This window comes from Alkaliphilus peptidifermentans DSM 18978 (assembly GCF_900101495.1).
In the GTDB taxonomy this organism is placed as follows: domain Bacteria; phylum Bacillota; class Clostridia; order Peptostreptococcales; family Natronincolaceae; genus Alkaliphilus_C; species Alkaliphilus_C peptidifermentans.
Genome location: NZ_FMUS01000002.1, coordinates 199,553 through 251,488, shown reverse-complemented (window position 1 = coordinate 251,488; position 51,936 = coordinate 199,553). Strand labels below are relative to the sequence as shown.

Sequence of the window (51,936 nt, the reverse complement as noted above, 5' to 3'; positions counted from 1 at the left end):
TGGCGTAGCGAACTATTTACATTGAGTGTGGGTATGGTAGGCTTGATAAGAGGCCAATCTTTATTAATTTATAAGATGCCTCAAAAGATTGGAACCATAGCCACAGAGGCTCAATGTCACTAGCAAACGGTTAGTTGGAAATATATGTTTAAGTTGACCCTATAACTAATTACTAGTTAATTGACGGTACCAAATGGTAAAAAATAACTTTAAAAGAATTATATGGACTTTATTAAAAATGATAAATTAGAAAAATTTCAATTAAGTTTGTAATTTTAAGTAAACAGGAGCAATGTACATTTATATGTGTCCAGTTAGGCTATACCACTCCAGAGGTACTAAACTAAATGACTGAAAAATTATCAAACCCAATGATTAGTTTAAAACAATATATATCAGAAAAGGATTTTAAAGAAATAAATCAACTAAGGGAGCTTTGCTTCTTGCATGATAAAACCAACCTAAAGCTAGAATTAGACTATAAGTTAAACATTAGTAGAAACACAGAAGTAGGTTTAAATACCATCGATGAGTTTTTATATTATAATGATGAAGCTTTGGTGGCCTACCTTGGCATTTCAAGCTTTGGAGGTAGTAATGTTGGTGAAATCAATGGCATGGTTCACCCCGACTTTCGAAGAAAGGGATTATTTAAAAAGCTCTTTGAGCTTGCAATAGATGAGTGTAGGAAGAGAAGATTTAATAAGCTGCTACTATTAACAGATGGCAATTCTAATTCAGGCATAGAATTCATTAAGGCTGTAAAAGGTGAATACGATTTTTCTGAGTACAGAATGCGATTGATTAATAAAAATAATGAAATAATTAAGAGTTCTATTAGCTTAAGAGAAGCTGGAAAACATGATAGGAAAGAAATCGCTAGACAAAATTCGATATACTTTAATCATTCGGGAGAATTTGTATGCTTTCCAGAGGAAGAAGAACAAATAAATGAAACTACATACATGGTTGAACTAGAGGAAGCGGTTATTGGGAAAATTAAGGTGGAATACAGTGATAATTCAGCTTTCATAAGTGGGTTTGGAATACTACCTGATTATAGAGGAAAAGGATACGGAAAAGAAGCATTAAAAGTAGCGTTGTGGTTAATAAATGGAAGAAAAATTTATGAAACAGAATTGGATGTAGAATGTAAAAATAAGAATGCACTTGATTTATATAAAGATTGTGGTTTTAAAGAACAGTCTGTAATGAATTATTACAATTACCAGATTTAAATGTTGAAGAACCTTACTGTTTTTTGTTTCAACATATTATATGTCAGTAGTTTTTACTATTTCTTTTCTCTTAATGATGGTGATATATTATGCTGGTGATAGAATGAGGTAGAGATCTATGTAAGGCTATAAGTAGTTGTAGCTGACAGCTATAGATAATAAATATAATAGTTGGAGGCAAAAGTAGAGGAGGATTATATGGCGCTTTTATTAATTTTTTTTGGTAGTATTGGTTTAATTTTTTTTATTCTGTGGTTAGTAGAATTAATAAGAGAAACACATAAAACATCAGTAAAAATAGAAGAGAGAGTAGCAAATATTGAATTATTGCTAGAAAAGCTTAATAACAATAAATAGCGACTCTGTCTTTATTGTCTTGGAATTTGTTTGTAAATTAGAGTTAAGTTATATAGAATCTACAGCTTTTAGGGTATTTGCTGAGGATAAGGATAGATTTAATGATCATCATTACTGTGAATAATTTCTTGTAGCTTCTTTAAGTGATCATGATCTGTAGATAGAATTTTTTGAACCATCTGCATACTAGAGTTATCTAAATCTCCTTGAATAATTTTTTCCACCATAGCAATACCCTGATCTTCTCCATCATAGAGTTTTTTTATAATACTTCTATCATTTCTAAAAATACCTTCAGCCTTTAGTTTAGTCTGGGACATTATACCCACCATGCCTGTAGCTTCCTTTGGTAAACCTCCTAAGCCTATAATACGATTTGAGATCTCCATTGCATGCTGCTTATGATCATTTAAAATGGTATTAATGTCTTCTCTGAGTTGCTGGTCTTTTAAGGACGGTAAAACACTTTCATAGCTTTCTATAGCCATATGTTCACCCTTTAATAATTCATTCAATGTTTTTATATTTGGTTCATCCATTTAAATGCCCTCCTTAAATATTTCTTCATTCACAGTATAGTATTCCCTAGAAGCTGACAGGCATTCTAATAATTGGACATAGTAATTTTCTATTTGTGAGAAATATGCTATAATATGCCAGTACACTAATGAAGTTAGCCAAAATAAGACAATTAATATGTAAGAGAATAAATATATAAAACAATAAGGATAGCTAAATTTTCCAGCTATCCTTATTGTTTTATGAATCAGTGTACATTACTCAATTGATATTAAAGCCAAAGAATGATATGCTTTTTATAGAAAACATTTAGTTTTCAAATAATTTAAGATATATAAACAGGGAGGTATTATCAGATGAATCTATTAATTGCAATCATAAATGATCCAGATAGAGTGATTGACATCCTTGATGAATTCTATGAGGTTGACATTAAGGGAGCAACAGTAATGGAAAGTAAGGGAATGGCACATATTATGGCTGATCATGTTCCCTTCTTTTCTCGCTTTGCTGAGTTCGGGAAGGATCCTGCACAAAACAAGACAATTTTTGTGGTAATTGATTCGGATGAAAGCCGGAAAAAAGCAATTGATGCAATAGAAAGAATTGTTGGAGACTTGAATAAACCTGACACTGGAATTGTGATGACTCTGCCCATCGATTTTTGTAAAGGTCTGGTTAAAACAGAAGGGGATGAGTCATTACGATGAATATTTCTTTAGCTGTTGGTATAATTTTTTTGGCTGGTGCTGCTGGTGGAAAACTGGCTCGTTACGTGAAGCTCCCTTCGGTAACGGGCAATTTATTGGCGGGAATTCTTGTTGGACCATCTGTTTTAGGTCTGGTTAGCTTGGGAGTAATGAAAGAACTTACCCCAATTAATGAACTAGCTTTAGGAGTTATTGCCCTTTCTATTGGAGCTGAACTCCATTGGGGAACAATGAGGAAGTTAGCCAAGGATGCAGCTAAGGTTTTTTTGGTTGAGGCTCTTCTTACCTTAATTGTTGTATTTGGTTCATTATATTTATTTGGTTTACCCTTTCGATATGCCCTCATTTTTGGAGTGATTAGTATTGCCACAGCTCCGGGGGCTATAATTGCATGTATAAGGGAAACCCCCACAAAAGGAGACTTCGCCAAGGTGCTCTTATCAGTAGTAGCTTTAGATAATTTATTTGCTATTACTCTCTTTGGTATTATCATCAGTTTTATGGAGGTCGGTTTGGCTGCAGCTGAAGCCGCCAACACACCAGCAATAGTAATGGCATCAAGAGATATAGGAATTTCCCTACTGTTGGGAATATCCACCGGTGTATTTTTGGTAATTACATCCCATAAGGCTAAAAGTGATACACGAATATTGGTCTCTGCCCTCGGAGCGGTGCTAATAACAGTGGGATTGTCAAATCAATGGGGAACACCTGCCTTACTGGCAGCAATTACAGCGGGGGCTGTCTATATTAATTTTTCTAGAAGTCCGCAGCGGATTAGCCGCTCCCTTATGAATGTTGAGGACCCAATTTTACTTGTTTTTCTCACCTTGGCAGGGGCAAAACTTGACTTGTCAGTTCTTCCGTCTGTAGGGCTAATCGGTTTGGTATATATCGGTGCGCGTTTTTTTGCTAAACTGGTGGGAAGCCGTGTAGGAACAACATTAACACATTTTCCAATAAGCTGGAAACGTAACTTGGGTAGAGCTTTAACTCCCCAGGCTGGCGTAGCCATAGGTTTAGCAATTATCGCTGAACAGAAAACCATCTTTGCACCAGATACAATTATGCCGGTTGTTTTAACGGCAGTAGTTGTTTTTGAATTGATTGGACCAATACTCGTACGTAAAGCATTGTGCGATGTAGACAGTGTCTAATGAAAAGCATAGGGTTATGAATTAGGTCAAGCACAATCTATAACAAATAATAATAAGAAAAAACTACTATTATTTAACGATGGTATCTACTGGTAAATGTTTTCATGAATTATGAAAAGAACAAGATTAGAGTATAGCCATATTCATATGGAAGGTAGTAAATGGAGGAAGACACGATGTCTACAAACAGAAAGAAATATATTGCTGTACTTTCCATAACCATAATATTATCCCTGCTCATTTGGTTCTCATATAGCTTTAATCAGAAACACACATTTTCATCTGAAAAATGGTTGTCAGAGCATGGTAAGCGAGTTAATATCGTAGATGATCTATTAGAAAACAGTAATCTTATTGGGATGAGTAAAACTGAAATTATTGAATTATTAGGAGAAGAAAACGGACCATTCTACAGAGACGATGACAATATATTCGCCTACTACTTAGGTTATGAACGGGTTTATAAATTCATGAGCAACTTCTCCAAATGGCTTATAATTACCTTCAGTAACGATAAGGTAATAAGCTATGAGATAATTAAATATTAACGTTGATTAAATTTGGTAACGGAACGAAGCTCATGGTTGATGCGTCTGATTAAGAAAAGGGGAATTTAAAGTGAGTAAAATAATAGGTATAATTTTATTAATGTGTGTTGTTATTTCCTTTGGTGGATGCCAATCACAAACGGAAAACAACTTCTAAAATTAGGAAATGGGTATAGAGACTTATTAGTGGCTATAGGAGCATTACTCTTTGCAAAATTGAGTATATAAATTATTACTGGTACAGATTAAGTTACGGGAAGTCTGGGTTTAATATTAAAATATTGTTAGATACAGGGCTACAGAAATCAAGTATCAATAAACTAATAAATAAGTAAAGCTAATACGTATGTATTAGACGACGTATGTGAGAATAGGAGGGATTAGTTTGAATTGGTTAGGGGTATCCTTAATTGTTATCGGTATATCTTACTTTATTTATTCTATTATGTTTAGAAATAAAAAAACTTACTATTTTAAGAAAATAGAAATAGTAGAAGGGAAAGAAGAAAAATATTTTATGATGCAATTATATTCTTCAGTGTTAAATTCATTAATACTACTACTGACGGGAATTTACTCAGTTATATACAACCCTCAACCTCCTATTGCTTTATTGGTGCCTGCGATTTTTCATTTAGTAAACCATCTAGCCAAGGAAAGAGGTAAAATAAATGGGTACATACAATAGAGTTTCAGATCTAATAATCTTTTATTGGCGTATTAGATGGAAAATGCGAAATCATTTACTTACTCATTATTTATCTAGTTTTTTAATCTTGAAAATTTTTGCAAATAAGGAGGATGCTATGAAAAAATTATTATTAGGGCTTGCTTTATTAACAATGTTAACAGGCTGTCAGCAAAGCAACAATACCAATATCGAAAGTCCGTCAATCAATGAGATAACAACATATAAAGAAATTATAAAAGATGGTAAGGTAGAAATTGATGGAATTTCTTATGATATCCAATCCGTCCAAAAGATTTCAAATACGTACGATAATAATGGAAATGTTGTTGAGATAGTCTCTAAGATTGATGAGTCTGAAATGCGTGTTGAGTTTCTATATAAAAACAATCAGATAATTGAAGAAAAAAGATACTCAAATGACAAATTAACATTTACTACTTACTACCATTATGAAGATGATTTGTTACTAAGACATAACATTGTCTCTAAAAGTGGTTTAGAAAACCGTACAGAGTATTCCTATGGAGATAAGACTAGGACGCAAACACATTACAATTCAGATGGAAGCATAGCTTATATCGGAACGGAATATCTAGATGAGGATGGTAAAATGTTAAAAGGCGTTATTACTATAGCAGACGGAGAGGTTACAGATACGACTACAATGTATTATGAAAATGATTTATTAGTCAAGAGTATTCGTAAGAGAGATGACGGTGCCATTATTACTTTTAATAAAGAGTATAATAATCTTGGTGACAAAATTATGGATTACAATATCTTTTCTATTGGAAAGGAAAATCGTTTAATAGCTAATTTCTATGACATTGAGTATAATGAGCAATTATTACCCGAAACCGTCACTATTTATCATGTGCAGTCTCAAATAAAGTCTGAAGATATAAGGGAATATGAATAAACTGTTGCATTTTATCTTTTAATCACGACATAAGATAAGCTACATTATATCTTGCTTTTGGATAGTAATATAACCATTACTATCCTTATTTGTATATTGATTTGAAGTAAAGCCAAAATAATAACAGCTTGTCCCCAAGATAAGTAGTAGAGATAATAAAGCTAAAATGGTAACTTTTACAACGTATAATAAATGGGGATTTGAGTATGCCGAGAGGATTAGTGTAGAGGTGTATGCTGGGTGGTAACAAATGAATATGTAATTCAATTAAAGTACCAGGGGTTAGGGGTGCTTTTTAATTTTGTCTACATCATTTTCTACTTAGCAATTTCTGATTATTGAGGCGCATTAAGATTTATATGGATTAGGGAATTATGTATTTACTATATAAAATATAAAACAAAACCTTTACATACCCTAGGGGGGTATGGTATGCTTGTGTTACTAGGGAGGGATATTTATGAGTAAAAAGCATATAGTACAATCATTAGAAGAGCAAGCAACTATTATTAATCAATTAAATCAAGCTAAAGAACAAATTGAAGGTATTAAAGGTATGATTAAAAATGAGGAAAACTATTATAAAATTATTAAGCAAATTGAAGCAGCACGGATAGTTTTAAACAATACTGAGAGATTGTTTTTAGAAAGTCGTATGATATCATTTTGCTAAATGTTCATATAATTATTATGTTAGTTGGATATTATTATAATACTGACTTAATGAAACGTACTTTTATAGTCACAGGTACCATTAAATAATTTTGATAATCTGAAATTCTCTATAGACTAGTAATAATAAAAAGGTAGGTGAAAAGACTGGAACAGATAGCCACTATATTTTATATTGGATAACTGATCAGGTATTATATATGAAAAAAAAGATTTTAATCGAAGGTATGACATGCGAATATTGTGCATCACAAGTTATTAAATCTTTACTAGAAGTGCTTGGGGTGAATTCAGTAGATGTAAACATGGCAGAAAAAAGCGCTTTAGTTGAACTAAACCATGAGGTAAGTGATCAAAAATTAATTATTGCTGTTGCTGAAGCAAAATGTAAGGTTGTAGAAATTAAAAACATAATTTAACTAGTTATGGATAGAATATAAATTCCTAGAAAGGTGTTACAGCCACCTCTGATAAACAAATGTTATTGAGTACCTTTAACCAACCTCCTGCATAAAATGATATGTATAGTTTAAATGTAGGAGGTTTTTATATGAGCAAAAAAGGACATATCTATAGGCTATTTCCTGGAGGTAACACATCCATTGGATTTTATTCCTACTACAATTATGTAATAGACTTAAAAAAGGCTAAAAGAGTCTACTTAATAAAAGGTGGACCTGGGGTAGGGAAATCTCAACTAATGAAAAATGTTGGTAAGGTGCTGGTTGATAAGGGCTATGATGCAGAGTTCCACCACTGCTCAGCTGACCCAGACAGTATTGATGCCGTAGTTTTTCCGCAGCTTCAAATTGCATTAATTGACGGTACAGCACCCCATGTAATTGATCCTAAATACCCTGGAGCAGTGGATGAGATAATAAACCTAGGTGAATTTTGGGACGAAAATGCTTTAAAACAAAACAGAGAAGAAATAATTAAATCAATAGATGAAAATGGTAAGATATATAAAAGAGTTTACAGCTATTTAGGAGCTGCGAAATTAGTAAAGGACGATGTTGAGAGAATCTATAAAGAAGTACTTTTGTCCTCAAGGCTGAATAATGAGTTTAAAAGATTTAAAGAAGAGTATTTCACTGATATAAAGGGTACTAAGAAGGATTCTATACAAAGGCATTTATTCGGAAGTGCTTATACCCATAAGGGGCATATTAATTATGGAAATACCTACTTAAGCTATGGAAATAAAACCTTTTTTATTAAGGGAAGCAGCTTGCTAATAAAATCGGATTTATTGAATGAATTAAGTTATCATTATATTGAGAAGGGCTATGATATAACCTTTTATCATCACCCATTGATTCCTGACAAAATCGAATCTATAGTTATACCTGAATTAGATACAGCAATAACAACATTAATTGATGTCTCAGACAATAAAATTATTAATACAGATGATTATTTTAATAGAGAGCTTCTGTTAAGCTATAAAGACCAAACAGATGAAAGTAATAGCATATTTAATATGTTAATGGAAATTGTATATGAGAATCTCAAAAGAACAAAAATCAACCATGATTTTATTGAGTCCTTTTATGTACCTAATATTTATTTTGATAAAGTTGACATGTTAAGAGAAAAATTGTTGGAAAAAATACTAGGAAGTTAACAACAATAAAATGCTAAAGTTAATTATTAGATAACAACATAATAATTGATAGAGAGCAAAGTAAAAACAGCTATAACATAAATAGCTGTTTTTTTATATTATCTACTACCTAATTAATGGAAATTAGCAACAAATTTTTTTCCGCAATAAAAAGGAATTCAAAGAAAAATATGGAATAATAAACTAGGACTATGAAACTATTTTATGTTAAAAAAGTTAATTCAGGGGGGAAGAGAATGAAAGATGTTGGGATAATCTTGGGAAATGATGAGTTAAAGCATCTGATTGGCAATTTGCTTGATGGATTTTTATTTTGCAAAATTGTGTTAGATGACAAGGAGAACCCAATAGATTTTATTTTTCTCCACGTGAATGCAGCCTTTGTAGAAAGACTTGGGTTAACAAATGAAGAAATTATTGGTAAACCAGTTTCTTTAATAATACCTGATTTTTTATCTAAAGAAAAGGAATTATTTAACTTATTTGTTGATGTAGCATTATTTGAAAATAAAAAAAGAATACAGAGATATTCACATGTTTTTAAAAGTTGGTTTACAATCTCAGCCTATAGCTCTAGAAAAGGTTATTTTACAGCTCTATATCATAGTATAACGGAAGAAGATATGGTAGGTATTAATAAAGATATATATTACAATCAATTTGTGCAATTAGCAGAGAACATACCAGATGGTATATTGCGGTTAGATCGGGATTTAAACTGTACCTATATGAATGCTGCTATTGTTAGAGAAGTGGGTATGACAGTAGAAAACTTTAAGGAAGTGAAAAATCCATCTATACATATAAGTGAAACACTTGAACAGTGGGAAGAATCATTGTCCCAAGCTTTTTCATCAAAGAAGGAAGTTTCTTTTGAGACCTTTAATAAATTAAATAATACTTCAAACTATTATCATAATGTCGTTGTGCCAGAATTAAATGATTATGACGAGGTTTCATCTTTATTATGTATTAGCCGTAATATAACAGACCTTAAGGATATTGCAGAGGAAAGATTTAAATTTTTTCAACTATCTATAGACTTGCTTTGTATTTGGAAAATAAAAGGATGTTTTTTAGAGGTGAATCCAGCCTGGAAGGAAACCTTAGGCTATACGAAACAGGAGCTTCTATTAAAAAAATGGATAGACCTTGTTCACCCAGAGGACCGTAAAGAATCTCTTGAACATCTTACAAGACTATATAGAGGAAAAACAATCAAAAAATTTACTAATCGTTATCTATGTAAAGACGGCTCATATAAATATATTTCGTGGGATTCACTTCCCATGAAAAATGGTTTAGTGTATTCTGTTGCTAGAGATGTGACGGAAGAAAAGGAAATAGGAAAAGAATTAATAAGAAGTAAAGAATGTTATAAAAGGTTAGTTGAGTCAATACCACAAGGAATAATTGTCCATCAATATGATACAATCAAATATGCTAACTCGTCTGTGGGAAGAATGTTAGGGTTATCAGATGCAAATGACCTTAAGGGCAAATCCATAATGGATTTTACGTACCCAGATGATCAAAATTGGGTTATGGAAAAAATAATAAGTATTCATGAAGGGATAGATTCAATTAATAAAATTATGTTTAGAGTTATGGATGTAAAGGATAAAACCATAGAGGTTGAGCTTACTGCCATTTCCTTACCTAATGAAGATGAATTGTCGGTGGTTTCCATGATTCGCGATTTAAGAGAAGAACAGCAGGCTAAGGATTTAATTGATAGGTTAGAGGAAAAGAGAGTATCATTACAGAAGGCCCTTGAATATGACAAGTTGAAAACTGATTTCTTCTCCAATATATCTCACGAGTTCAAAACACCTTTAAACGTTATATTGGGTACATTACAGCTACTGAACCTCTATTTTAAAGATAGAAGCAATAGTACCTTTGACATGAAGGTTAAACAAAAAATCAGTGTAATGCAGCAAAACTGTTATCGTTTATTAAGGCTAGTCAATAATTTAGTAGATATAACCAAAATTGATGGTGGTTATTATGAGATTAATTTGGAGAACCATAACATAGTAGAAATAATTGAAGTTATTGCACTATCTGTTAAAGACTACATAGAGGAAAAGGGAATTAGCTTCTATTTTAATTCAGAGATATCCGGAAAAGTTACAGCATGTGATCCAGATCAAATAGAGAGAATAATGTTAAATCTTCTATCAAATGCTATAAAATTTACTAAACCAGGAGGAAGCATTACAGTCACTATTAAGGAGAAGGAAGAAAATATAATAATATCTGTAAAGGATACAGGCATTGGGATACCAGAGGACAAACTAGAGCTTGTGTTTGAACGCTTTATGCAGGCGGACAAAATATTGTCAAAAAATAGTGGGAGTGGGATAGGGCTAGCCCTTGTTAAACTGCTGGTGGAATTACATAAAGGAAAAATATTTGTAGAAAGCAAATTAAAAGAAGGTAGTGAATTTACAATTGAATTACCTATTTATACCCTTGAATATGAAATAAATGATAAGGATAGTGTAATTGATACACAAAAAGAGCCTGTAGAAAAGATTAATATTGAGTTTTCTGACATTTATTTTCACAAGAATTTATAAATTTTACACTTATTCCAGAAATGTCCATTGAAAAGTGGACTTTTTGATTTAAATCACATATTTAATACAATATATCATTTAAGATAATAATATAATATAAATAAATAAGGAGGTTTATTGCATGGAAGGGATTCAATTAATAAAAAACATGCCCTTTTCAGAGGCCGTACAGATGGCAGGGTTAGTAGAGTATCAAGATGGACAGGTTATTAGTAGAACCATAACACAACGAGATGACTTAAGCATTACGCTATTTGCTTTTGATAAGGGTGAAGCCATCAGCTCCCACTCATCTCCAGGAGATGCATTAGCATATGTGATGGATGGAACAGCAGAAATAACAATTGGAGAAAAGAAGATTAGCGCTAAAAAGGGAGAAACAGTAGTAATGCCTGCAAATATTCCCCATGGTCTTGAAGCTACTGAAGCCTTTAAAATGTTATTAATAGTTGTTAAGCCACAATTCTAGAAATTATAAAAAGCAGGCAATCCTTCGCCTGCTTTTTATAATTTTAATGGGATACACCAACACTCCTTATACTAACTGTTGGGTGTGCTGTAATAATTGCTTCAGCAAAATCCTCATTCCAAGTCTCTGCATTAAAAATATCTGGGTGATTAGCCTTAACATATCTACCGTATCCAATGTTATCGCATTCTAGCTCCTGTAGAATACTTAAGGTTTCCTGCATAACATCTTTATAATACTCAGTTACTATTGATTCTAGTTTTTTTATTATAGCTTCATCGAAAACAGTCTCCTTGCCAGTGTATTCAGCCAGAGAACTGTTAATTTTAATTTCTTGATCAATATAAAGCCTAGAACCTTCAACTCTTGTTTTAATTTTTGAGGTTCCACCCTTTAATACTATCGATATATGTTCTTCCTTATCTTCATTTTCATATGAGGCATGAATGAATCCTTCATTGATCTCTCCCTTTAAAAGCATAAAGGCTGTGCTATTTTCGCCTTTCAATAGGTGCACCATACGATCCCCTTTAAATAGAGCTATACATTCTACCTTTAGCTCAAAATCTTTTTCACCTAGGCATACATAGGGTATAGAAGGCTCAATACCATCGTTGAATAACTCATTATTAAAATTCCTTAATGTAGTAAAGGGAACAGTAGTAGTACGATGTCCCTGCTCAATAGAATCATAAATAAATGTGCTTACAAGTAATGCAACCGGGGGCTTTAGCTTAAGCAGTTCTTCTGCTCGGGTGTTAACCACTGCAAATCTCGTTGTACCATTGAAAATTGGTTCCCTCAGCATTGCATCAACGTGGGGGTAAATTCCAAGGCGTGCAACATCCTCACTGAAAACAATTATTCTAACATTACCATAGGAAATTTCACGGTATACAACATTTTGTAATTGAGTTTTCCCACTACCGAAGGAGGGAGCAATTACTGAAAACTCATGCTTGCTTTCTGGAGCATCCTCTATTATAGTTGGAAAACCAATGGTTATCACGTATTCTTCCGGATTATTTTCATTGATATCAAAGCCTATACCATAAACTAGTAATAATTCCTCCAAATCTCTAGAATCCCAGCAGGAGGTAAAAAGTATAAGCATTAAAAAAATAATAGTAAGCTTTAGTATTTTTTTCATAGCTTCCCCACCTTTTTTCTAATTAAAAAGCTTATAAATAATATTATTGGTAAGCCAAATCCTACAAAGATAACAGCTTTACCAACCATGTCGCCAATACTTACAACCTCAACAGTATTTTTAGGGTACATAGATAAAAAAAGTACTATTGGTGCCAATAAAAAAGTAAAAAAGCGAGTGTTTTTAGTAGTAAAAACATTTTGAAGCAAAATACATCCCGCTAAATACATTAAAGAAACAGTGGAAAAAACAGTAAATATCCAGAATATAGTAAAGAAAATTTCCATACGTTCAATTAATATAAAATCAACAGCACTTAAATAATTAATTGATGGGTATAATACTCTCTCTAACCCCTGTACTCCAAATAAAGCAATTTGAGATATTACAGTAATAGTATATATAAAAGTAACAAGTAAAATGGAAAGAACAGAATACTTTATAATGGGCTTTTGTTTATTGGATATATATGGATAATAAACAAGTATTGATTCAAAACCACCAAAGGCGTAAAAGGAAGGAATAGCACCAAGCATTATGGATTTTATTCCACTACCGCCAATTGGTCGTAAATTAATAAATTCCATTTCAGGAAGCCCCACAAAAACCAACATAGTAAAGGGAATTAGCATAAATACAATTACTTCATTAAATCGTGCCAGAGTTGTCAAACCATGCATAGTCATATAGACAGTAGTAATAACTATAATGAGGCTTACTACAAATATAGGTGTTTTTGGAAGAAACCATGTAGATATCATTTCTGTTAAAAAACGTGTGGCAGTTGCGCTGAAAATAACGAGATATATAATATGTATTGAAGTAATAATATAGGCTATGGGCTTACTTAGCAAAATTGATGTGTACTGAAGAAAATTTTGTCCGGGAAAATTTCTTATGGTAAAGACTATAATAGCCATAATTATACTTACAAATATACCGTTTATTAATACAGATATCCATGCATCCTGCTGAGATATCTCGGCAACTGCTCTTGAAAGACCAAGAATTCCAGTACCAATCATAATACTAACTATCATAATATAGGCTTGTGTAGAAGTTATTTCTCCATTATAGTTTCTTTGATACAAATATAGCACCTACCTCTATATATTTTTCCGATATTTATAGGTGTCTTCATATAAACCAACGTGCAGCATTTCTATAGCTTACCCACCTTTTTTCTAATTAAAAAGCTTATAAATAATAAAATCGGTAAGGCAAATCCTAAAAAAATAACGATTTTACCATCTATATCACCAATATCCACAACTTGAGCAGTATTTTTAGGATACAAAGATGAAAAAAATACTATTGGTGCCAACAAAAAAGAAAAAAAACGAGTGTTCTTTGTGGTAAAAACATTTTGAAGTAGAATACATCCAGAAAAATACATTAACCCAATAGTAGAAAAAACAGTAAATATCCAGAATATAGTAAAGAAAATTTCCATACGTTCAATTAATGGAAAATCTACAGCACCTAAATAATTAATTGATGGGTATAAAACTCTCTCTAACCCCTGTACTCCAAATAAAGCAATTTGAGATAACACAGTAATAGTATATATAAAAGTAACAAGAAAAATGGAAAGAACAGAATATTTCAAAAAGGGCTTTTGTTTGTTGGATATATATGGATAATAAATTTGTATGGATTCAAAACCACTAAAGGCATAAAAAGTAGGAGGCACACCCAGCATTATGGATTTTATTCCACTGCCGCCAATAGGTCGTAAATTAATAAATTCCATTTCAGGAAGCCCCACTAAAACCAACAGAGTAAAGGGAATTAGCATTATTATAATTACTTCATTAAATCGTGCCAGAGTTGTCAAACCATGCATAGTCATATAGACAGTAGTAATAACTATAATAAGGCTTACTACAAATATAGGTGTTTTTGGAAGAAACCATGTAGATATCATTTCTACTAAAAAGCGTATGCTAATTCCGCTGAATATAGCAATATATATAATATATATTACTGTAATAATATAGGCTATTGGCTTACTTAACAAAATTGATGTGTACTGAAAAAAATTATGCCCGGGAAAATTTCTTATGGTAAAGACTATAATACTCATAATGATACTTACAAATATACCGTTTACTAATACCGATATCCATGCATCCTGTTGAGATATCTCGGCAACTTCTCTGGCAAGACCAAGAATGCCACTACCAATCATAATACTAATTATCATAATATAGGCTTGTATAGAAGTAATTTCCCCATTATAGTTTTTTTGATACAAATATAGCACCTACCATCTATAGGAATTTTTGTTAGATGTTTTTGGACGTCGTCTTATTTTCCATAGGGGTCTTCTTATAAGCACATCATTAAGTAAATCATCGTTTAATGGTGCCAGTGGAGACAAATATGGATAACCTAAGGAATCTAAAGAGCATAAATGAATAATAATCCATATCCAGGTAACGATAATTCCAAAGGCTCCAAAGGTAGCAGCCATAAAAATCATTGGAAAGCGTATTGACCTTAGTGGATAGGTGGTGCTATAGTGGGGCATTACATAGCTGCCTATTGCAGTTATGGCTACGACAATAACCATCGCTGGGCTGGCAAGATTAGCCCTAACAGCTGCATCTCCAATAACTATTGCTCCAACAATACCTATGGTCTGGCCGATTGTTCTGGGAAGTCTGGCACTAGCCTCCCTAAGGAATTCTATTGTTAGTTCCATCAAAATTGCTTCAACAACAGGTGGAAAGGGGACCTGTGTCCTTGTTTTAGCCAAATCCAGCATTAAGTCTGCTGGTATCATTTCCTGATGGAAGGAGATTAATGCCACATATATTGATGGAAAAGAGGTGGCAATAAAAAAACCAATATACCGTAACCATCTAGTCAAATTACCAAACATATATCTTTCATTATAGTCCTCTGGTGACTGAAATAGCTGAAAAAAGCTTATTGGTAAAATTAATGCCTGCGGGGCTCCATCTGTCAAGATAGCAATCCTTCCCTCCAACAGATTACCACAGACCTTGTCGGGGCGCTCTGTAACCTGTAATTGAGGGAAGGGTGAGTAAGTGTTATTCTCAAGGAACTGCTCTAGATACCCACTTTCAAAAATACCGTCAATTTTTATTTCTTGAAGCTTTTGAATAACTTCATCTAAAGCATCTTTATTAACAATATCCTCCATATAAAGAACTCCAACTGAAGTATTAGTCCTGCTTCCAATAGTCAGCTCTTTAATTTTTAGCTTAGGGTCCTTCAATTTTCTTCGGATTAAGCCAGTGTTGGTACGAAAACTTTCCGTAAATCCCTCCCGTGGGCCTCTAATTAGACTTTCAGCAGCTGGTTCTTCAAGACTTCGGGCCTCCCAGCCTTTTGTATTCAACATTAACGCCTCATTAAAACCCTGAAGCATTAAAACAGTATCACCAGAAAAGATTCCATCTATAATTTCTTTATAGTTTTTAATTTTTTCAAATTCATTAATATTAATATAATCAGTTATACTCTCTAATGTAATTTTTTCATCACAAAAAGGAGCAACGTTGAATTTATAAATACTATTCAAGGGTTTAATTATATTTTCATTAATATTTAAAGAATCAACTAATCCATCGGTAAAGAGCAGAAGGCATTTCAGTTGTGTATCAGCTCTAGACAAAGTTATTTCCCTATAAACAACATCAGTACAGCCTTCTAGAATAATTTTCAGATGATCGATGTTATATTGAAGGCTTGCATCTATGTATAAGTTTTCTAAATTTAGTTTACTTAGTATTTCTTTGCTGTCTGTAGAAGGTTCCTTTTGCTTCATAACAACCACCTCTTTTAAATAGACCTACTAATAGTATTGATAATAGTTAAGGTTTTATGTAAAAAAATAAAGCCCTAGATAGGACTTTACCTTTATTTAAAAACTTTATTCAATTAATTCAATAGAAAATTCTACTCTTGATGTGGATCTTCTGAATGGGCCATCCTTGAACAGGCTGCGGCAACAATTCCAGCAATTAAGTCATCTAGAAAGGTATTTACCTGACCCTCCTGTTTTTTATCTATAGAGCCTATGATACCAGGCTTTACTTTATCCAAATAGCCAAAGTTTGTGAATCCTATAGAGCCATAAATATTTGTAATACTCAAGGCTAAAATTTCATCGATACCATAGAGTGAATCATCATTTTTTAGCATATTTAATAATGGCTCTTCTATAAGCTCTGCTTCTGCCAGCTTATCCAATTGAATACCCGTTAAGATTGCATTTTGAACTTCCCTCTTGTCCAGGACCTTTTCAATATTATATAGGCAAGCAGCCATGGTGACGGGTAGATATTTTTTCTGCAACTCAAAAACCAGCTCTGCCATATCCTCTAGGGTAACGCCCCTATCCTTTAACATATTTACAACTATACTCTTCATTTTAATTCCCTCCTTTAAATAAGCTTATGTATACGAGTATATTAAATATATCATAAAGAAAAGTATTCTACAAAATATGTTAATTATTCAAATGAACAATAAAGTATGTTAGTATTATGGTATTAGTAATAATTGGAGGGATTTAAGTGGACAGAAAAACTATATTTATTAATGGAAAAGTTATAACAATGAGTAAAGAAAAGCCATCAGCTGAAGCCTTCTTGGTGGAGGGAGATGTTTTCAATAAGGTAGGAACCAATGAAGAAATCATGGCCTTAGCAGATGAAAATACCGAAATTGTGGATTTAAATAATCAAACAATACTTCCAGGTATGAATGATAGTCATATGCATTTGATCAGCTATGCTTTATCAACAAAAAAAGTTGATTTACGAGGCTGCAAATCCTTGGAAGATTTACGAGAAGCAATACTATCCTATTTGGATAGTGAGGAACAGTTTTTTGGTGAATGGATTGTAGGGCATGGCTGGAATGACGAAAATTTCAATGATAGAAGGTATCCCACAAGAGAGTTTTTGGATGAAATATGTAGTGATAGACCAATATTTTTATCTAGAGCGTGCTATCATATTGCAGCTGTAAATAGTAAAGCACTGGAGTTAGCAAATATAAACTCAGAAACTAAGGACCCTGATGGTGGGAAGATTGATCGTGATGCAAGTGGAGAAGCTACAGGTATATTAAGGGAAAATGCCTTGCTGTTACCATACAATATGATTCCAATGCCGCAGGATGTTGAACAGATTAAACAACTAATAAAATCCGGAATAAATGATGCCTTGATGGTGGGTTTGACATCAATTCAGACTGATGATTTTAAACATGTAGGTAGCTACAAAAAGGTCCTAAAGGCTTATAAAGAGCTATATGAGGAGGGTGACCTTGACTTACGAATAAATCTTCAAATGCTCTTAACAATAGAAGAGCTTAAGGAGTTTTCAGACCTTAACATTCATACAGGAATGGGAAATAGTTATTTAAAATATGGTCCTTTAAAGGTATTGGCAGATGGTTCTTTAGGTGGAAAAACTGCTGCATTGGAAGAACCATACGAGGGAGATGAAGAGAACCGTGGAATACTTATTTATGATAATAATAAATTAGAAGCTCTATTAAGGTTAGCAGCAGATAATGGTTTGCAGCTGGCAGTACATGCAATTGGTGATGGGGCAATGAACCAGCTATTAGAAATATTTGATAAATTCTTTGGAAATGGAGAAAAGAATCATCGTTCAAGATTAATACATTGTCAAATTACCAATAAGAAAATTATTGACAAGATGAAGGAGCTAAATGTTATAGCTGATATTCAACCCAGCTTCTTAATGACAGATATGAAAATGGTACCGGCTAGGATAGGTGACAAGAGGGCAAGGGATAGCTACAATTGGAAAACTATGCTGGAGAAAGGTGTTGTGGCTGCAGGTGGATCTGATTGTCCCATTGAATCCTTCAATCCATTTTTAGGTATATATGCTGCTGTAACACGAATGGATATGGAGTCTAAACCTGAAGGCGGGTGGTATCCAGAAGAGTGCTTATCTGTAGATGAAGCTATAGAAATCTATACTGTTGGTAGCAGCTACGCAACCTTTGAGGAAAACCTTAAAGGAAAAATAAAAACTGGATATTTAGCAGATTTTATAGTAATTGACAGGGATATAAAAGAAATATTACCTATAGAGCTTAAGGATATAAAGATTAAGGCAACATATGTAGGCGGAGAAAAAAAGTATATGAAATAAAATAAATAATAAACATAAAATAAGAAAAGTCGTTAGACTCTTCTTATTTTATGTATTCATGCTTTAGCTTTAAAACAGCTGCATCCATTAGCCCCTCCAGATTAGATATATTACTTCCTCCCCCTTGGGCTGTTACCTCGCTACCGCCACCTTTGCCATCGATTAAAGAAATCACCTCTTTAAACAACTGGTTTATATCGATTTTCAATTCCTTAGAGCGGGTAAATACAACCTGTGCTTTGTCATTTCTTGCAGCAAGAAGGGCTATTGTTTTAGGATATTGATTCAATAAAGATGCCACCTGTTGTAGATACTTCATATCGACATTGTCAAAAACTTTTACAACCAAAGAATAATCTTTAATTTTGTCTGCGCTACTATAATAATCCTTTATTTGGTATTCAAGTAGCGATTTTTTTAATTGGTTTAGCTGTTTATTCATACGCTTATTATCAGCATGGATTTTTTCCACTGCCTCGAAGGCCTCTGTATCACCAACTGACAATAGATTTGTAATGGAATTAAATTGTTGGTATTTTCCCCAAGAATCCATCACAGCCCTTAAACCACATACAAATTCAACTCTAACATTTCCCCTCATTTTTTCCCATTTTCTTATTTTTATTATACCTACTTCACCAGTTCTGCTTGGGTGTGTTCCACCACATGGTGAGTAGTCAGTGTTTTTTACCTCCACCAGTCGAATATTATCTTCAACTTTTGGTGCCTTCCTTAAGGGAAGGCTATCCAGTTCTTCATCTGAAGGATAAAGGGAGAATACAGGTAAGTTTAAATGAATAATATGATTAGCTTCTTCCTCTACCCTTTGAAATTCTTCAACTGTGAAGGAGTCCTTTAGCAAATCGATTGTTACAGTATCCTTACCCAAATGAAAACCAATTGTTCGGGCATTAAACAGCTTATGGAATCTAGAAGAAAGAATATGCTGTCCTAAATGCTGTTGCATAAAATCAAAGCGTCTTTCCCAGTTTATTTTACACTCCACCTGTTCTTTTTTTGTAGGCAGTATGTCAACTCTATGATAAATTTTATCATTCTTTTCGAATACGTAAGTTACATTAGCGTCTCCTATCTGACCTTCATCCCAGGGCTGTCCTCCTCCCTCAGGATAAAAGGCTGTTTCTGCCAGTTCAACTAAGTATGACCCAGCATTTTCTACATCATCATTAATAGAAACAATGGTTGTACTAAAACTTGCTAAATAAGGATCTTCCCAAAAAAGTTTTCTTGTCAATTGCTTCACCCCATATTTTACTAATTTACTATCTATGATTATATCACTGAAATAAAGTTTCAAACATACCTTTAAATCTTTTTTTTTGCAGATAGAAAATTTCACCTATAGGGCTAATCATTTTATAGTTGGAGTTTTCAATGTTATAGAACACATTTATTGAAATTTCCATATCTTCAACAATACCTGCCTTTGAAATGAATTCTGATTGTGTAAGCTCTCCAAGAATAAAATAATTATATTCATCGCTCCAGTAATATGATTGCTGGTAGGATTTTTTTTCGGATAATGAAAAGTCATTTTCCTTCGGAAAGGTTTTTGACTCAGCAGTGTATTTACTTAATGTAGTAATTGTATTTACTTTAACTAAGCCATTGCTGGTGAAATCAATAGCGGTATCCTCTATGACTTTGTTCCATAAGCTTTCCTTACCTTCCGGATTAATCCAGCCATCATTGAAGACTTCTTCATAATATAGGGTTTTTTGCCATGTTTTTTTGAAATCATCAGATATATAGCAATATATATCAAGAAAGGCTTCATAAAAAAAACCACCGAAGCGTTCATCTAGGACTTGATAGATGATCATCATTTTATAGTCATGGGATGGAAAACTAAGAAATTCAACTTTTTCAACAGGAACTAAGTTTTCAATGTGACTATGATAGACATATTCATTTCCTACTAGTACAAAAATCACCGCAACAGAAATATCTTTAGAGAGATTTAATACAACTATTAGTTCTTCATCATCACCAGGTAATACTTTTTCCACATAGGTATACATATCGATATAGTTTATGTAATCTTTCCATTTGTTATATTCTATAGTCGTAAGAGTAGTATCTATTATGATTTCCTTAGCCATTTCTCCTTTTTCTCCTTGTAAATCTTCCAAAAGCTGCAGGGGTATTTTATAATTAACGGATGTAAAGTGTTGAAAAGTCTTTAATGCATTTGGTGTATGAAAAAAGAAATTGAATAGAAGAAAGTTAAAGAAGGCTATTACTAATAGTATAGGTACAAAAATATACTTTTTCACAGAATCACCTCAATAAAATATATGTATACTAATGACAAACTATTTTAGAATATTATTATGATATAAAAATAACAAGTAAAAAAGATTAAAAGAAGTCAGTATTTCTGTTATAATGGTAAATATCATAAAGGGAAGGTTGAGTACATGAAGGGAATAATTGCACAAAGCGGTTTGCAGTTTAGTATAGACATAGTTTTTAAGGTGAAGTTGGAATCAAATGAATATAGATGGTTTCAAAGACTGTTTGGGAACCTAGTTAACTACAACAATGAAGTTACTGAGAAGGGTATCATTATTTCTTTTATATTAAATATTAATGAAGAAATCAGCAGAATGGGTAGATTTAAAGATGTGCCAAGTAAAACCGAAGTAAAGAGATATATGCCTTTAATTATGGCTAGTGATACGTATCTTAAAAGTGATATTGAGTTTATAAAAAACGTGAACTATTATTATATTGAAAAGGAACAGGCTAAAGGACGGAAGCTACCTAAAGAAACTGTTATATTGTATGAAAAGGTGAAAAAAAGTATTGAGGAAGCAGACATTAAAATAAACAATTTAGTGTTGTCAAAACACAAAAAACCTTAGATCAAATATCTAAGGTTTTATAAATCCACCTGAACTTTTTCCCAAGAGTACTGTTGAGCAAGATGAAGTGGGTCTAGCTGTTCCTGTATTATACCTAAGGTATGGTTTAAGCTTATACGAACAACAATATCAGAAATGTTTTTCCAATCATTTATACTTATGTCGCTATAGGCATATTCACTTGCGAAATCAATCCCATGATTAATTCGAAAGGGTTGCAATATATTTAACTTATTAGACAAATAGCTCTGAAAAGAATAATCGCCTGATGTATTGTTTCGTTTGATATATTGAGTATATTGATGGTTATAGTAATACTTTATGTTTCTAAAAATAAGCTCTTTATCTTTTAATGCAAGATTTTTAATACCCTCATTAATGTCATTAAAGTATATACAACTACCCGAATGAATTTTATGTCTTTTTCTTGATTGATAGTCATTTAATGAGATAACTTTTGTCAAAATAACCCTCCTCATGCTTGTCGGTTCTTCAGTCATCACGTATAATGATACATGGGGAAAGGAATTTTTACAACATAGCTAACCTTCAAATATCTCAATAAAACGTAAATAGAAAACGAATATTAAGTAATCCATCCTTTTTTTCTTTTTTATGTAGTTTTATTAAGAATTTGATTAAATAGACAGTATTATGGAAAATATTAGGGCAATAATTCAAATCAGTATATATTTGAAAGGATGATTTAAATGGCTATAGATTTATTAACAGAAGAAATTATTTCATTTGCATATAATAACTGTGATAATAAGCTACTAAAAGAAATTGAAGAAGATTTTTTTAATAAGGTTAAAAAAAATCAACAGCAGTATGCCGACTGGTTAGCATATGATTTTTTGTTGCCCGATAAAATATCCTTTGGTGAAATGTTTTTACATCAAAAAAAAGAGGAATTGAATGATGATAAGAGAATCCACGTGGAGGCAGGAATAAAAGGATTTCTGAGTATTTATGAGGTTATTAAGAAGTCTGATAATAAAGCATTGCTAAAAAATCTTTTTACCCACGTTGTTCATTCAGTTTTACTTCAAGATATCGTAGAGGATGTAGAAAAACACGATATGGTTGTATGCAGATTGTCCAGTGACCAGGAGAGTATCGTTATTAGCAACAATATCATTGTATTACCTTGTCAGTTTAAGACAATGCTGGTGGGATATGTTGTAGAGAACTATGATATGGCAAAAAAACATTATTCTTATTTAACCTATGAAGAGTATTTTAAAAAGCATTCAATTGAGCTCTTAAAGATAATTGATAGATTATTATCTTTTCAAAATCAAGCTGCAGATGTAACTTTATATCAGAGTAATTACGCTGTAAAGGATTATAATCAAACAAAAAAGATATTAGACAAACTTAATGCAGTACAAGAAACCGATGATGGTATTGAAATATATTTATTAAAGGAAAATAAAAAAATCATTGCAGAAATATCATTGCAAGGTAATAAGCTGGAGGTGGCTTGTAATAGTAAGTATGAGAGAAATCAGATTAAAAAACTACTAGAAGAACAACTAAATGGAAATATTATACATATGAAGGATGAAGAACTAACCATCGATGATCTATTATAGCTTTTTATCCAAAAGTAGCCCCGTAAGTGACGATGATACATGGGGCTCCTTTAAATAATTACTTGCTGCTGTTGGAACAGTAGCCTTAATGCTTTTAAAAATTCTAATTAGTTTTTTTATTAGGCCATTTTTGTAATCAAATAGAAAGAAAATATAATCGGAATTGAAGCTTAAATTATCTCTAAGAATAGAGGGGTTAAAGGATAACATTAAATCATCCAGCAGGACAATACCAATATTATCCAATTGAATTTGATAGCTAATTAATGTGTCTACTATTGACTTGCTAAATTGTTGAATATTTAGCTTTTCTTCAAATGACTTCAAGCTTAAGAAGGCTTTATTATATTTTTCAACCAACTCCTCTAACTGTTGAATTAATTGATGAAGGGAATTATCATATTTGCTTTCCTTAAAGCTATCCAGTACATTCTCTAATTCTTGCTGATGAAGGTAAAATTTCTTATAATGCTCCCTTAACTCCATTAAATTCTCGTATAAACTGCTTGTAAAGAGCAAAAAGTTTTCATTGGCTGAGGATGTATTGTTTTCAGTTGATTTAATTACATCGATAGGAGAAACGCTAGAAACGTTTTTTATTGATACCTTCCTATCGACATACATCGTTCTAATTCTATCGTTGTTTACTGCAGAAACTTTTTTCATCGCAATTCCACCTTTATTATTACTATGAATGATAATCCTCTTAATATATTTATCGTAAAAAGGATAGTAATTAATGAGAATAAAATATACTTGTTTTATAAATATTTAAATTCAGGCAGGGATTTATTATGTTTTGTAGAATATTTTAATTACCCACAACAAACACATTTTGTTTGGGAGCTTCAATCATGTAAATGCCCAAATATGTGATTGAAATAGGTGAAGAACTTTTCTTCACCTGTTTTTTTTAAAATCTTTTATTAATGGATGGTGTTATATAATGGTCAGAAGATTCCAAGAAGCTTGTAAAGAGTTTTTAAAGGATTCAATGAAGGATGTTCAGCTTCTTGATACGGAAAAATTACTTTGGATATACTTAAATATTTATTATATATACATACCCCAAAGAACTACTAATATATCACGAAGTAGTTTTCTAAAACAATTAAATGATAGTATTTATTTTGAAGGATATACAAATCTATTCAGTGATATTTCCCAAGAAATATATGATAAATTAAATGATTTTGCATTTTTGGATGAATATGCTTACGGCGACATAAAGCATATTGATTTAAAAGAATTAGAGAGCCTTTATGAGGGGCTTTTAATGGAAAAACATCGATCTAATACAGGAACCTACTATACTCCTCAGTCAATTGTAAGTATTATGGTTTACAAGACATTGGAGGCCATTGTTGAGGATACTGATATTGGAGATGCTGTTATTAAAGATACTGCTATTAAAGATATTATATTGGCTAAGCAGCTTACAATAGAGAAGCAATATGGGAAAATATTATTAGAAAAACTATTATCCATTAGGGTTATAGATATTGCCTGTGGTGGAGGTGTTTTTTTAAGAGAGCTATTGAAACTGTTGACTAAAATAATTAAAAATTTATATGATTTCTTGAATATAGAAATAGAAGTCTGGCAAATAAAAAGAAAGCTGCTGGAAGAGAGCATTTTCGGTATCGATATTCAAGGAAATACTGTTGCTTTGTGCAAATTATTATTTTTAATTGAGCTTAAACAAGAAAACAATTATATAGAAGATGAAATAAAGTTGAATATTGTTAAAGCTGATGGGCTACAGTTGAGAAATATTAATGGTGGAGCTATTAATAACTCCTTTGACATTGTGATAGGAAACCCACCATATATTGGCGAACGTGGCAACAAAGAGATTTTTGATAATATCAAAAAAACTAATTTTGGTCATAGATTTTATGAAGGTAAAATGGACTATTTCTATTATTTCATTTATAAAGCCTATGAGCTTTTGAAGCCAAAAGGCTTTATGATGTTTATAACTACCAATTACTTCGTAACTGCTGATGGTGCAGCTAAATTAAGATGTTTCTTTAAGGAGCATATGAGCTTTAAATGGATAGTTAATTTCAATGAGGTAAATTTGTTTAAGGAGGCTAAAGGGCAGCATAATTTAATTTTTTTAGCTGAAAAATTTCCTAATAAGAATAGAAGAATTGAAATCATAAGTCTTAATAATAAAAAACTAAAAATGGATATAATTGAAAAAGTTTTATTGGATGAAGTTAATGAAGCTGGCATATCAAGAACACTACTTGTGGAGCAAGGACAGATTTATAATTATAATGGGAATATGTTAATTAACAGAGAGATGCTAACGGATAAAATTTTTGAAAAAATACAAAAGGCTGCTAATTATTCATTAGGAGAGCTATGTAACATCAATCAAGGAATAGTAAGTGGTGCAGATAGATTAAACTCAAAATGGGGAGAAAAATTACAAATCCAGGAGGATATAAGCACCGGTATATTTGTACTAAAGAATGAAGAAATACATAGGAAAGGGCTAGACAGCCCAATGTATAAGCCGTTACTTAAGGATTTTTATAAAAATAGTAATATTAGAAAATATTCAATTGTAAAGCCTAACGATTTAAAAATATTATATATTAACGATAATAATGTTGAAAATATAGAAGAGTACCCACATGTTTTTCAGCATCTGCTTAGATTTAAAGGTCAGTTGATTGAACGTAGAGAGGTAAAAAACAAGGTGAGAAAATGGTATTCCTTGCAGTGGCCAAGGCAAGTACATATATTTGAAGGTGAAAAAATTGTGTCTCCACAGCGGGCAAAGGAAAATACATTTGCGTATCACAAAGGTTCTTTTTACGCCAGTGCAGATGTATATTTTATAAGTAAAAATAATAATGTATCTTTGATGTACCTATTAGGAATACTTAATTCATCTCTTATGTATTTCTGGCTATTTCACAGGGGCAAAAGAAAGGGAGAGCAGCTGGAGTTATATGCAACACCACTAAAGGCAATTCCAATTGTTTACAGTGAAAGTAGCTTTAAATTAGAAACAGAGAGATTTGTTGAAAAAATATGCAATAATAATTTTGATGATTCATTGCTAGAAGATTATTTAAAAATTATCGATGAAAATATATTCTCACTATATCAATTAAATGACGAAGAGAGGGAAACCATTAGGAAATTTGTTAGAGATAGGAGGAAGACAAATGATTAAAAAGGCTAAATTGCCATTGATAGAGCATTTTGATGCCATTGACTGGCTTACACCTGTTGATATCTCAAAAGAGATTAAGCATAAAAGAAAACTCTTTTCAGAGGGAAGGCTAAATGTATATAAAGGAAAGGGAATTAATAAGTTTGTTACATTGACTGTTAAGGGATTAAACCTTTATCATTATGATTTTGGCATAGCATATCCAGAGGCTTCTGCTGATTATCCCGTTTTTTTATATCAGGTTATAATCGCTCCTCAACGGGTGCTGACACTAACCCACTATGCATTTTATAAGCCGGAGGATAAACAGCTTTTGGCGCAAATCACTGAGCTATTAGAAGAAGATGAATATCATTCCCATATGCTACTATCTTCCTTTAAGCCTCAATCATTCCTTGCAGAAGATATAATAATTAATAATTTTAATGGTCTTGTTCGTACCACAGAAATAGATGAAGCCAATGAAAGCATACTTGATCTATTCAAAGTGTGGCATAATGGGTTAATAAAAATAGAAGAGCCTTCATCTGAGGAAGAAACACAAAAAGCATCTTTATGGACTAAAGAATTCTGTGAAAAGTTCTATAAAGAAGATTATGGATATAAATCAACTAGCCGTTACCTAGGAGAAAAATGGGCTAAGGATGTATTTGAAAACTATATTTTTAATATTGACTAAGGAATAGATTTTACTATTTACTCTTGATTTTTTTTGTTATCATTACTCATTATTCATTAATCATTACTCATTGAATACTACTAATTGTAGTTTGATGGTTTTTGATTTGTCCAAATTTCATAACCATCACTGGTAAATACCAATGTCCCCTGAATATCGGTTCTATAGATTAGAATTCTATTAGCATTAAGTCTTTCTAACACCTCACTATGGGGAAAACCATAGGGATTATTGTTACCTAGACTAATAACTGCTACATCAGGAGCTATTATCTGTAAAAAATCTTTATGGGTTGAAGTACTACTTCCATGATGACTAACCTTTAAAAAGTGGCTTTTTAAATAACTTTTATCATAGTAATTAATTAAATCCATTTCAGCCTTATATTCTATATCACCTGTAAACAAGAAAGATTTTTCCTTATAATCTAATTTAGCAATAACACTCCAATTATTTAAGTCTGCTCCATAATCGTAAATAGGCCCTAATATAATAAAGTTTAAATCCTCTTGAATTAGATACTGGAGCCCCGCTGTTGCTGGTGTAATTTGAAGCTCCTTATTTTGTATTGTAATTAATAGATTCTCAAAGGTTTTACTGGTATGAGAAATAGGAGGCATAATAATCTCTTTAATCTCGAATGCTTCAATAACATCTATTAAACCACCTATATGATCTGCATGGGGATGTGTTGCAATAAGTAAATCTATCTTACTAACATTTTCCCTTTTCAGATATCCAATAACATTCTTGCTATACTTAGCTTCACCACCATCTATGAGAATAGATTTGCCTTCTGGTGTTGTTATAAGTATACTATCACCTTGACCAACATCTATAACATGTACATTAAGATATGAGTCCCTTGATTCTTGCCTACAGCCTGTTAACAAGAATAAAAGCACAACAATTATTGAACTTATTTTTAATAGCTTATTATTCATTTAGAAATACTCCTTTTATTCAATTCTATTCAATCATAATTCAATCATACAAAAAACCTATAAAAAACAAAAGAGAAAAATATAGAAATCGGTTTTCTATTAGCTTTATACTTACAGTCTGAATATAGGAATATATTAGAATTAAGACATTGTTAAAAATTACCTGTATTGGAAATACTAATAAAAAACAATATGGAGGTAAAGTATGACAGTAAAAAGAAAAATAATAGTTCTTTTGATGGTCAGTTTGCTGGGGCTAACAGGTTGTACTAGTAAACCACAGGTTAATGATACCCCATTACATACAGAAGAAGCCACCATGACTATCAATGAAATTATTGAAGAAAAGCAAGAAATCTATATAGAGAAAATTGAAGAAGGGTTAATTATAAGAGGTGGATTATATAATGACATCCATCTCTGGGCGGATAACGGACATTTATTTCTTATAAATAAGATAACTGGTGAATTAATAGAGCTAGATTTGCCAGAGATGAAATGGGAAGTAAAGGGAACCATACAAGATGAAGAGGAAATCTCATCCAATAGCATCAGGCAAATTGAAGCAGCATCCAGCGGATTATGGTATTTTGTAAAGGAAGGGCAAAATTTCATTTTGTATCACTACATAGATGGTGAAAATAAGTTAGTCAACAACAACATATCAACCGAACTTTTATATAAGATTAGTGAAGACAAAAGTAGGATCGCTTTTATTGATAGCCTTCATAAAAAGCTATACGTTTATAATGCCAATAATAGAAATTTATTGGAATTTACAGAGGATGTAATTGATATTAATTCTATCTCAGAATATTTTTACGATGACATTATATTTTCTCCAAAGGGAGGCTTTATAACTTTTCAAGTCAGAGAAGAAACTACAGTCATAGGCTTTAAAAGCTTTGGTTCCACTAAAGGTACCCTAATACATGATTTAATTTATGGAATATATCCTAGATGGAGTAATAATGAGCAGTCAATTGCTTTTTTGTATAGAGATAAAGTGAATGAATTTCTGCAATACACTATTAATAACAATATTATTTTTTTATCTGACAAAATAGGATTATATCAAAGAGGAGGTAGAGGTAGTATTAGTATTTTAACAGAATTAGAGGAATCAACCTATGTAATAGGTCCTCCTAAATGGTCCCAGAATGATGAAACTTTAATCTTTACCAGCGGTAAAGAATCTATGACAGATATTCATATGCTGAGTCTTAAAAGAAGAAGTTTAATTACCCATAGAGATGATTATATTGATAATGATATAAAAACATATATAAACCAGATACTACGAAAAGAGAATTATTTACTGTATACAATCACCACAAGTAATGGAGAGGCAAGTTTTAAGGTTGTAGACTTAGATGGTAATGGGAAAATTCTTAATGAATATATTCAAGAATTTGAGTTTGGTGATATTGGTAATAATGGACCTATACATATCCTTCAATTGAATGATAAGATTTTATATGTGAAAAACAATTCAGTTTATATTCTTGAAGTGACAGATAGCTATTGTTTGTTTAAAAATCGTTATCCAATTAAAAAAATACAATATATTGATCATTTAAAAAGCCTAGCTATATATCTTGATAAAGAGGATACAGAAGTAGTAATTATTTCATTTGAAAAAGAATAATAAATATTTATATAAGTTGAAAAGTATTCATTAATATTTATAATGAAGGCTTTTCAATTATTTACTTTTAAAAAGTTATTTTTTCAATTTAAAATAATAATTCATTTATGTTAACAAATCACGTAACATATAGTAAAATATAGAGAAGTGCAGGCTTAACTCAGAGGGGAGGCATCAATAATGAGACTATGTCTGTTTTTTCCCAGTAAAAAAAGTAGAATAGATTTTATTAAAGAACAGTTTAAGGTAGAGAAAATAACTATAGAAGATAATAAACTGATATCGCCAATAATACCAGGTATTTCATTACTAAGGTTTAAAACCAGTGATAAACAAATTCCTGGTTACTGGATAGAACTGATCTTTAACAAAAGTATAAATGGCAAAGCTCTTTATCATTCATTTATGAAGATAATAGATACGTTAATAACTGATAAAAATGTCTTTTATCCTATCACAGAGATGAAGCCAATGGAGCTTGAGAGTAAATGGTCAAGTAAATATAAGTTAATGGATATAGATTATCCTTCGGATGATAATTGGAGATTATTTTTTATTGAAGCCAAAGGCCACCTTAAAGCAAACCGATATAATGTGTGCTATCATGCATTAAAGGTAATATTAAAGTATAATCCATTTTTCTTAAAAAAATATAAACGTTATTATATTTTTGAAGAGCTTGCTTATCATTATGAAGAAGTAAATAATTTAGGTAAAGCAATTAACTGCTTAAAAATTCACATGATGCTTCAGCCAGATTCTATAGAACCATATCTTAATATGAGTAGTTTTTATATTATAAATGGGATGGAAGAAGAAGCAGTAAAAATTTGTGAAGAGGCATTAAAGAAAAAATCTAATAATAAGTTTCTAATTAGCAATTTAATAATTGCCTTAAACAATTTGGGAAATTATGAATATGCTGTTGACTATCTAAAAGAGGTTATAGAAAAACAACCTGGAAATGCCTTCTTCTGGAAGCTTATGGGGGATGTTCTTTACGAACTAGAGCGTAATAATGAGGCTGTAGACTGCTATGAAAAAGCGCTGGAAAAGTTAAAAATAAAAAAAGCAGATGATTTTACCATTGATTTATATAATGGAATTGCAGCTACAAACTTTGAATTGGAAAATTATGAAGAAGCTATAAAGTATTATGGAAAGTCCCTTAAGCTATCTCCAGATGATTCCTATACATTGCTAAGTTTATCACAAATATATCTTTATAAGCTTAAGGATGAAAAGAAGGCTCTTCTTCATACCAAAAGATTAATTGATATGTTCCCAGAAAATGGATATGCCCATTATCAAATAGGCATTATTTACTCACAGCTAGAGAATTATGAAAAGGCGAAATGGCATTTATATAAGGCCAGAAGAATTATGCCCAACTATGAGCCTGTAAACGAGGCAATCAAATTTTTAAAGCAAATAATAATTACTAAAGTCAGTGAGTAAATAGATATAAGAAAGCAAAAGCTAATAATAACTAACAATAAAGAAAAGGCAAGGGAAAGCACATTAAATAATGAGTTAACATAGAGGTGAATTGTATGAAGTTGACGGTTCTGGGCTGTTATGGACCATATCCAAAGGCAAAGGGAGCTTGTTCTGGATATTTATTGGAGGATCAAGATATTAAAATACTAATCGATTGTGGTAATGGGGTTATTTCTCGCTTTTTTTCCTATTGTAATGATTTAAATCAATTGGATGGCATTTTTATCAGTCATTTACATCCTGATCATATGAGCGATTTATTAGTTTTACGATATGCAATTGGAATTGGACAAATGATGGGAAAAATAACAAAACCTATTAATCTTTATCTTCCTGCTAGTCCTAGTGAAGAATATAACAGAATACCATATCAACAGGCCTTCACCAGAAATGTTATTAATGAAGACCTAAAAATTGATTTGAAGGGCTTAAAAATTTCTTTTTTTAAGACTGATCATCCTGTTGAATGCTATGGAATGGTGTTCGAAAAAAATAATAAAAAACTGGTTTATTCAGGTGATACTAAGTATTTTCCACAGCTGGTTGATTATATTAAAGGGAGCGATTTGTTTTTGTGTGAAGGAGGAATTCTACAAAAGGATATGACTGATACAACGCCTCATCTTTCAGCAAAGCAGGTGGGTGAAGTGGCTACAGAAGCAAAGCTACGGCGTATAATCCTAACACATATTTTTCCACCTGTAAATATTAATCAAATATTCCAAGAAGCACGAGAAGTTTTTCCAAATATAATTGAAATAGCAGAAGAAGGTAAAGCATACTATATATAATCATATAATCGCCTTTAGTAGTATAATATTTAATTGTTCTTTTGGTAAAAATACTATTGATTCATATAATTATGAAGGGGTGTGATAGCCTTGCTTAATAGTATTTTCGAAAGACGAGTCAGAACAGAAAATGGATATGATTTGTACCTTGAAATACCAGAAAAGGAATATTTACAAATCTATGAAGACGTAAATGATGAAGCTGCCCACAATATTATGAGTCTTTTTTTACAGTACCATAGAGATGATGGTAGACCGAAGGATATAAAAATAAAACATGATTCTAAAAATCATTCGGTTAATATTCGGGCTTTTCTAGATTATGAAGATAATACCCACACTGATGAAACAATGACACCCCATAGATATCTTTCAGTAATCAGTAAAAAAGAACTTTAAAACAATGCAGAAGGTCAAAGATGACTTTCTGCTATTTTTTTAGTATAATAACAAATAACTGATTGGAGGAGATAACTAATGAAAAAGTATTATTTGATTGTTTTAATAATAGCTATTCTTCTCACAGGATTTAGCTACGGAGCTGATTCTGCTGAAGATGAAATGATAACTGAAAGAGGCAAGGTTATTTATGTAGAGGAAGTAGAGGCAGATGGATTTTTAGAAGGAAGTCTGGTTACCATAGAAGTTTTATCGGGAAAATATAAAGGGGAGCAATATACAATAAATCATTACATAACAGGAAGCTTTGCATATGATCTGCCAGTTAAGCCTGGCGACAAGGTTTTATTAATAGTTGAAGAATATGAAGATAATTCTGTTGATATATATATTGCTGATTATATAAGAGATACATATGTTTTTAGTGTAATTGGTATCTTCATGATTTTATTGATTATAATTGGTAAAAAGACAGGTGTGAAGACCCTTATTACTTTAGGAATTACAATTACATTAGTAATGAAGCTGCTGCTTCCAGGGATTTTAAAGGGGTATAGTCCAATTCTTCTTACGGTAATTACATCAATATTAATTACTTTCATTACAATATTTATTATTGCAGGAATTAACACAAAAAGCATGTCTGCTATAATCGGTGTTATGGGAGGCGTTGTTATTGCAGGGCTTATTACTTTTATTGTGGGATCTCAGGTGAAATTAACAGGCCTTTCCAATGAAGAAGCAACTATGCTTATGTATATACCTCAGAATATAGAATTTGATTTTAGAGGATTGCTGTTTTCAGGAATAATGTTGGGTGCTTTAGGTGCTGTAATGGACGTGGGAATTTCTGTGGCATCAGCCATGGAAGAAATTAAGCGTGTTAGTCCTCATATTAAAGCTAAGGAGCTAATTGTTTCAGGAATGAATGTAGGTAAGGATATTATGGGCACCATGACAAACACACTAATTTTAGCCTATACAGGTAGTGCTATACCGTTATTGCTGTTATTTATGGCATATGAAACCAGTATTATTAAAATCATTAATCTAGATATTATTGCAACAGAAATAATACGTGCTGTTGCAGGTACAATTGGATTAATACTAACTATTCCTATAACTGCCTTTGCCAGTGGAGTTATGTATGAAAAATTCGGAAATGCCTCCAAGAATAAAGAGGATACTATTAATTAATAATCCATTAAGGGGTATTGTCTTGAATAGACCTTTTTGCTCTTTACTTATTCTTTTAATATTGGGCATCACGGTGGGTCATTTTACTGAGTTAAGCCTGTCAATTTGGGCTATAGCATTTATAGTTATAGCCTTATCGGCCATTGGATTTTACCTTCGAAAATTAAATGTAGTAGTTATGTCTATCCTTATAATAACCCTTGGAGTTGTATCATATCAGCTACAATTTTCTAATTCTATACAAATGAAAAGCCTTCTTTTAGATGAATATTATGCAGTTGCAAAAGTCATTTCAGCACCTGTAGAGAAGAATGGATATTGGGAATCGGATGTAGTAATTACAAAGCTGATTAATTTTGAAAATGAGATTCGTGTAAATGAAAAATCTAAAGCAAGGCTTTTTAACAACTTCGACTCAAACATAATAAAGCCAGGTGAAGTAATTACATTCCAACGATATATTTTCATTGAAGGAATAAGCAGAAATAAGCTAGACGGCTATCATATGTATCTTAAGAGTCGAGGCTTTAATTATATTATTGGATTGAGTGGAGGGAACGTTGCAAAGTATAATACTAGTAATACCTTTAACATATTAAGCCATAGTAACAGGTTAAAGGAAACCTCTGAGGATATTTTAGATAGTACATTAGAGAAGCCACAGTCGGCGTTGATGAAAAGTGTAATTTTTGGAAATCAAGGATATCTTTCAGCTGAGCTATTAGACTATTTTTCAAAAAGCGGCACAGCTCATATAATAGCTGTTTCAGGATTACACGTTGGAATAATAGTGTTATTACTTGAAAGATTTTTATCTTTATTAGGAGTGGGAAGGAATTCAAGACTGTTGCTGACAATGACTGTCATCTTTGCTTATGCATATGTAGTGGGTTTCCCTGTTTCAATTATTCGTGCAGGGTCTATGTATGGCCTTTTCCTTTTAGGCTATTTTTTGCACCGCTCCTATGATTCCATTAATTCATTAGCCTTTATTGCTTTTATTGTGTTGGTTATAAACCCCATTACGCTTTTTTCAGTCTCCTTTCAGCTGTCCTTTATGGCCACATTAAGCATTTTAATACTATACCCTATGTTAAATAAATTGCTTTGGAGGATACCTACACTTATTAGAAAGCTTTTAGCTGTTACATTGGCTGCGCAAATAGGTACAATGCCTATTATGGCTTACCATTTTAGGCAGATATCAATAATAGCTCCTCTTTCTAACCTGCTTATAGTACCAATATTAGGAGGATTATTGACATTGGCCTTTTTAAGTATTTTTACTGGGATGATTTCTATTGGAGCAGCTGCCACTATTAATATCTTTACTAATACACTTTTATCTTATATGATACAAATTGTAAAAATTAGTAGCAATGTACCCTTTAGCAATATTTCTCTTCAAGAGATGAAGATTTATGAAGTGTTAATATATTATTTAATAATTATAGCCATTTGCTTTTTCATTAAAAAAAGTAAAAATCAGATAGAGTCAGGAGTGTTGGAGGAAGCATGAATTATAAAGATGTATTATCCGAGATAAAAAACGATTCAATTGGAAGCTTATATTTAATATATGGGGATGAAAACTATCTGGGGGAGGACCTGGTGAAACGAATAAAAAATCACTTGGTAAGCTCTGATTTTGAAGATCTAAATTATGCTGCCTTTGAAGGAAAGGATTTAGCTGTAGATTTTTTGATAGATGCTTGTGAAACTTTGCCCTTTATGGCAAAAAGAAAGCTTATTACTATTAATAACTTTGAAGCTCTTCAAGGTAAAAAAAATATACATAGTGAGTCTGACGAAGTTAGATTAATTGATTATTTCAGTAAAATACCAAAAGAAACTTGCTTGGTTTTCTATGGGCTATCCTCTATAGATTCTAGAAAAAAAATTGTTAAGGCATTTGGTAAATATGGAAAGCTATGTAACACCACTAAGCTAAATGATAAAGAGTTACAGACTTGGATATTAAAATACATTAAGAAAATGGGTAAAATAATAGATGGGCCAGAGTTAGCAATAATATTGAGCCATCTAGACTATTTGGGTAAAAATGCTACTCAGACTCTAATGGATGTAGAAAACGAGATTGAAAAAGTAATCTCCTATATGGGGGATGCAGAAAAAGTTGAAGCTTTTCATATAGAAGAAGTATCAATTAATACTTTTCAAAATGATATTTTTAAGCTTCTTGATGCTGTTGGCAATAAGGATGTAAAGGATGCCATGAAGAGATTAAATCATATTTTAAATGAAGGTGAAGCTATATTTAGATTAATGACAACTCTCAGTAATCAAGTGAAGAATATATTGAACACTAAACTTCTAATGGAGGAAGGATACACATCTAAAATGATTGCTGCTAAAATTGGAATACATCCTTTTGTTGCTTCTAAATGCGTAACTCAAAGCAAGGGTTATTCGGAGGCGAGGCTAAGACACCTTCTGGGTCAATTTCTAGAAATGGACTATATGATTAAATCAGGAAGGATTAATGATAGAATTGCTATGGAGTTATTAATAATTGAGATGTGTAGATAAATTTTCAAAAAAAGCAAAAAGCGTACCCTTGTACGCTTATTATATTCTAAGTATTAACTGGAACGAGACACGGTTTTGTCAATACGCGGAATTTTTATAATGCCTTGTTTAACTTGGTAGCAAGTCTAGAAACGCTTCTAGAAGCCTTAGATTTATGGATTACTCCCTTAGCTGCGGCTTGATGAAGCTTCTTTTCGATAAATCTCAATTTTGCTTTAGCATCATCAAAGCTTTTACTATTTAAAGCATCTTCGAATCTTCTAATAGCTGTTTTAAGCTGAGACTTAACCATTCTATTTCTTGCTGTTTTCTTAGCGATAACCTTAATTCTCTTTTTCGCTGATTTGATGTTTGCCAATATGTTCACCCCCTTGCGTGGACATTAACACAGTAATTCTATCAGAAATGCGGATAAAATGCAACAATAATTATACTATTTGTTTATAATCATATTATATTACATTATTGATAATGGATGATTTTTTCATAGTGTTCATAATTTCTAATCATTTTATTCAACTTAATCTATAATATATATTTGCTAATTAGCTTTCTTTCTTGAGTTCTGGTGTGCTTTTCATTGTTCATTTCACATTACTAATTACTCATTTATTTTATTATTATCATATTTTCCATAATTATATCAAATACTAATGTAAATCGAATTAATGAGGTGAATACTATGTTTCAATTAAAAACAGATCTTGCCCTTGAGACGAGAGAGCTTTATCAAGAGGAAAAACAGCAGGAGATACCAGGTGTGGCCGTAGATCAAGAGACAGTTAAAGATGTTACCATTACTCGAGTAGAGATTATGAATGAAGAAGCACAGAAAATTATGGGTAAGGCTATAGGACAGTATATAACTATAGAATGTAAGGCACTAAGACGGACAGACGCAAACTTAAAGGATGAAGTTAGCCAAATTTTAGCAAAGGAATTGAAAAAGATAGTAGGTGAAAGAAGAAACCTAAAGGCTTTAGTGGTTGGATTAGGTAATTGGAATGTTACACCCGATGCTTTAGGGCCAAAGGTTGTATCAAAGGTATTTGTTACACGACATCTTTTTCAATTCTACAAAAAGGAAAGCGATGAAGGATTAGCCCAAATAAGTGCTATTTCTCCAGGAGTAATGGGAACAACAGGTGTTGAAACCAGCGAAATAATCATGGGCATTGTGGAAAGAACAAAGCCAGATATAGTTATAGCCATAGATGCATTGGCTTCAAGGAAAATGGAAAGGGTCAATACCACAATACAAATTTCTAATACTGGTATTAATCCAGGCTCAGGCATTGGAAATAAAAGAAAGGCTCTGAATCAAGAAAACCTAGGAGTCCCGGTTATAGCAATTGGAGTCCCAACTGTTGTAGATGCAGCTACTTTAACAAGTGATACAATTCATCTAGTTATGGAGGCTTTTTCTAGGCAAGCTCAAAAAGGGTCACAATTTTATAATATGTTAAAGGAGCTGCAGGAAGAGGAAAAGTATTCATTAATTAAAGAGGTGTTAGAACCATATAATGCCAACGTAATGGTTACACCTAAGGATGTTGATGATGTTATTGCAAATCTATCACAAATAATATCCAATGGTATTAATATCGCCCTACATCCAGGTATTGACCTCAAGGATGTTAATCGTTATATACATTAAGCTTTATTGCATATTTTAATGTCGCCCCACATATTTATCAATATAGATTAACTGATGAAAAGGTGGGTGCGACATTTGTTAATTAAAAAGATAAACTTTTTAAAGGATTTTCGTAATATAATAATTTTGGTTCTGGCTTTTAGTATCTTAGTCATTGTGTATAATATTATCTCTAATAATAATGCATATGCTACTGGTGAAAAAGACACTGGGGGTGTATCTCAGTTTTTAGTGGGATATTCTAATGGTGGTACAAGCCAGTTATTACATCAAGCCATTAATCATGTGTTTCCTGGTAGTGGTGGCAGAACAGGTTGGCAATTTTCTCAGCTGCAATCCATTTTTAAAAACCTCCACAGTAGATTATTTTTTGTTGATTTAAAAAATCCATTAACATTTATCGAATCACAATTTCCAGCCATCGCACTTATTGATAAATCATCAGGTGGTTTTTTCTATGCAGGTGCAAAGAACTTGCCAGATTCTGAAAAGGGAAATGATATTGATTTTGAAGAGGTAGATAGAAATGGATTGACGGAGGAGGCTATGGCAAATAACCCATCCTGGGAGGATCCTGATGATATGGGTGAGTCAAGGAGTGGCATATATTTACCAGATTCCAATGAGATTATTGATAGCTTAGATATCGACCTTAGACTATCACTGGATACATCCGAAATGCCACGAAGTATTAAGCTTGAAAAGGGAAAGCCTCAAATTTTAATCTATCATACCCATGGAACAGAGTCCTATAGACCAGCATCGGAAGGGAATTATCATACCCTTAGAAAAGAATATTCTGTTATTACTATTGGAGAAATAATGAAGGAAGAACTGGAAAAGAGAGGCTTTGAAGTGATTCATGATACAACTTATCATGATTATCCCTCCTATAATGGTTCCTATGGAAGATCCTTAAGTACTGCCGAAGCAATACTAAAAAAATACCCTTCCATAAAGGTTGTTTTCGATGTTCATAGAGATGGATATGATCATATTGAAACAAACCCCAATAGGGAAAACATTATAAAGAACAATCAGGTAGACATTAACGGAGAAACTGTATCCAAATTTCAATTGGTAATTGGATCTGAAACTCCCAATAGAGGTGAAGTAACAAAATTTGCGCAGCTAATTAAAGCAGTGAGCGATACTAAATATCCAGAATTTAGTAAGCCAGTATTGGTGAAGCCATATGGAAGGTTTAATCAATTTCTAACAGACCACTATGCGCTATTAGAGGTGGGCAGTAATGCTAATTCAATTGAAGAAGCAAAGGAAGCAGCAGTTTATTTAACAGAAATTCTTGCAGATACATTAAATCATTTGAAGGAATAGTTTAAAACCTTTTAAAAAAGTCTACACTATCAATGGTGATGTGTAGATGAGTAGGATGGAAGCAAAAAAAAATGAAAAGAAAAAAAGAAGAAAATTGCGCTTGGTGTTTTCTTTGATTATGGTTTTATTAATAAGTGGACTTATAGCTACTGATTATGCCACTAGAGAAATGATGGCTATAGTTGATGGTAGAGTTCTTGGCTACACTAAAAATGACAATATTCACAGTTTTTTTTTATTGGGGGACGTTTATGACATAGATCAAAAGGTAATGATGGATTCGATACATAATTTCCTTTATCAAGCACGTGTGTATTTTATTAAGTCATCTAATTGGATAAGTAAATTAATACAGAATGTCGGGTGATTAATTTGCCCGACTTTTATTAAAGGAAATAATCTGTGAAAAGGTATATTATATAAATTCAATGGGACAAGCTCTTAAATAAGATGATTTCATATGAAACTATTGACTATTGTTTTATAGCAGTTTATGATATAATTTATGAAGCTATGCAGATTAAAGGAGGATTATCTAACATGCCAAGTGATAGACAAAAAAAGATACGAAATTTTTCTATTATTGCCCATATAGATCATGGAAAATCTACCTTGGCCGATAGACTTATTGAATATACAGGACTTATAAGCCAGCGAGATATGCAGGAACAGATTTTAGATAATATGGAGTTGGAGAGAGAACGAGGAATAACTATCAAACTTCAAACCATTAGACTGGTTTATAAAGCTCAAGATGGTGAGGAATACTTTCTTAATTTAATTGATACTCCTGGTCATGTGGACTTTACCTATGAAGTTTCCAGAAGTCTTGCTGCCTGTGAAGGAGCGATCCTTGTTGTGGATGCTGCTCAAGGAATAGAAGCCCAAACCTTAGCAAATGTCTATTTGGCTTTAGAACAAGATTTAGAAATAATACCAGTAATTAATAAAATAGATTTACCAAGCGCAAGACCCGAAGAGATTAAAAAGGAAGTAGAGGATATTATTGGACTAGATGCATCGGATGCACCATTGATTTCTGCCAAGGATGGACTTAATATCAATGATGTTCTTGAAACAATTGTTAAAAAAGTTCCTTCTCCTTCAGGAAATGAAGATGAACCTCTTAAGGCATTAATATTCGATTCATTTTATGATAATTATAAGGGTGTAATAGCTTATGTTCGAGTTGTAGAAGGTACCTTGAAAAAGGGTATGAAGATTAGGATGATGGCCACTAAGAAGGAATTTGAAGTGACAGAGGTGGGAATATTCTCACCAGGACCAATTCAGCTACAGGAGCTAATAGCTGGAGATGTTGGATATGTAGCTGCCAGTATAAAGGATGTAAGAAATTGTCGTGTAGGAGATACAATAACAGATGCTACTCGACCAACAGAAACACCAATGCCAGGATATCGTAAGGTAACACCAATGGTGTATTGTGGTATTTATCCTGCAGAGGGTGAAAAATATGAAGATGTAAGGGATGCACTAGAAAAGCTACAGGTTAATGATGCTGCCCTGGTTTTTGAGCCTGAGACTTCAGCTGCTTTAGGTTTTGGTTTCCGTTGCGGATTCCTTGGATTATTACATATGGAAATAATCCAAGAAAGACTGGAAAGAGAATTTGATCTTGATATTATTACTACTGCACCAAGCGTAATTTATAGAGTAACCAAAACCAACGGTGAGGTAGTTATGATTCAAAATCCTGCAAATTTACCAAAACCCCAGGAAATTCAGCGAATGGAAGAGCCTATTGTTAAGTCAAACATTATGGTGCCAACACTTTATGTAGGTACTGTGATGGAGCTATGTCAGGAACGACGTGGTGATATGAAAAATATGGAGTATATAGATGAAAATAGAGTAACCCTTCATTATGAATTACCTTTAAATGAAGTTATTTATGATTTTTTCGATGCTCTAAAGTCTAAGACAAAGGGTTATGGATCACTGGATTATGAATTCATAGGATATCGAGAATCAAAGCTGGTGAAGCTGGATATTTTGATTAATGGTGAACAGGTTGATGCACTTTCCTTTATAGTACATGAGGACAAGGCCTACCCCCGTGGAAAAGCCATGTGTGATAAGCTGAAGGATGAAATTCCAAGACATCAATTTCCTATTCCGATTCAAGCGGCCATTGGAATGAAAATTATTGCTCGTGAGACTATAAAAGCACTCCGAAAGGACGTATTGGCTAAGTGTTATGGTGGAGATATAACACGTAAGAAGAAGCTATTAGAAAAGCAAAAAGAAGGAAAGAAACGTATGCGTCAGGTAGGAAGTGTAGAAGTCCCACAAAAGGCATTCATGTCTGTATTGAAATTAGATAATTAAAACCTTTGGGTTAGACTATTCTTAACTAATGATGTAAATGCTATATTAGTTAAGTTTAGCCTGACCTTCAACATTTTTTGTATAAACATATTTTATATAAGCCTTTGCTCAAGCAAGCTGCAAAAAAAATAGGAGGTGATTTTTATGATACCTATAGGTTTATATATTCACATTCCTTTTTGTGAGAGGAAATGCTATTATTGTGATTTCAATTCATATAGTGGAGAAAATACAAAGATACAAGCCTACTTAGAGGCATTATTAAAAGAAATTGCTTTTTATAAGGATGAATTAAAAGGCCATAATATTAAAACAATATTTATTGGTGGAGGCACACCGTCTCTAATGGATGGTAGGCAAGTAGATGAGCTTATGAACAATATATATAGAAACTACTCTCTTGACAATAGAGCAGAGATTACGATTGAATCTAATCCTGGTACCTTAAATATTGATAAATTACAAGAGTACAGAAAAGCAGGAGTAAATCGTTTAAGTGTGGGATTACAGGCTTGTCAGGATCATCTTTTAAAAAAGCTTGGAAGAATTCATAATTATAAAGAATTTATTAACAATATCGAAATAGCTAAAAAGGTAGGATTTAGTAATATAAATGTTGATCTAATGTTTGGGTTGCCAGGCCAAACATTAGATGAATGGAAGCTTTCATTAGATGAGATAGTAAATTTAGATATTCCTCATATTTCTGCTTATAGCCTTATTTGGGAGGAGGGAACACCCTTCTATAAGGCATATCAAGAACAACAGCTTATGCCATTGGAGGAAGAATTAGAGCTTAAAATGTTTCACTTTACTATGGAATACTTAAAAGAAAATAAATATCATCACTATGAGATCTCAAATTATGCTAAAAGAAATTTTGAGTGTCAGCATAATCATATCTATTGGAAGAATCAATTTTATTTGGGCCTAGGGGCAGGGGGGCATTCTTACCTTCAGAATAGACGATTTTATAATGAAGGAAGTATTGATGGATATTTGAGGATGATAAAGGAAGGGCGAGCTCCAGTGGAAGAAAATATTAAGCTCACAAGAAAGGATGAAATAAGTGAAACTATGTTTCTGGGACTTAGATTGATGGAGGGAATTTCTATAGAGACCTTTTCAAATCGTTTTGGAGAATCCCCATTTTCAATTTATGGTGATAAGCTGGAAAAATTAAAAAGACAAGAATTAATTACATATAATCAAGAAAAAATTCAACTAACTCCAAAGGGAATTGACCTTGCAAATCTGGTTTTTACAGAGATGCTGTTGGATTAAAAAAATACCTTCAAACTATTGACAAAAAATAAATGAAATGTTATGTTAAAAACAGGTGGTGTTAGCACTCAACACTAAAGAGTGCTAATAAAAAGAGGTGGTTAAATGGAATTAAATGAGAGAAAGCTGAAAATTTTACAGGCTATTATTCAAGATTATATCCATACTGCTGAACCAATAGGGTCGAGAACATTAACAAAAAGGTATGATCTTGGAGTGAGTCCTGCTACAATTCGAAATGAGATGGCAGACTTAGAAGAACTAGGATTCTTGATGCAGCCACATACTTCAGCCGGTAGAGTGCCCTCAGATAAGGCTTATCGATTGTATGTTGATACTCTATTAGAGGAAAGTAAAATTGTTAACCTTCAAAAAAACTATATTAAGGCAAACCTTTTAAAAAGATTTGGAGAGGTTGAAAGGCTATTACAATATAGCTCTAAAATACTTGCAGAGTTAACAAAATATACATCCTTGGCTTTAACACCTCAATTAAAGGGAAGTAAACTAAAACTACTTCAATTAGTACCCATTGATACAGAAAACCTTGTAGCTATAATTGTTACTGATGCTGGAGTAATTAAAAAACCTCTATTAAAGATAGCTGGAGGTTTTGATGAAGGTGCTATACAACAGGTATCAAATCTCTTGAATGAAAAATTAGTTGGGTTATCTATTATGGATATCGAAGACCAGCTTATGCTAGAGCTAAAGAAGGAAATTCACAATTGTAATAATATCATTGAAAAGGTTGTACCACAGTTATTTCAGACCTTTGACGGCATTGATGATTCGGAGCTTTTTTTAAATGGAACTACGAATATATTCAATTTTCCAGAATACAGTGACATTTTTAAAGCAAAATCATTTCTATCAATGCTGGAAGAAAAACAAATTTTGAAAAACCTTATTTCAACCTCTGCAGAAGGTTTAACTATTTCCATTGGAAATGAGAATAGCCATAGAGAAGTAAAGGAATGCAGTCTAGTAACAGCTACCTTTAAGATTAATGGCAGCTCAATAGGTTGGTTAAGTGTTATTGGCCCTACCCGTATGGATTATGCTAATGTTATTAGTATTATGGGGCAAATTAGTAGGCATATTAATCAACTAATAAAAAATGGCAACGAATAAAGATTAGTGCGGGGTGCTTATATGGGCATTTTGCACTCTATCTTTGTTTTAATAATACTCAATACATATAAAGGCAGGTGCATATAATTGAAGGATAAGATGCAGAGACTAGATGATAATGAAGAAACAATTGAAAAATCCACTCAAGAAAATGAAGATGAAGTAAATGATAATAATGAAGAAGTTAATAGTAACCTGGAGGCTATGGAAGAAGAAATGAAATCTTCAGAAGGTAGCATAGATGAAATTCTAGACAACGATAATTTAATCGACCTACTTAAGAAAAAAGAAGAGGAAGCCAAAGATTATTTTAATCGAATGCAAAGATTACAGGCTGATTTCATTAATTATAAAAAGCGTGCAGAAAAGGAAAAAAGCGATATTTATTTGTACGCAAATGAAAAAATGGCAGAGGATCTTCTAATCATTATCGATAATTTAGAGAGAGCTGTTGAGGCAGTAGGTGCTGATCAAAAAGAAACAAGTTTGTACCAAGGAATTGAACTGGTTTTGAAGCAGATGAAGGAAACCCTAAAAAAACATGCTATAGAAGAAATTGAAGCATTGAATCAACCCTTTGATATGAACTTACATCATGCTGTCACTCAAGAGGAGTCAGATTCTGAGTCTAACACAGTAATAGAAGTTTTTCAAAAGGGCTATACAATAAAGAACAGGGTATTAAGACCTGCTATGGTGAAGGTTGCCAAGTAGCAGTTTATATATTTTTAAAAAAACTTTGAAATTTTTATAAAGGAGGAAAAGTAACAATATGAGTAAAGTAATAGGAATTGACTTAGGAACAACTAATTCATGTGTTTCAGTACTAGAGGGTGGAGAACCAGTAGTTATACCAAATTCAGAAGGTAATAGAACTACACCGTCTATCGTAGCCTTTGGAAAAGATGGAGAGAGGATTGTTGGTGAACCTGCTAAAAGACAGGCAGTAGTAAATCCAGATAGAACTATTATGTCAATCAAAAGACATATGGGATCTGACCATAAAATAAACATCGATGGAAAAGATTATGCTCCACAAGATATATCAGCCATGATTCTTCAAAAGCTTAAGGCTGATGCTGAGGCATACTTAGGCGAAAAGGTAACAGATGCTGTAATTACTGTACCAGCATATTTTACTGACAGCCAAAGACAGGCGACAAAGGATGCAGGAAAAATTGCTGGATTAAATGTAAGAAGAATAATCAACGAGCCAACAGCTGCGTCTTTAGCTTATGGTTTAGATAAAACAGAAGAGCATCAAAAAATACTTGTATATGACTTAGGTGGAGGTACCTTTGACGTTTCCATACTAGAGCTTGGAGATGGCGTGTTTGAGGTATTGGCTACTAGTGGTAATAATAATCTTGGTGGAGATGATTTTGACCAAGTGTTAATTGATTATATTGCAGAAGAATTTAAGAAACAAGAAGCAATTGATTTAAGAAAAGACAAAATGGCCCTTCAAAGATTGAAGGAAGCAGCAGAGAAGGCAAAAAAAGAGCTTTCAAGCACTATGACAACTAATATAAATTTACCTTTTATTACAGCTACAAGTGATGGACCAAAGCATTTGACACAGGATATAACAAGGGCAAAATTTGAAGACCTATCTTCTCACTTAGTGGAAAAGACATTAGATCCAATGAGAAAGGCCTTAAATGATGCAGGTTTATCTGCTAACGAACTTGATAAAATTATTCTTGTAGGAGGCTCCATCCGTATTCCTGCTGTACAAGAGGCAGTAAAGAAAATAACTGGAAAAGAGCCACATAAGGGAGTAAACCCAGATGAGTGTGTAGCTGTTGGTGCTGCAATACAAGCCGGGGTTTTAACTGGAGAAGTAAAGGACGTTCTTTTATTAGATGTTACTCCACTATCCCTAGGTATTGAAACACTTGGAGGAGTATTCACTAAGCTAATTGAAAGAAATACTACAATACCATCTAAGAAAAGCCAGACTTTCTCTACAGCAGCCGACAATCAACCTGCTGTTGAAATACATGTGCTACAGGGTGAAAGACCGATGGCAGCAGACAACATTACTATGGGACGCTTCCAATTAACAGGTATTCCACCAGCTCCAAGGGGAGTACCACAAATCGAGGTTACATTTGATATTGATGCCAATGGTATCGTTAATGTATCTGCAAAGGACTTAGGAACAGGTAAAGAACAGAAAATTACAATTACATCCTCAACAAATCTTTCAAACGATGAGATAGAGAAGAAGGTTAAGGAAGCTGAGCAGTTTGCTGAAGAAGACAAAAAACGAAAAGAAAAGGTTGAGGTTAAAAACCAAGCCGATTCTCTTCTTTACCAGACAGAAAAGACATTAAAGGAAGCTGAGGGCAAAGTTAAGAAGGAAGATGAGGAAAAGGTCACAGCTGAACTTGAAAAACTTAAAAAAGCAATCGAATCTGATGATACAGAAGAGATGAAGAAGGCCATTGAAGATGTTAATACTGCCTTCCATGCTATTGCAGAGCAAATGTACCAACAAGCAGCTGAGGCACAACAGGGAGCAGAAGGTGCAAGTACAGGAGAAGCTAAAGATGATAATGTAGTTGATGCTGAATATGAAGAGGTTTCAGAGGACGAAGAAAAATAGATGAATTAAATGACTGTTCTGAGGGCACCCCTGGGTGTCCTCAATATTAAAGAGAATGAAAGTAGTTGCTATAATCGTTAAAGTAACATATAATAATTATTGATTTTATGGCTGAAACTTTCAACCAAGAGAGGCGGTGAGAAGGTGAGCAAACGCGATTACTATGAAGTTCTGGGAATTGACAGAAATGCAGCTGCTGACGATATAAAAAAGGCCTATAGAAAACTAGCTATGAAATATCATCCAGATCGTAATCCCGATGATAAAGAAGCAGAAGTTAAGTTTAAAGAGATAAATGAAGCCTATGAAATATTGAGTTCACCTGAGAAAAAGCAAAGATATGATCAGTTCGGCCATGCAGGTGTAAATGGTAATGGAGCCGGAGGATTTGAAGGTGGATTCGGTGGCGGTGGATTTGATGATATTTTTGGAGATATATTTGACATGTTTGGAGGCGGAGGTTTTTCCTCTAGAAGAAGGACTGGTCCACAAAAAGGTGCTGATATAAAGTATGAAACAACTATTACCTTTGAAGAAGCAGCCTTTGGTACAGAAAAGACAGTAGAATTCCACCGCAATGACTCCTGTGATACATGCCATGGAACTGGAGCAAAGCCAGGTACATCCAAGAAAACCTGTTCCCATTGTAAGGGAGCTGGCGAAATAAGATATGCCCAAAGAACTCCATTAGGTCAAATTGTCAATGTTAAAACCTGTCCTCATTGTCATGGGGAGGGGCAGATCATTGAAGAGGCATGCTTATCTTGTAAAGGGAAAGGTAAGATTCGAAAATTAAAGAAGATTAAGGTTAAAATTCCAGCAGGCGTGGATACTGGTATGGTGATACCTATTAGAGGGGAAGGCGAGCTTGGAGTTAAAGGGGGCCCCCCCGGAGAACTATATGTAGTTTTAAGAGTTCTACCCCATAGACTGTTTGAAAGAGACGGTAACGATATAATTTGTGAAATACCTATTACTTTCGTTCAAGCTACATTAGGTGATGAGCTGGAGGTACCAACACTAGAAGGAAAAGTTAAATATAAAATTCCAGAGGGAACCCAGAGTGGAACTGTATTTAGATTAAAAGCCAGAGGTATCGTTAGCCCAAAGGGTTATGGTAAAGGCGACCAGTATGTTAGGGTTATAGTTGAAGTGCCTAAGAAGCTTACAGAAAGTCAAAAGGATATATTAAGAAAATTTGCCTCTGAAAGTGGCGAAGATGTTCATGAGCAAAGAAGGACATTTTTTGATAAAGTAAAAGATGCATTTGGTGTATAGATGAAATCACTCTACTTTTAGAGTGATTTTTTATCACCTCGAATCTTTTAGAGAAATATTTAGTATAATAGATGTTAACAATTGGGAGATTATTAAGGGGATGTGATTAAAATGGAATGGATTGAAATATCAATCAAAACCACTACTGAAGCTGTAGAAGCAGTCTCTAATATTTTATATGATGCGGGAGTTGCTGGTGTAGCTATTGAAGATTCTAACGATTTCTTATTTATGGAGCAAAGCGAAAATAGTTGGGATTATGTCGATGAGTCTTTACTAAGAAAAGGGTTTGAAGGTGCAATAGTAAAGGGGTATCTACCTGCTTCAGCAGATTTGGTGGATAAGATTGATCTAATTCGTCAATCAGTTTTATTACTACCTCAATTCGGACTGGATATTGGTTTGGGTGAAGTTACAACAGTAGAAGTGTCAGAGGAGGATTGGAGCTCTTCCTGGAAACAATATTATAAACCGACTAAAATAGGTAATAACGTTGTTATTAAACCTACTTGGGAAGAATATACCCCTGAAGAAGGAGAAATGATTATTGAATTAGACCCAGGTATGGCCTTTGGAACTGGCACCCATGAAACCACCATGATGTGTGTAGAGGCATTGGGAGAATACGTTAAGCCATCCAGTATAATTTATGATATTGGCTGTGGTAGCGGAATTTTATCAATTGCTGCAGCAAAGATGGGGGCAAATAAAGTAATAGCTGTTGATTTAGATGCGGTGGCTGTAGAGGTTTCTAAAAAAAATGTACTTTGTAATAGGGTGGAGGATACAGTTGATGTACGCCACGGCAACCTTATGGATACAATTAATGGGTCGGCAGATATAATAGTAGCTAATATTATAGCAGATATAATTATACTATTAGCAAAGGATATAAAGGAATTTTTAGTAGAGGATGGAATATTTATTAGCTCTGGTATTATAACTGATAAATTAGATCAGGTAATGGATTCATTAGAAGCTACTGGGCTAAAGGTCAAAAAGGTAAAACAGATGGGAGAATGGGCAGCAATAATCTCCCAAAAACAGGGTGATAATAATGAATAGGTTTTTCGTAAACTCTTCTCAAATTAATGAAGAAGCTAAAAAAATCCATATAGTAGATGAAGATGTAAAGCATATTTCAAAAGTACTAAGATTAAATGTAGGTGATTTAATAGAAATTTGTGATGGTGATGGGTTTGAGTACATAGGTGAGATACAAGAAATCAATAAAGACCAGGTTATTGCTATATATATTGATAAGAAAGAGGTAAGATCGGAGGCACCCATTAAGGTAACACTCTATCAAGGTGTTCCAAAGTCCACTAAAATGGACTTGATAATACAAAAGACTACTGAAATGGGGATTGTAGAAATAATCCCAGTTTTTACCCATCGAACTGTCGTGCAGTTGGATAATAAAAAGGATAAGGAAAAAAAGACCGATAGATGGCAAAAAATTGCCGCCGAGGCTGCAAAACAAAGTAAAAGAGGTATCATTCCATTGGTACACCTTCCTTTAACCTTTAAGGAGGCACTGAGCCATTGTGAAACCAACTGTTTGAATATTATAGCATATGAGAGAGAGCATCAGCAAGGTTTAAAAAAGCTTCTACAAGGTATGGATAGTACAATAAATAGTATAGGTATTTGGATTGGACCAGAGGGAGGCTTTACAGAGGAAGAGGTTGAAGCGGCTATTAATCAGCAAGTAAATTCGGTTACTTTAGGACCTCGAATTCTACGAACGGAAACTGCAGGCTTTGCTCTGTTGTCTATGGTGATGTATGAGTTGGGTGATTTAGGAGGGTTAAGGTGAAGAAGGTAGCTTTTCATACACTAGGATGTAAAGTGAATCAGTATGAAACCCAAGCAATGTCAGAGTTGTTTGAAAAAGCAGGCTATGAAGTGGTTTCTGATTCTGAGATTGCAGATGTTTATGTTATTAACACATGTACTGTGACAAATATAGGGGATAAGAAATCTAGACAATTCATACGAAGGGCCAAACGAAATAGTCCTGACTCTATAATTGCTGTTGTAGGTTGCTATTCCCAAACTGCTTCAGAAGAAGTAGCTGAAATTGAAGGGGTTAATATTGTCATGGGAACTAGTGAAAGAAATAAAATTGTTGAATATGTTGAAGATTGTCTGCCGACAGGAAAAATAAATACGGTTGATGATATTATGAAGGTTAAGGATTTTGAAGAAATGTCGGTTCAAGAGATTAAAGGAAAAACTAGAGCCGTATTAAAGATTCAAGAGGGTTGTAACCAGTATTGCTCCTATTGCATTATACCCTATGCTAGGGGGCCAATTCGTAGCAGAAGAAAGCATGATATTATTTCAGAAGTTGAAACCCTTGTTAACAATGGTTTTAAAGAAGTGATATTAACAGGTATTCATGTTGCTTCATATGGTAAAGATTTGAATAAAAATGATGCTTTATTGGAAGTGCTTAGAGAAGTAAATGATATTGATGGTCTTAGTAGAATTCGACTTAGCTCACTAGAGCCTACTCTGTTTACAGCCGATTTTTTAAATGGTTTATCAAAGCTTGAAAAGATATGTCAACATTTCCACCTTTCATTACAAAGTGGTTCTGACAAAATTCTTCAAAAGATGAATAGAAGATATACCACCGATGAATATAGACAAATTGTAAAAGGTATTCGAAAAGTATATCCAGATATAGCTTTAACTACTGATATAATTGTTGGATTCCCAGGTGAATCAGATGATGATTTTGAGACAACCTATCTATTTGTTAAAGAAATAGAATTTAGTGATATTCATGTATTTAAATTTTCTCCAAGAAAGGGCACTCCCGCTGCTGAATTTACTCAACAGGTGGATGGAATTAAAAAGCATAAAAGAAGTGAAAAACTTATTGAGCTTGGAGAAAAGATGAAATTACATTATCTAGAGCAGTTCATTGGAAGGGAAAAGGAAGTATTATTTGAAACCATATCAAAGGAATATCCAGACCATGTAGAGGGCTTAACAAATAATTATATTAAAGTACTGTTAAATTCAAAAAAAATCCACGAAGGGGAAATCAGAAAAGTGACCCTGCAGGAGATCATTGGCGAATATATGGTGGGAAGTATTATTAATGATAATTAATTGAAAAAATAGGGTAGATGAATTTTCCAGCTAATAAAAATTAAAAAAAGAGATTAATTTTTGAGAGATAATGTAAAAACAGCTTAGGATAAAATATTCCAAGCTGTTTTTCTTTTTTGCTCTTATTCTTCACACTCCCTCGTCAAAACTGATTTATTATCTAAACAAAAAAATATATTTATTTCTTCATTGATACAATGTAACGCCGATGTAACGCACATGTTCTTATTTTATCACAGTGATGTGGTATAAATTAAATAAGTAGATTTGGGAGAGAGTTTTTAATCAAGGGGAGGAGTTTATAATAATGAGCCAGGGAGACATGAATAAAAAAAGACAAGTAATCGGGGGTAATAACTTTCTGGTGTCAATCCATTACCAAGAAAATCAAAGCTGGCAGGGTGTTGTACAATGGTTAGATTCTGGTCAAAAAGTTAATTTTAGAAGTGCATTAGAGTTATTGAGCTTAATACAAGACGCCATAAGTATAGAAGCAGATAATAAGAATTCCCATAGAACATGGGATACTAAAGGAGAGATGGTGCAAAAAGAAACAATATAGTGATGATTGCAATTATGTAGAAAAATTTAGAAATTATAACAAAAGAGGATGCTATGATGTGTGTTTTTAATCTGGGCACTTGAAACACAAGGAGCGAGTAGTGCAACCGACCTTCTTAAGAAATCAAATTAAGGGGGAATAAAAATGTCAATAAAACTATCGAATCGTTTAACTAGACAACAACGTAATTGGGAAAAAAATCAGGAAAGAAAACGTAGGATGATTAAAAAACTAGCAGTATCAATTATGGTAACCTCGCTTTTTACAACCAGAGTTGCTACACCGTTGATTACCTTCGCAGTACAGGATGATGAGCATAATACATCACAAGTTGTTGAATATAACGAGTCTGAAAACCAAGAAGAATTAGAGAATGATGATGAAGAGGAAGAAGA

50 protein-coding genes and 1 riboswitch are annotated in these 51,936 nt (G+C 32.8%); of the genes, 38 read left to right on the top strand and 12 right to left on the bottom strand.

Annotation, left to right across the window (positions count from 1 at the left end):
* The first annotated feature begins 347 nt into the window (after positions 1-347).
* Together BLP68_RS02850 and BLP68_RS21605 are read left to right on the top strand one after the other, a co-directional pair.
* Positions 348-1,238, top strand: coding sequence for a GNAT family N-acetyltransferase (locus BLP68_RS02850; protein WP_091539789.1), 891 nt, complete (start codon positions 348-350; stop codon positions 1,236-1,238).
* Positions 1,239-1,436: 198 nt separating this feature from the next.
* Positions 1,437-1,595, top strand: a complete 159-nt coding sequence (locus BLP68_RS21605; RefSeq protein ID WP_176758841.1) for a hypothetical protein — start codon at positions 1,437-1,439, stop codon at positions 1,593-1,595.
* Between the two features lie 98 nt (positions 1,596-1,693).
* On the opposite strand, the gene BLP68_RS02845 is transcribed toward BLP68_RS21605, so the two are convergent.
* Complete coding sequence (locus BLP68_RS02845) at positions 1,694-2,134, bottom strand: DUF2383 domain-containing protein (protein ID WP_091539786.1); 441 nt, start codon at positions 2,132-2,134, stop codon at positions 1,694-1,696.
* Positions 2,135-2,470: 336 nt separating this feature from the next.
* Between BLP68_RS02845 and BLP68_RS02840 the strand changes: the two genes are divergently transcribed.
* From BLP68_RS02840 to BLP68_RS02795, 10 genes are all read left to right on the top strand, one after another.
* On the top strand, positions 2,471-2,824 hold the full coding sequence (locus BLP68_RS02840; protein WP_091539783.1) for a hypothetical protein: 354 nt from the start codon (positions 2,471-2,473) through the stop codon (positions 2,822-2,824).
* Complete coding sequence (locus BLP68_RS02835) at positions 2,821-3,981, top strand: cation:proton antiporter (RefSeq protein WP_091539780.1); 1,161 nt, start codon at positions 2,821-2,823, stop codon at positions 3,979-3,981. The genes BLP68_RS02840 and BLP68_RS02835 overlap by 4 nt, the downstream gene beginning before the upstream one ends.
* A 176-nt stretch (positions 3,982-4,157) precedes the next feature.
* Positions 4,158-4,529, top strand: a complete 372-nt coding sequence (locus tag BLP68_RS02830; RefSeq protein ID WP_091539778.1) for a hypothetical protein — start codon at positions 4,158-4,160, stop codon at positions 4,527-4,529.
* Positions 4,530-4,914: 385 nt separating this feature from the next.
* A complete protein-coding gene (locus tag BLP68_RS02825) occupies positions 4,915-5,217 on the top strand; it encodes a hypothetical protein (protein ID WP_091539775.1) in 303 nt (100 codons plus the stop codon).
* 118 nt (positions 5,218-5,335) lie between these two features.
* Positions 5,336-6,139: a hypothetical protein gene (locus BLP68_RS02820; protein ID WP_143003044.1), complete on the top strand. Its 804-nt coding sequence runs from the start codon at positions 5,336-5,338 to the stop codon at positions 6,137-6,139.
* Between the two features lie 460 nt (positions 6,140-6,599).
* Positions 6,600-6,812, top strand: coding sequence for a metal-sensing transcriptional repressor (locus BLP68_RS02815; protein ID WP_091539771.1), 213 nt, complete (start codon positions 6,600-6,602; stop codon positions 6,810-6,812).
* 199 nt (positions 6,813-7,011) lie between these two features.
* On the top strand, positions 7,012-7,230 hold the full coding sequence (locus BLP68_RS02810; RefSeq protein WP_091539768.1) for a cation transporter: 219 nt from the start codon (positions 7,012-7,014) through the stop codon (positions 7,228-7,230).
* A gap of 131 nt (positions 7,231-7,361) precedes the next feature.
* On the top strand, positions 7,362-8,438 hold the full coding sequence (locus BLP68_RS02805; RefSeq protein WP_091539766.1) for an ATPase: 1,077 nt from the start codon (positions 7,362-7,364) through the stop codon (positions 8,436-8,438).
* Positions 8,439-8,674: 236 nt separating this feature from the next.
* A complete protein-coding gene (locus BLP68_RS02800) occupies positions 8,675-11,023 on the top strand; it encodes a PAS domain-containing sensor histidine kinase (protein WP_176758840.1) in 2,349 nt (782 codons plus the stop codon).
* Between the two features lie 121 nt (positions 11,024-11,144).
* Complete coding sequence (locus BLP68_RS02795; RefSeq protein WP_091539762.1) at positions 11,145-11,492, top strand: cupin domain-containing protein; 348 nt, start codon at positions 11,145-11,147, stop codon at positions 11,490-11,492.
* A gap of 43 nt (positions 11,493-11,535) precedes the next feature.
* On the opposite strand, the gene BLP68_RS02790 is transcribed toward BLP68_RS02795, so the two are convergent.
* The 5 genes from BLP68_RS02790 to BLP68_RS02770 form a co-directional block, all read right to left on the bottom strand.
* Positions 11,536-12,642 (bottom strand): Ger(x)C family spore germination protein, encoded by a 1,107-nt coding sequence (locus BLP68_RS02790; RefSeq protein WP_091539759.1) that lies wholly within the window; start codon positions 12,640-12,642, stop codon positions 11,536-11,538.
* Positions 12,639-13,733, bottom strand: coding sequence for a GerAB/ArcD/ProY family transporter (locus tag BLP68_RS02785; protein WP_091539756.1), 1,095 nt, complete (start codon positions 13,731-13,733; stop codon positions 12,639-12,641). The genes BLP68_RS02790 and BLP68_RS02785 overlap by 4 nt, the downstream gene beginning before the upstream one ends.
* Before the next feature lie 71 nt (positions 13,734-13,804).
* Complete coding sequence (locus tag BLP68_RS02780) at positions 13,805-14,899, bottom strand: GerAB/ArcD/ProY family transporter (protein ID WP_091539754.1); 1,095 nt, start codon at positions 14,897-14,899, stop codon at positions 13,805-13,807.
* A gap of 9 nt (positions 14,900-14,908) precedes the next feature.
* Positions 14,909-16,441, bottom strand: a complete 1,533-nt coding sequence (locus BLP68_RS02775) for a spore germination protein (protein WP_091539751.1) — start codon at positions 16,439-16,441, stop codon at positions 14,909-14,911.
* Between the two features lie 131 nt (positions 16,442-16,572).
* Positions 16,573-17,046, bottom strand: coding sequence for a phosphatidylglycerophosphatase A family protein (locus BLP68_RS02770; RefSeq protein WP_091539748.1), 474 nt, complete (start codon positions 17,044-17,046; stop codon positions 16,573-16,575).
* Positions 17,047-17,192: 146 nt separating this feature from the next.
* On the opposite strand from BLP68_RS02770, the gene BLP68_RS02765 reads away from it, so the two are divergent.
* Positions 17,193-18,812: an amidohydrolase gene (locus BLP68_RS02765; protein ID WP_091539746.1), complete on the top strand. Its 1,620-nt coding sequence runs from the start codon at positions 17,193-17,195 to the stop codon at positions 18,810-18,812.
* Between the two features lie 43 nt (positions 18,813-18,855).
* Here the strand turns inward: BLP68_RS02765 and BLP68_RS02760 are convergent, their stop codons facing one another.
* Both BLP68_RS02760 and BLP68_RS02755 read right to left on the bottom strand, forming a co-directional pair.
* Positions 18,856-20,067, bottom strand: coding sequence for an alanyl-tRNA editing protein (locus tag BLP68_RS02760; RefSeq protein ID WP_091539743.1), 1,212 nt, complete (start codon positions 20,065-20,067; stop codon positions 18,856-18,858).
* Between the two features lie 43 nt (positions 20,068-20,110).
* The gene (locus BLP68_RS02755) at positions 20,111-21,109 is read right to left on the bottom strand and encodes a hypothetical protein (protein WP_091539742.1); all 999 of its coding nucleotides are present in this window, start codon (positions 21,107-21,109) and stop codon (positions 20,111-20,113) included.
* 144 nt (positions 21,110-21,253) lie between these two features.
* Between BLP68_RS02755 and BLP68_RS02750 the strand changes: the two genes are divergently transcribed.
* Positions 21,254-21,700, top strand: coding sequence for a hypothetical protein (locus tag BLP68_RS02750; RefSeq protein WP_091539739.1), 447 nt, complete (start codon positions 21,254-21,256; stop codon positions 21,698-21,700).
* 17 nt (positions 21,701-21,717) lie between these two features.
* Here the strand turns inward: BLP68_RS02750 and BLP68_RS02745 are convergent, their stop codons facing one another.
* The gene (locus tag BLP68_RS02745; RefSeq protein WP_091539736.1) at positions 21,718-22,164 is read right to left on the bottom strand and encodes a hypothetical protein; all 447 of its coding nucleotides are present in this window, start codon (positions 22,162-22,164) and stop codon (positions 21,718-21,720) included.
* 246 nt (positions 22,165-22,410) lie between these two features.
* Between BLP68_RS02745 and BLP68_RS02740 the strand changes: the two genes are divergently transcribed.
* Complete coding sequence (locus tag BLP68_RS02740) at positions 22,411-23,298, top strand: hypothetical protein (RefSeq protein WP_091539733.1); 888 nt, start codon at positions 22,411-22,413, stop codon at positions 23,296-23,298.
* Here the strand turns inward: BLP68_RS02740 and BLP68_RS02735 are convergent.
* Positions 23,293-23,964 (bottom strand): hypothetical protein, encoded by a 672-nt coding sequence (locus BLP68_RS02735; protein WP_091539731.1) that lies wholly within the window; start codon positions 23,962-23,964, stop codon positions 23,293-23,295. The genes BLP68_RS02740 and BLP68_RS02735 overlap by 6 nt on opposite strands.
* Positions 23,965-24,244: 280 nt before the next feature.
* On the opposite strand from BLP68_RS02735, the gene BLP68_RS02730 reads away from it, so the two are divergent.
* Together BLP68_RS02730 and BLP68_RS02725 are read left to right on the top strand one after the other, a co-directional pair.
* Positions 24,245-26,494: an Eco57I restriction-modification methylase domain-containing protein gene (locus BLP68_RS02730; protein ID WP_091539728.1), complete on the top strand. Its 2,250-nt coding sequence runs from the start codon at positions 24,245-24,247 to the stop codon at positions 26,492-26,494.
* Complete coding sequence (locus BLP68_RS02725; RefSeq protein ID WP_091539727.1) at positions 26,487-27,173, top strand: hypothetical protein; 687 nt, start codon at positions 26,487-26,489, stop codon at positions 27,171-27,173. The genes BLP68_RS02730 and BLP68_RS02725 overlap by 8 nt, the downstream gene beginning before the upstream one ends.
* A gap of 80 nt (positions 27,174-27,253) precedes the next feature.
* Here BLP68_RS02725 and BLP68_RS02720 read toward each other — a convergent pair whose 3' ends face one another.
* Complete coding sequence (locus tag BLP68_RS02720) at positions 27,254-28,117, bottom strand: ComEC/Rec2 family competence protein (protein ID WP_091539724.1); 864 nt, start codon at positions 28,115-28,117, stop codon at positions 27,254-27,256.
* A 205-nt stretch (positions 28,118-28,322) separates the two neighbouring features.
* On the opposite strand from BLP68_RS02720, the gene BLP68_RS02715 reads away from it, so the two are divergent.
* The 7 genes from BLP68_RS02715 to holA all read left to right on the top strand — a co-directional run bounded on the left by BLP68_RS02715 (position 28,323) and on the right by holA (position 36,202).
* Positions 28,323-29,765 (top strand): TolB-like translocation protein, encoded by a 1,443-nt coding sequence (locus BLP68_RS02715; protein WP_091539722.1) that lies wholly within the window; start codon positions 28,323-28,325, stop codon positions 29,763-29,765.
* Positions 29,766-29,945: 180 nt separating this feature from the next.
* Positions 29,946-31,223, top strand: coding sequence for a tetratricopeptide repeat protein (locus BLP68_RS02710; protein ID WP_091539720.1), 1,278 nt, complete (start codon positions 29,946-29,948; stop codon positions 31,221-31,223).
* Between the two features lie 95 nt (positions 31,224-31,318).
* Positions 31,319-32,056, top strand: a complete 738-nt coding sequence (locus BLP68_RS02705; RefSeq protein WP_091539717.1) for an MBL fold metallo-hydrolase — start codon at positions 31,319-31,321, stop codon at positions 32,054-32,056.
* A gap of 90 nt (positions 32,057-32,146) precedes the next feature.
* Positions 32,147-32,455, top strand: a complete 309-nt coding sequence (locus tag BLP68_RS02700) for a hypothetical protein (RefSeq protein ID WP_091539716.1) — start codon at positions 32,147-32,149, stop codon at positions 32,453-32,455.
* Between the two features lie 78 nt (positions 32,456-32,533).
* Complete coding sequence (locus tag BLP68_RS02695; protein ID WP_091539714.1) at positions 32,534-33,652, top strand: YibE/F family protein; 1,119 nt, start codon at positions 32,534-32,536, stop codon at positions 33,650-33,652.
* Positions 33,603-35,171: a ComEC/Rec2 family competence protein gene (locus BLP68_RS02690; protein WP_091539712.1), complete on the top strand. Its 1,569-nt coding sequence runs from the start codon at positions 33,603-33,605 to the stop codon at positions 35,169-35,171. Before BLP68_RS02695 ends, BLP68_RS02690 begins: the two co-directional genes overlap by 50 nt.
* Positions 35,168-36,202, top strand: a complete 1,035-nt coding sequence (gene holA / locus BLP68_RS02685) for a DNA polymerase III subunit delta (protein ID WP_091539710.1) — start codon at positions 35,168-35,170, stop codon at positions 36,200-36,202. The genes BLP68_RS02690 and holA overlap by 4 nt, the downstream gene beginning before the upstream one ends.
* 94 nt (positions 36,203-36,296) lie before the next feature.
* Here the strand turns inward: holA and rpsT are convergent, their stop codons facing one another.
* Complete coding sequence (gene rpsT, locus BLP68_RS02680; protein ID WP_091539709.1) at positions 36,297-36,560, bottom strand: 30S ribosomal protein S20; 264 nt, start codon at positions 36,558-36,560, stop codon at positions 36,297-36,299.
* 324 nt (positions 36,561-36,884) lie between these two features.
* Here rpsT and gpr point away from each other — a divergent pair, with 324 nt between their 5' ends.
* The 14 genes from gpr to BLP68_RS21600 all read left to right on the top strand — a co-directional run.
* The gene (gene gpr, locus BLP68_RS02675) at positions 36,885-37,859 is read left to right on the top strand and encodes a GPR endopeptidase (RefSeq protein ID WP_091539706.1); all 975 of its coding nucleotides are present in this window, start codon (positions 36,885-36,887) and stop codon (positions 37,857-37,859) included.
* Between the two features lie 75 nt (positions 37,860-37,934).
* Complete coding sequence (gene spoIIP, locus BLP68_RS02670) at positions 37,935-39,197, top strand: stage II sporulation protein P (RefSeq protein ID WP_176758839.1); 1,263 nt, start codon at positions 37,935-37,937, stop codon at positions 39,195-39,197.
* A gap of 46 nt (positions 39,198-39,243) precedes the next feature.
* On the top strand, positions 39,244-39,564 hold the full coding sequence (locus BLP68_RS02665; protein ID WP_091539702.1) for a hypothetical protein: 321 nt from the start codon (positions 39,244-39,246) through the stop codon (positions 39,562-39,564).
* Between the two features lie 173 nt (positions 39,565-39,737).
* Positions 39,738-41,546, top strand: coding sequence for a translation elongation factor 4 (gene lepA / locus BLP68_RS02660; protein ID WP_091539701.1), 1,809 nt, complete (start codon positions 39,738-39,740; stop codon positions 41,544-41,546).
* A 144-nt stretch (positions 41,547-41,690) separates the two neighbouring features.
* On the top strand, positions 41,691-42,830 hold the full coding sequence (gene hemW, locus BLP68_RS02655) for a radical SAM family heme chaperone HemW (protein ID WP_091539698.1): 1,140 nt from the start codon (positions 41,691-41,693) through the stop codon (positions 42,828-42,830).
* Between the two features lie 105 nt (positions 42,831-42,935).
* Positions 42,936-43,964, top strand: coding sequence for a heat-inducible transcriptional repressor HrcA (gene hrcA, locus BLP68_RS02650; protein ID WP_091539696.1), 1,029 nt, complete (start codon positions 42,936-42,938; stop codon positions 43,962-43,964).
* A gap of 87 nt (positions 43,965-44,051) precedes the next feature.
* Positions 44,052-44,678 carry a nucleotide exchange factor GrpE gene (grpE, locus tag BLP68_RS02645; RefSeq protein ID WP_242876889.1) on the top strand — a complete coding sequence of 209 codons (627 nt, stop codon included), beginning with the start codon at positions 44,052-44,054 and terminating at the stop codon, positions 44,676-44,678.
* A gap of 58 nt (positions 44,679-44,736) precedes the next feature.
* A complete protein-coding gene (dnaK, locus tag BLP68_RS02640) occupies positions 44,737-46,575 on the top strand; it encodes a molecular chaperone DnaK (RefSeq protein ID WP_091539694.1) in 1,839 nt (612 codons plus the stop codon).
* A 144-nt stretch (positions 46,576-46,719) separates the two neighbouring features.
* Positions 46,720-47,853 (top strand): molecular chaperone DnaJ, encoded by a 1,134-nt coding sequence (gene dnaJ, locus BLP68_RS02635; RefSeq protein ID WP_091539692.1) that lies wholly within the window; start codon positions 46,720-46,722, stop codon positions 47,851-47,853.
* A gap of 111 nt (positions 47,854-47,964) precedes the next feature.
* Positions 47,965-48,918, top strand: coding sequence for a 50S ribosomal protein L11 methyltransferase (gene prmA, locus BLP68_RS02630; protein ID WP_091539689.1), 954 nt, complete (start codon positions 47,965-47,967; stop codon positions 48,916-48,918).
* On the top strand, positions 48,911-49,672 hold the full coding sequence (locus BLP68_RS02625; RefSeq protein WP_091539686.1) for a 16S rRNA (uracil(1498)-N(3))-methyltransferase: 762 nt from the start codon (positions 48,911-48,913) through the stop codon (positions 49,670-49,672). Before prmA ends, BLP68_RS02625 begins: the two co-directional genes overlap by 8 nt.
* Positions 49,669-50,979: a tRNA (N(6)-L-threonylcarbamoyladenosine(37)-C(2))-methylthiotransferase MtaB gene (mtaB, locus tag BLP68_RS02620; protein WP_091539684.1), complete on the top strand. Its 1,311-nt coding sequence runs from the start codon at positions 49,669-49,671 to the stop codon at positions 50,977-50,979. Before BLP68_RS02625 ends, mtaB begins: the two co-directional genes overlap by 4 nt.
* A gap of 307 nt (positions 50,980-51,286) precedes the next feature.
* Positions 51,287-51,541 (top strand): hypothetical protein, encoded by a 255-nt coding sequence (locus tag BLP68_RS02615; RefSeq protein WP_091539681.1) that lies wholly within the window; start codon positions 51,287-51,289, stop codon positions 51,539-51,541.
* A gap of 38 nt (positions 51,542-51,579) precedes the next feature.
* Positions 51,580-51,662, top strand: a riboswitch (cyclic di-GMP riboswitch).
* Between the two features lie 23 nt (positions 51,663-51,685).
* On the top strand, positions 51,686-51,936 hold a 251-nt coding region (locus tag BLP68_RS21600), incomplete at its 3' end, for a hypothetical protein (RefSeq protein ID WP_176758838.1).

What these genes read in the sequence shown, in the direction of transcription:
- BLP68_RS02850 (WP_091539789.1), top strand. Translation starts at nt 348, where the DNA reads ATGACTGAAAAATTATCAAACCCAATGATTAGTTTAAAACAATATATA.
- BLP68_RS21605 (WP_176758841.1), top strand. Translation starts at nt 1,437, where the DNA reads ATGGCGCTTTTATTAATTTTTTTTGGTAGTATTGGTTTAATTTTTTTT.
- BLP68_RS02845 (WP_091539786.1), bottom strand. Translation starts at nt 2,134, where the DNA reads ATGGATGAACCAAATATAAAAACATTGAATGAATTATTAAAGGGTGAA.
- BLP68_RS02840 (WP_091539783.1), top strand. Translation starts at nt 2,471, where the DNA reads ATGAATCTATTAATTGCAATCATAAATGATCCAGATAGAGTGATTGAC.
- BLP68_RS02835 (WP_091539780.1), top strand. Translation starts at nt 2,821, where the DNA reads ATGAATATTTCTTTAGCTGTTGGTATAATTTTTTTGGCTGGTGCTGCT.
- BLP68_RS02830 (WP_091539778.1), top strand. Translation starts at nt 4,158, where the DNA reads ATGTCTACAAACAGAAAGAAATATATTGCTGTACTTTCCATAACCATA.
- BLP68_RS02820 (WP_143003044.1), top strand. Translation starts at nt 5,336, where the DNA reads ATGAAAAAATTATTATTAGGGCTTGCTTTATTAACAATGTTAACAGGC.
- BLP68_RS02815 (WP_091539771.1), top strand. Translation starts at nt 6,600, where the DNA reads ATGAGTAAAAAGCATATAGTACAATCATTAGAAGAGCAAGCAACTATT.
- BLP68_RS02810 (WP_091539768.1), top strand. Translation starts at nt 7,012, where the DNA reads ATGAAAAAAAAGATTTTAATCGAAGGTATGACATGCGAATATTGTGCA.
- BLP68_RS02805 (WP_091539766.1), top strand. Translation starts at nt 7,362, where the DNA reads ATGAGCAAAAAAGGACATATCTATAGGCTATTTCCTGGAGGTAACACA.
- BLP68_RS02800 (WP_176758840.1), top strand. Translation starts at nt 8,675, where the DNA reads ATGAAAGATGTTGGGATAATCTTGGGAAATGATGAGTTAAAGCATCTG.
- BLP68_RS02795 (WP_091539762.1), top strand. Translation starts at nt 11,145, where the DNA reads ATGGAAGGGATTCAATTAATAAAAAACATGCCCTTTTCAGAGGCCGTA.
- BLP68_RS02790 (WP_091539759.1), bottom strand. Translation starts at nt 12,642, where the DNA reads ATGAAAAAAATACTAAAGCTTACTATTATTTTTTTAATGCTTATACTT.
- BLP68_RS02775 (WP_091539751.1), bottom strand. Translation starts at nt 16,441, where the DNA reads ATGAAGCAAAAGGAACCTTCTACAGACAGCAAAGAAATACTAAGTAAA.
- BLP68_RS02770 (WP_091539748.1), bottom strand. Translation starts at nt 17,046, where the DNA reads ATGAAGAGTATAGTTGTAAATATGTTAAAGGATAGGGGCGTTACCCTA.
- BLP68_RS02750 (WP_091539739.1), top strand. Translation starts at nt 21,254, where the DNA reads ATGAAGGGAATAATTGCACAAAGCGGTTTGCAGTTTAGTATAGACATA.
- BLP68_RS02740 (WP_091539733.1), top strand. Translation starts at nt 22,411, where the DNA reads ATGGCTATAGATTTATTAACAGAAGAAATTATTTCATTTGCATATAAT.
- BLP68_RS02735 (WP_091539731.1), bottom strand. Translation starts at nt 23,964, where the DNA reads ATGAAAAAAGTTTCTGCAGTAAACAACGATAGAATTAGAACGATGTAT.
- BLP68_RS02730 (WP_091539728.1), top strand. Translation starts at nt 24,245, where the DNA reads ATGGTCAGAAGATTCCAAGAAGCTTGTAAAGAGTTTTTAAAGGATTCA.
- BLP68_RS02725 (WP_091539727.1), top strand. Translation starts at nt 26,487, where the DNA reads ATGATTAAAAAGGCTAAATTGCCATTGATAGAGCATTTTGATGCCATT.
- BLP68_RS02720 (WP_091539724.1), bottom strand. Translation starts at nt 28,117, where the DNA reads ATGAATAATAAGCTATTAAAAATAAGTTCAATAATTGTTGTGCTTTTA.
- BLP68_RS02715 (WP_091539722.1), top strand. Translation starts at nt 28,323, where the DNA reads ATGACAGTAAAAAGAAAAATAATAGTTCTTTTGATGGTCAGTTTGCTG.
- BLP68_RS02710 (WP_091539720.1), top strand. Translation starts at nt 29,946, where the DNA reads ATGAGACTATGTCTGTTTTTTCCCAGTAAAAAAAGTAGAATAGATTTT.
- BLP68_RS02705 (WP_091539717.1), top strand. Translation starts at nt 31,319, where the DNA reads ATGAAGTTGACGGTTCTGGGCTGTTATGGACCATATCCAAAGGCAAAG.
- BLP68_RS02695 (WP_091539714.1), top strand. Translation starts at nt 32,534, where the DNA reads ATGAAAAAGTATTATTTGATTGTTTTAATAATAGCTATTCTTCTCACA.
- BLP68_RS02690 (WP_091539712.1), top strand. Translation starts at nt 33,603, where the DNA reads ATGAAAAATTCGGAAATGCCTCCAAGAATAAAGAGGATACTATTAATT.
- holA (WP_091539710.1), top strand. Translation starts at nt 35,168, where the DNA reads ATGAATTATAAAGATGTATTATCCGAGATAAAAAACGATTCAATTGGA.
- gpr (WP_091539706.1), top strand. Translation starts at nt 36,885, where the DNA reads ATGTTTCAATTAAAAACAGATCTTGCCCTTGAGACGAGAGAGCTTTAT.
- BLP68_RS02665 (WP_091539702.1), top strand. Translation starts at nt 39,244, where the DNA reads ATGAGTAGGATGGAAGCAAAAAAAAATGAAAAGAAAAAAAGAAGAAAA.
- lepA (WP_091539701.1), top strand. Translation starts at nt 39,738, where the DNA reads ATGCCAAGTGATAGACAAAAAAAGATACGAAATTTTTCTATTATTGCC.
- hemW (WP_091539698.1), top strand. Translation starts at nt 41,691, where the DNA reads ATGATACCTATAGGTTTATATATTCACATTCCTTTTTGTGAGAGGAAA.
- hrcA (WP_091539696.1), top strand. Translation starts at nt 42,936, where the DNA reads ATGGAATTAAATGAGAGAAAGCTGAAAATTTTACAGGCTATTATTCAA.
- dnaK (WP_091539694.1), top strand. Translation starts at nt 44,737, where the DNA reads ATGAGTAAAGTAATAGGAATTGACTTAGGAACAACTAATTCATGTGTT.
- prmA (WP_091539689.1), top strand. Translation starts at nt 47,965, where the DNA reads ATGGAATGGATTGAAATATCAATCAAAACCACTACTGAAGCTGTAGAA.
- BLP68_RS02625 (WP_091539686.1), top strand. Translation starts at nt 48,911, where the DNA reads ATGAATAGGTTTTTCGTAAACTCTTCTCAAATTAATGAAGAAGCTAAA.
- BLP68_RS02615 (WP_091539681.1), top strand. Translation starts at nt 51,287, where the DNA reads ATGAGCCAGGGAGACATGAATAAAAAAAGACAAGTAATCGGGGGTAAT.